This window comes from Streptomyces sp. NPDC047079 (assembly GCF_040643755.1).
Taxonomy (GTDB): Bacteria; Actinomycetota; Actinomycetes; order Streptomycetales; family Streptomycetaceae; genus Streptomyces.
In genome coordinates this window covers 1-51912 of sequence record NZ_JBEYUZ010000030.1, presented here as the reverse complement: position 1 = coordinate 51912, position 51912 = coordinate 1, and the positions used below count along the sequence as shown (strand labels likewise).

At 68.2% G+C, this 51912-nt stretch carries 45 protein-coding genes, 1 tRNA gene and 3 pseudogenes; 30 read left to right on the top strand and 19 right to left on the bottom strand.

Translation table 11 applies throughout. The annotated features are described in order from the left end of the window. Positions 1 to 88: 88 nt before the first annotated feature. Together ABZ823_RS27145 and ABZ823_RS27140 are read left to right on the top strand one after the other, a co-directional pair. A pseudogene (locus tag ABZ823_RS27145) lies at positions 89 to 1339 on the top strand (UDP-glucose/GDP-mannose dehydrogenase family protein); the annotation flags it as partial. Positions 1340 to 1773: 434 nt separating this feature from the next. Next, a complete protein-coding gene (locus tag ABZ823_RS27140) occupies positions 1774 to 3327 on the top strand; it encodes a glycosyltransferase (protein ID WP_361665483.1) in 1554 nt (517 codons plus the stop codon). 446 nt (positions 3328 to 3773) lie between these two features. Here ABZ823_RS27140 and ABZ823_RS27135 read toward each other — a convergent pair whose 3' ends face one another. Together ABZ823_RS27135 and ABZ823_RS27130 are read right to left on the bottom strand one after the other, a co-directional pair. Then, the gene (locus tag ABZ823_RS27135; protein ID WP_361665482.1) at positions 3774 to 4628 is read right to left on the bottom strand and encodes a helix-turn-helix transcriptional regulator; all 855 of its coding nucleotides are present in this window, start codon (positions 4626 to 4628) and stop codon (positions 3774 to 3776) included. Positions 4629 to 4639: 11 nt separating this feature from the next. Beyond that, complete coding sequence (locus tag ABZ823_RS27130) at positions 4640 to 5389, bottom strand: DUF6879 family protein (RefSeq protein WP_361665481.1); 750 nt, start codon at positions 5387 to 5389, stop codon at positions 4640 to 4642. A gap of 172 nt (positions 5390 to 5561) precedes the next feature. Here ABZ823_RS27130 and ABZ823_RS27125 point away from each other — a divergent pair, with 172 nt between their 5' ends. After that, complete coding sequence (locus ABZ823_RS27125; RefSeq protein ID WP_361665480.1) at positions 5562 to 5951, top strand: hypothetical protein; 390 nt, start codon at positions 5562 to 5564, stop codon at positions 5949 to 5951. 276 nt (positions 5952 to 6227) lie between these two features. Here ABZ823_RS27125 and ABZ823_RS27120 read toward each other — a convergent pair. Both ABZ823_RS27120 and ABZ823_RS27115 read right to left on the bottom strand, forming a co-directional pair. Then, a pseudogene (locus ABZ823_RS27120) lies at positions 6228 to 7074 on the bottom strand (IS701 family transposase); the annotation flags it as partial. A gap of 63 nt (positions 7075 to 7137) precedes the next feature. Beyond that, positions 7138 to 8886 carry a TIGR03767 family metallophosphoesterase gene (locus ABZ823_RS27115; RefSeq protein ID WP_361665479.1) on the bottom strand — a complete coding sequence of 583 codons (1749 nt, stop codon included), beginning with the start codon at positions 8884 to 8886 and terminating at the stop codon, positions 7138 to 7140. A gap of 510 nt (positions 8887 to 9396) precedes the next feature. Between ABZ823_RS27115 and ABZ823_RS27110 the strand changes: the two genes are divergently transcribed. Then, positions 9397 to 10656, top strand: a complete 1260-nt coding sequence (locus tag ABZ823_RS27110) for a hypothetical protein (protein WP_361665478.1) — start codon at positions 9397 to 9399, stop codon at positions 10654 to 10656. 173 nt (positions 10657 to 10829) lie between these two features. Here ABZ823_RS27110 and ABZ823_RS27105 read toward each other — a convergent pair whose 3' ends face one another. Next, positions 10830 to 11717, bottom strand: a complete 888-nt coding sequence (locus ABZ823_RS27105) for a prohibitin family protein (protein WP_361665477.1) — start codon at positions 11715 to 11717, stop codon at positions 10830 to 10832. A gap of 253 nt (positions 11718 to 11970) precedes the next feature. On the opposite strand from ABZ823_RS27105, the gene ABZ823_RS27100 reads away from it, so the two are divergent. Continuing rightward, the gene (locus ABZ823_RS27100) at positions 11971 to 12738 is read left to right on the top strand and encodes a class I SAM-dependent methyltransferase (RefSeq protein WP_361665476.1); all 768 of its coding nucleotides are present in this window, start codon (positions 11971 to 11973) and stop codon (positions 12736 to 12738) included. 236 nt (positions 12739 to 12974) lie between these two features. On the opposite strand, the gene ABZ823_RS27095 is transcribed toward ABZ823_RS27100, so the two are convergent. From ABZ823_RS27095 to ABZ823_RS27085, 3 genes are all read right to left on the bottom strand, one after another. After that, entirely contained in the window at positions 12975 to 13727 is a 753-nt protein-coding gene (locus ABZ823_RS27095) for a serine hydrolase (RefSeq protein WP_361665485.1), read from the bottom strand. Beyond that, complete coding sequence (locus ABZ823_RS27090) at positions 13724 to 13951, bottom strand: sigma factor-like helix-turn-helix DNA-binding protein (protein WP_361665475.1); 228 nt, start codon at positions 13949 to 13951, stop codon at positions 13724 to 13726. The genes ABZ823_RS27095 and ABZ823_RS27090 overlap by 4 nt, the downstream gene beginning before the upstream one ends. A 139-nt stretch (positions 13952 to 14090) precedes the next feature. Beyond that, positions 14091 to 14597, bottom strand: a complete 507-nt coding sequence (locus tag ABZ823_RS27085; protein ID WP_361665474.1) for a DinB family protein — start codon at positions 14595 to 14597, stop codon at positions 14091 to 14093. Here ABZ823_RS27085 and ABZ823_RS27080 point away from each other — a divergent pair. The 4 genes and pseudogenes from ABZ823_RS27080 (at position 14542) to ABZ823_RS27065 (ending at position 18831) form a co-directional block, all read left to right on the top strand. Beyond that, positions 14542 to 15153 (top strand): toll/interleukin-1 receptor domain-containing protein, encoded by a 612-nt coding sequence (locus tag ABZ823_RS27080; RefSeq protein ID WP_361665473.1) that lies wholly within the window; start codon positions 14542 to 14544, stop codon positions 15151 to 15153. The genes ABZ823_RS27085 and ABZ823_RS27080 overlap by 56 nt on opposite strands. 778 nt (positions 15154 to 15931) lie before the next feature. Then, the gene (locus ABZ823_RS27075) at positions 15932 to 17086 is read left to right on the top strand and encodes a hypothetical protein (protein ID WP_361665472.1); all 1155 of its coding nucleotides are present in this window, start codon (positions 15932 to 15934) and stop codon (positions 17084 to 17086) included. Positions 17087 to 17473: 387 nt separating this feature from the next. Next, positions 17474 to 17728: pseudogene (locus tag ABZ823_RS27070) on the top strand (tyrosine-type recombinase/integrase); the annotation flags it as partial. A gap of 155 nt (positions 17729 to 17883) precedes the next feature. After that, positions 17884 to 18831, top strand: a complete 948-nt coding sequence (locus tag ABZ823_RS27065) for a phosphotransferase (RefSeq protein WP_361665471.1) — start codon at positions 17884 to 17886, stop codon at positions 18829 to 18831. A gap of 417 nt (positions 18832 to 19248) precedes the next feature. Here the strand turns inward: ABZ823_RS27065 and ABZ823_RS27060 are convergent, their stop codons facing one another. Together ABZ823_RS27060 and ABZ823_RS27055 are read right to left on the bottom strand one after the other, a co-directional pair. Next, positions 19249 to 20442 carry an alcohol dehydrogenase catalytic domain-containing protein gene (locus tag ABZ823_RS27060; RefSeq protein ID WP_361665470.1) on the bottom strand — a complete coding sequence of 398 codons (1194 nt, stop codon included), beginning with the start codon at positions 20440 to 20442 and terminating at the stop codon, positions 19249 to 19251. Positions 20443 to 21937: 1495 nt separating this feature from the next. Next, positions 21938 to 22462, bottom strand: coding sequence for a hypothetical protein (locus tag ABZ823_RS27055; RefSeq protein ID WP_361665469.1), 525 nt, complete (start codon positions 22460 to 22462; stop codon positions 21938 to 21940). A 1051-nt stretch (positions 22463 to 23513) separates the two neighbouring features. Here ABZ823_RS27055 and ABZ823_RS27050 point away from each other — a divergent pair. From ABZ823_RS27050 to ABZ823_RS27025, 6 genes are all read left to right on the top strand, one after another. Beyond that, entirely contained in the window at positions 23514 to 24989 is a 1476-nt protein-coding gene (locus ABZ823_RS27050; RefSeq protein ID WP_361665468.1) for a helix-turn-helix transcriptional regulator, read from the top strand. A gap of 215 nt (positions 24990 to 25204) precedes the next feature. Beyond that, complete coding sequence (locus ABZ823_RS27045) at positions 25205 to 25558, top strand: hypothetical protein (protein WP_361665467.1); 354 nt, start codon at positions 25205 to 25207, stop codon at positions 25556 to 25558. 607 nt (positions 25559 to 26165) lie between these two features. Then, positions 26166 to 27038 carry a hypothetical protein gene (locus ABZ823_RS27040; protein WP_361665466.1) on the top strand — a complete coding sequence of 291 codons (873 nt, stop codon included), beginning with the start codon at positions 26166 to 26168 and terminating at the stop codon, positions 27036 to 27038. 325 nt (positions 27039 to 27363) lie between these two features. Then, positions 27364 to 28215 carry a helix-turn-helix transcriptional regulator gene (locus ABZ823_RS27035; protein ID WP_361665465.1) on the top strand — a complete coding sequence of 284 codons (852 nt, stop codon included), beginning with the start codon at positions 27364 to 27366 and terminating at the stop codon, positions 28213 to 28215. A 360-nt stretch (positions 28216 to 28575) separates the two neighbouring features. Next, positions 28576 to 29157, top strand: coding sequence for a hypothetical protein (locus tag ABZ823_RS27030; protein WP_361665464.1), 582 nt, complete (start codon positions 28576 to 28578; stop codon positions 29155 to 29157). Then, entirely contained in the window at positions 29154 to 30074 is a 921-nt protein-coding gene (locus ABZ823_RS27025) for a hypothetical protein (protein WP_361665463.1), read from the top strand. The genes ABZ823_RS27030 and ABZ823_RS27025 overlap by 4 nt, the downstream gene beginning before the upstream one ends. 411 nt (positions 30075 to 30485) lie before the next feature. Here the strand turns inward: ABZ823_RS27025 and ABZ823_RS27020 are convergent, their stop codons facing one another. From ABZ823_RS27020 to ABZ823_RS27005, 4 genes are read right to left on the bottom strand one after another with little or no spacing between them, the layout of a single operon-like run. After that, positions 30486 to 30863, bottom strand: coding sequence for a hypothetical protein (locus ABZ823_RS27020; RefSeq protein ID WP_361665462.1), 378 nt, complete (start codon positions 30861 to 30863; stop codon positions 30486 to 30488). Further along, positions 30860 to 31207 (bottom strand): hypothetical protein, encoded by a 348-nt coding sequence (locus tag ABZ823_RS27015; RefSeq protein WP_361665461.1) that lies wholly within the window; start codon positions 31205 to 31207, stop codon positions 30860 to 30862. Before ABZ823_RS27015 ends, ABZ823_RS27020 begins: the two co-directional genes overlap by 4 nt. Then, positions 31201 to 31629 carry an ATP-binding protein gene (locus ABZ823_RS27010; RefSeq protein ID WP_361665460.1) on the bottom strand — a complete coding sequence of 143 codons (429 nt, stop codon included), beginning with the start codon at positions 31627 to 31629 and terminating at the stop codon, positions 31201 to 31203. Before ABZ823_RS27010 ends, ABZ823_RS27015 begins: the two co-directional genes overlap by 7 nt. A gap of 46 nt (positions 31630 to 31675) precedes the next feature. Then, positions 31676 to 32083: an NUDIX domain-containing protein gene (locus tag ABZ823_RS27005; protein WP_361665484.1), complete on the bottom strand. Its 408-nt coding sequence runs from the start codon at positions 32081 to 32083 to the stop codon at positions 31676 to 31678. A 107-nt stretch (positions 32084 to 32190) separates the two neighbouring features. Here ABZ823_RS27005 and ABZ823_RS27000 point away from each other — a divergent pair, with 107 nt between their 5' ends. From ABZ823_RS27000 to ABZ823_RS26955, 10 genes are all read left to right on the top strand, one after another. After that, entirely contained in the window at positions 32191 to 32979 is a 789-nt protein-coding gene (locus ABZ823_RS27000) for a GntR family transcriptional regulator (protein ID WP_361665459.1), read from the top strand. 168 nt (positions 32980 to 33147) lie between these two features. Continuing rightward, positions 33148 to 33504 (top strand): hypothetical protein, encoded by a 357-nt coding sequence (locus tag ABZ823_RS26995; protein WP_361665458.1) that lies wholly within the window; start codon positions 33148 to 33150, stop codon positions 33502 to 33504. Continuing rightward, entirely contained in the window at positions 33504 to 34880 is a 1377-nt protein-coding gene (locus tag ABZ823_RS26990) for an FtsK/SpoIIIE domain-containing protein (RefSeq protein ID WP_361665457.1), read from the top strand. Before ABZ823_RS26995 ends, ABZ823_RS26990 begins: the two co-directional genes overlap by 1 nt. A gap of 87 nt (positions 34881 to 34967) precedes the next feature. Further along, positions 34968 to 35594 carry a DUF2637 domain-containing protein gene (locus ABZ823_RS26985; RefSeq protein ID WP_361665456.1) on the top strand — a complete coding sequence of 209 codons (627 nt, stop codon included), beginning with the start codon at positions 34968 to 34970 and terminating at the stop codon, positions 35592 to 35594. 11 nt (positions 35595 to 35605) lie between these two features. Then, positions 35606 to 35797, top strand: coding sequence for a mobile element transfer protein (locus tag ABZ823_RS26980; protein WP_361665455.1), 192 nt, complete (start codon positions 35606 to 35608; stop codon positions 35795 to 35797). A gap of 16 nt (positions 35798 to 35813) precedes the next feature. Further along, positions 35814 to 36008 carry a hypothetical protein gene (locus ABZ823_RS26975; protein ID WP_361665454.1) on the top strand — a complete coding sequence of 65 codons (195 nt, stop codon included), beginning with the start codon at positions 35814 to 35816 and terminating at the stop codon, positions 36006 to 36008. A 25-nt stretch (positions 36009 to 36033) separates the two neighbouring features. Next, complete coding sequence (locus tag ABZ823_RS26970) at positions 36034 to 36279, top strand: SpdD protein (protein ID WP_361665453.1); 246 nt, start codon at positions 36034 to 36036, stop codon at positions 36277 to 36279. A 139-nt stretch (positions 36280 to 36418) separates the two neighbouring features. Then, a complete protein-coding gene (locus ABZ823_RS26965; protein WP_361665452.1) occupies positions 36419 to 37732 on the top strand; it encodes a replication initiator in 1314 nt (437 codons plus the stop codon). Then, a complete protein-coding gene (locus ABZ823_RS26960; protein ID WP_361665451.1) occupies positions 37725 to 37907 on the top strand; it encodes a helix-turn-helix domain-containing protein in 183 nt (60 codons plus the stop codon). Before ABZ823_RS26965 ends, ABZ823_RS26960 begins: the two co-directional genes overlap by 8 nt. Next, the gene (locus ABZ823_RS26955; RefSeq protein ID WP_361665450.1) at positions 37907 to 39058 is read left to right on the top strand and encodes a site-specific integrase; all 1152 of its coding nucleotides are present in this window, start codon (positions 37907 to 37909) and stop codon (positions 39056 to 39058) included. Before ABZ823_RS26960 ends, ABZ823_RS26955 begins: the two co-directional genes overlap by 1 nt. Before the next feature lie 68 nt (positions 39059 to 39126). Here ABZ823_RS26955 and ABZ823_RS26950 read toward each other — a convergent pair. The 3 genes from ABZ823_RS26950 to ABZ823_RS26940 form a co-directional block, all read right to left on the bottom strand. Beyond that, a tRNA-Arg gene (locus ABZ823_RS26950) sits at positions 39127 to 39202 on the bottom strand. 183 nt (positions 39203 to 39385) lie between these two features. Continuing rightward, complete coding sequence (locus tag ABZ823_RS26945; RefSeq protein ID WP_361665449.1) at positions 39386 to 39973, bottom strand: TetR family transcriptional regulator; 588 nt, start codon at positions 39971 to 39973, stop codon at positions 39386 to 39388. A gap of 163 nt (positions 39974 to 40136) precedes the next feature. Further along, positions 40137 to 42038: an acyl-CoA dehydrogenase gene (locus tag ABZ823_RS26940; protein WP_361665448.1), complete on the bottom strand. Its 1902-nt coding sequence runs from the start codon at positions 42036 to 42038 to the stop codon at positions 40137 to 40139. Between the two features lie 386 nt (positions 42039 to 42424). On the opposite strand from ABZ823_RS26940, the gene ABZ823_RS26935 reads away from it, so the two are divergent. From ABZ823_RS26935 to ABZ823_RS26925, 3 genes are all read left to right on the top strand, one after another. Beyond that, complete coding sequence (locus tag ABZ823_RS26935) at positions 42425 to 43117, top strand: ScbR family autoregulator-binding transcription factor (RefSeq protein WP_361665447.1); 693 nt, start codon at positions 42425 to 42427, stop codon at positions 43115 to 43117. 420 nt (positions 43118 to 43537) lie between these two features. Then, positions 43538 to 44770: a cytochrome P450 gene (locus ABZ823_RS26930; RefSeq protein WP_361665446.1), complete on the top strand. Its 1233-nt coding sequence runs from the start codon at positions 43538 to 43540 to the stop codon at positions 44768 to 44770. A 162-nt stretch (positions 44771 to 44932) separates the two neighbouring features. Then, entirely contained in the window at positions 44933 to 45565 is a 633-nt protein-coding gene (locus ABZ823_RS26925) for a ScbR family autoregulator-binding transcription factor (RefSeq protein ID WP_361665445.1), read from the top strand. Positions 45566 to 45607: 42 nt separating this feature from the next. Here the strand turns inward: ABZ823_RS26925 and ABZ823_RS26920 are convergent, their stop codons facing one another. Further along, entirely contained in the window at positions 45608 to 47275 is a 1668-nt protein-coding gene (locus tag ABZ823_RS26920) for an IclR family transcriptional regulator C-terminal domain-containing protein (RefSeq protein WP_361665444.1), read from the bottom strand. Positions 47276 to 47438: 163 nt separating this feature from the next. Next, on the bottom strand, positions 47439 to 48713 hold the full coding sequence (locus tag ABZ823_RS26915) for a M6 family metalloprotease domain-containing protein (protein ID WP_361665443.1): 1275 nt from the start codon (positions 48711 to 48713) through the stop codon (positions 47439 to 47441). 438 nt (positions 48714 to 49151) lie between these two features. Here ABZ823_RS26915 and ABZ823_RS26910 point away from each other — a divergent pair, with 438 nt between their 5' ends. Together ABZ823_RS26910 and ABZ823_RS26905 are read left to right on the top strand one after the other, a co-directional pair. Next, complete coding sequence (locus ABZ823_RS26910; protein ID WP_361665442.1) at positions 49152 to 49796, top strand: helix-turn-helix domain-containing protein; 645 nt, start codon at positions 49152 to 49154, stop codon at positions 49794 to 49796. 326 nt (positions 49797 to 50122) lie between these two features. Continuing rightward, on the top strand, positions 50123 to 51655 hold the full coding sequence (locus tag ABZ823_RS26905; RefSeq protein WP_361665441.1) for an MFS transporter: 1533 nt from the start codon (positions 50123 to 50125) through the stop codon (positions 51653 to 51655). Positions 51656 to 51912 lie beyond the last annotated feature (257 nt).

Genomic DNA, 51912 nt, shown 5'->3' with positions numbered 1-51912 from the left:
ACCCAAGACCCTTCACCTGGACGAAGACCGCTGACGAGATCTTCGAACGCCTCACCGGATATCTGAACCGAATCAAAGACTCAGGACACTAGGCTTCGATGTCCTGGGCGTAGACGTGGATCCGAGCAAGATCGAGAAGCTCGACTCGGGCGTGGTGCCCTTCTTCGAACCTGGCCTTGCCGAGCTGCTGACCAAGGCTCTGGACTCTGGACGACTGCGCTTCACCACGAGCTTTGCAGAGGCCGCCGAGTTCGGCGACATCCACTTCATCTGCGTCGGCACGCCCCAGCAGCGGGGTTCGGACGCAGCCGACCTTCGGTACGTGGAGAGCGCGGCTACTGAGCTTGCCAAGCACCTGGAGCGCCGCGCACTGCTGGTCGGCAAGTCGACCGTCCCGGTCGGTACCGCCGGACGGCTCGCTGAGCTTGTCAAGCGCATCGCTCCAGCTGGTGACCAGGTGGAACTTGCCTGGAACCCCGAGTTCCTGCGTGAGGGCTACGCCGTGGACGACACGATGCGCCCCGACCGGCTGGTGTTTGGCGTCTCCTCGGCCTGGGCCGAGAAGCAACTGCGCGCCGCTTTCGCCCCTGTCGTTGCCCAGGGCACACCGGTCGTAGTGACCGACCTGACGACCGCGGAGCTGGTCAAGGTCGCCGCCAACTCCTTCTTGGCCACGAAGATCTCTTACATCAATGCTATGGCCGAGGTCTGTGAGGCCACCGGCGGCGATGTGATTGGGCTTGCTCAGGCACTGGCATACGACGACCGGATCGGTGGCCGCTTCCTCAAGCCCGGCCTTGGCTTCGGTGGCGGCTGCCTCCCCAAGGACATCCGAGCGTTTGCACACCGCGCGGATGAGCTCGGCGTCGGCCAGGCGGTCGCCTTCCTCCGTGAGGTGGACGCCATCAACCAGCGCCGCCGCGCCCGCACCGTGGATCTTGTTAGCGCATTGGCCAGAGGTCACCTCGCCGGCGCCAAGGTGACCGCCCTCGGTGCTGCCTTCAAACCCAACTCCGACGACATCCGCGACGCTCCGGCTCTCGATGTTGCCAAAATGCTGCACCAGCTGGGCGCTCACGTCACCGTCGTCGATCCCGCCGCCACCGACAACGCCAAGCGGAGTTTCCCGGAGCTCTCCTACTCCACCGACGCTCTGCTTGCCGCCACCGGCGCTGACGTTGTCGTCCTGCTGACCGAATGGAAGGAGTTCCGCCTCATCGACCCTGAGGTCATGGGTGCCGTCGTCGCTCACCGTCGCATCGTCGACGGTCGTCACGCCCTCGACCCCGCCCAGTGGCGGGCCGCCGGCTGGGAGTACCGATCTCTTGGCAGCCCGTAAGGCGCGTGGCGGCCAGGGGCGCTCAGCATGTTGACCAGCCTGCGCGGCGGACTACCTCGAATGCTTGGTGAACTCTGGGTAGCGACCGCTGGAACAGCTGGGCGGTGCAGAACGTCTCGGCAGTAGCCCTGGCAACATCCTTTAGTCTTCACATAAGATGACCACACCATCTACACACTTACTTCACTCCTGGGGGGGAGTCTTCACATGTCTGATGGACAGCAACTTGCTGCAACTGGTGCCGGTGGCCTCACGGTCGCTGGTGTGACGATCTACACAGGCTGGTGGATGCTCGCGCTGGCCGCTGGCGTCGTCCTTGCGGGTGTTCTGGTCACCCGCGTGGGCTTCCGTAGGCGCCAGTCCGTGGGCGAGGAGTGAGCCGCACTAAGCGCGGCCAGACCCCGGTGCTGTCTGCACGGCAGCACCGGTCCGGCATGGTCCTCATCGGCATCTGCGGTCTTGCCATGCTGACTGTCTGGACTGCCCACCACGCGCTAGTGGTCTCCAATTGGGACTCCAAGACCACCGGCCGCCTCGCCTTTGTGTGGCTTGGCATGTTCCTGCTTTTCGCGCTCCAGGTCATGCTTTACCACCTGGACCGCCCTACCCGTGTACCGGCCAGGGCGCAAGAGCGCCTGCACCGACTGCACGTTTCGATTCTCATGCCGGTCTACAACGAGGACCCCGGCTACTTGAAGCTCGGCCTGGAATCCTTCCTCCAGCAGACTCGTCGTCCGAACAGCGTCCACGTCGTCGATGACGGCTCAACCACCACCGAGTATGCCGAGGTACGCGACTGGTGGCTCCAGGCAGCACGGCAAGCCGGGGTCAAGACAACGTGGCAGCGTATTCCAAACGGTGGCAAGCGCCACGCGCAGGCGAGAGGAGTGGAGGTCAGCCCGGACGCCGACATCTACATCACCGTGGATTCAGACTCCTACCTGGATCCTCGCGCGGTGGAGGAGATCCTCAAGCCGTTCTCAAAGCGGCGTGTGCAGTCCGTTGCCGGCATCGTTATCGCGACGAACAACCTTGGCCCCAAGCGCCCGATCTACGCGCCCCCGCTGAGGGGGGCCTCTCGCAAGGCGGTGCGCCAGTCCAAGCGTCAGCACCGCAGGGCTGTTCTGCACTGGCGCAGTAGCCAGCTCCTAGCCCGTACCACGGACCTGTGGTTCGTCACTTCGCAGATGGTCGACCGCTCCGGGCAGTCCGCGGTAGGCGCCGTCATGGTTAACTCCGGCCCGCTTGCGGCCTACCGTGCCAGCGTCGTCCGCGACAACCTTGGCTCCTACCTCAACGAGACGTTCATGGGACGGGGGGTGGCCTTCAGTGACGACAGCATGCTGACGCTGTACGCGCAAGAGCGCGGCCTGACTGTCCAACAGACCACGGCGATCGTGTTTACGGCGATGCCGGAGCGCTGGAACCACTTCGGCCGGATGTACCTGCGATGGATGCGTGGCTCGACGATCCGCTCCATTTGGCGAATGCGCTACCTGTCGCTAGCGCGACCGGCCTTCTGGCTGCACGCCATACGATGGACCCAGATGGTGCTCACCCAGATGGTGACCATATGGCTGCTCGTTGTGGAGCCTGTCGCCTATGACGACGTGCCGCCGCTGAGCATGTTGTGGATTCCGTTTCTTCTCGGCTGGGCTCAGGGCTTGCGTTACCTGGGCATCATTCGCACCGATGAGCGGATTCGCTCCCGGTTCCTGACCTGGCTGATGATGCCTGTAGCAATCATCATGGCGTGGACCTGGTTCCGATGGCTGCGCTGGTACGGCATCCTGACCTGCGCCCGGACAGGCTGGGGAACTCGCGAAAACGGCGCGGAGGTCTCCCTCGGGGGAGGAACGCCAGCAGCAGATCCCTCCGTTGCACCTTCCGCTCCAGAGCCGAATTCGTTGTACGCCAACATGGATCCCTGGGACGAGTCCGCGCTGCAGACACAGCAGTACCGGGCCCCGATAGTTTCACCTTCCTGAACGTCAGCCCTCGGCGCCGGTCCGGCGCCGAGGGCACTGATGGTCGCCACGCTCGGATCGCTGTTGGGGGTGACGGCCGACTGGCCCCATGGCCCTGCTTGACGCGGGTCCCGGTTCCGGATAGGTGCGTAGACCTTCCGCAAAGCCGTGGGGCCGACCGTCCCAGCCGCGAAGTGCCCCTTCTCTGGCATCAGGCGGTTGAGTGCTGTGTGCGTGGCACTGGTGCCGACCGAGCTGGAGCGGGGCGGAGAGAGGAGCGCAGGCCCGGCCGGGGGTCGGGTCGCGCGGGGAGCGGAGCGAGTCTCAATGACGAAGTCAAGCTGCTTGTGTGACCGGTGGCACAGGGATGAATGCGACCGCGCAAGGCGCGCACATCTCAATCGGCAGCCAGGGCGCCCCGAAGGACGCGGCGGCCACTCGCTTCGAGCCACGCGCGCCACAGGGGTTCAGCGTGGGCCCGCGATGGACCTTCGGGTCCGATTGATCATGTTGTGAGCCTCCGTTCCGTACACGGCGGACTGCCTCAGGGTCTTCCAGACCCGCATGTAGGTGGTGACGGACTCGGCGTCATCGAGCCAGAGTTCCGCATGCCAGTCCTCGGCGATCACGAGCCGGTCGTCCAGGACCCAGAAGCCGTTGGCGGCGGGAATCCTCAGCGATGTCGCGAGAGGGATGATGCCAAGCTCCACGGTGTCCATGCCGATGACACCTGTGAGGCGGTCAAGTTGGTTGGAGAGGACGGACGGGGGACAGATCAAGGCGTGGAGCGCCGCTTCCCACACCAGGGCGTGGAACCGGCGGCCCGCCTCGTAGAGCCATTCCTGACGCCGCATGCGGGCACGGACCGCGGCATCGGTGTCGCGGACCGAGCCCTGTAGTTCGGCGTAGCGCAGGAAGATGTGCCGCGCGTAGTCGGCGGTTTGCAGCATGCCCGGGATCACGGACTCTTCCCATGCGTAGATCGCAGTCGACCGCGCGACCTCGATGTTCCAGCTGTCCTGTACAGGACGGTGCCCTGCGGCCAACTGCCGGCGCCATGAGCGGATGTGCGACTCGAACCCCTTGAGGCGAGCTTCTAGTTCCTCAAAGGCGCCTGGCTGGCCGACGCCTTCAGCCCAGGCCCGCAGGTCTTCGCTGGTCGCTGTCTGCTTCCCGCCCTCAAGCTTGTAGATCTTGGAGTGCGGCCAGCCGAGCCGCTGGGCAAGCTGCGTACCGGTGAGCCGACCGCCAGGGGCCGAAAGCCTCAGTTCCCTCAGCCGCAGTCCGAGGGCCTCCCTGGCTTGCTGGAAGTCTGTGCTCACCGGGTCCGTCGCTAGTTGCTCGTGGCGAGCTGCGCAGCGAACTGGTCGAACGGCACCGATCCGTGGACGGCCGCGTCGCGGACCTGGCAGTACCGCAAGACCTCGGCAGGCTCCGTGATGACCTCAACGTCGTGGAAGGCGTCCTCGTCATCGAAGCGCAGCACCGCCACCAATCGGCTGTCGAAGATCCAGAAGTCCTCGGCGGGTAGCCGGAGCCGTTCCGCGTCCTCCCGCCACAGATTCCGCACGTCCTCACCGGTCGCCGCGTTGCACTTCGCGTAGCTCAGGAGAAACAACTGCCCCTCGGTCGGTGGGTTGTCGACTACGCGAACCCGCCCCACGTACTTGCCCGCCGACGTCTGCCGACGGATGTTCGCGCACCAGTCGCTCTCAAGGTCGCACGGGGCTGTGCGGGTCGCGAGGAATTCCGCGTAGTCGGGGTCCTCGCGGTCTGATGCGTAGCCGTGTCGGGTCTCGAGGTGCCAGGCCGAGTGATCGAAGTGGTTGAAGAGCTGGCCGAATTCGGCCAAGTCGATCAGCTTGGGCACGCGGGTGACCTCCTTGGGGCCGTGGTTGACGAGTAGTTCTCGCGGCACGATCACTGCGGCGTCGCCGGGCCCGAAGTGCTGGAGCTGGGCGACGTCTTCGGGATCGGTGAGGGGGGTGCCCTGGACCACGATGTCACCCGTGTCCAAGTCCTCGTGAACGGCGGGGCATCCACCGTTCTTGCTGTCGGTGCCGTTGAAGCGCAGTCGCCGCATGTCGCCTCCCATGGTGGGGCCCTGTCGCCATCAGCATCGCCAGCCCTGACGTCCCCGGACTACAGGGTGCACCCGGCCATTCGAGACCACACGAGAACATTCGGCCAGGCCGCGAGAACATTCGAGAACATCGCATCGGCGCCGCCCGGACCCTGTCCTTACGGTCTGGTCCATGGTCACAAGCGACGGCGTTGATCCCTTCCCGGCCGTGGAGTCCCTGCGAGCGGCGCTCGATGATGCCGGAATCGTGCTCGAGGTGCTGGCACTTCCCGCCCTCGACGGGCTCACCGATGACCAGACGCGCGGCGCGACCTGCGTGTGGCACGGCGGTGACAGGCTGACCGCCGAGACGGCGATCCCTCTCGGCGAGCACATGAGCCCGCTCAGCGGCGTCACCTCCCTGCTGCGCTGGTTCCCTCGAGCCTGTCGTACCTGCGTCGCCGACCGGGCGCACCGCGGTCTCCTCGTGCACGCACCGATGTGCGACCTGTGTGCCGACGAGGCCGGCCAGTGCCCGATCGGACGAGGGCTGTACCGGCTGGTCAGGGAGTACCGCCGATGATGTGTGCACGTTGTGACGAGCCGATCAGGGACGGCGAGGAGTTGGAGCGGGTGGATAATCCGGGCGCAACCGGCGCCGGCACCGCCCTCTTCCTGCACAAGGAGCTGTGCCGACGCACCCCGGCTCCGACAGGCCCGTCCGACTGGGGTCGTTGAAAGACCCTAGTAGGGCTTGGTCAGGTTCGTATCGCTGTGGGTATGTCGCGGTGGCAGGTGGGGCAGGTGCCGGCCCAGAGGTCGAGGAGTGTCTGCATCTCGCGGACGACCTGGTAGAGGCTCAGGCCAGCGCCGGATCTTTTGGGTCTCGTGCCAGCCGTTGCAGGGTGCAGAAGGCGTGGGCTGCGGAGACGAGGGTGACGTGGTGGTGCCAGCCGTTCCAGGTGCGGCCTTCGAAGTGGGCCAGTCCCAGGGCCTGTTTCATTTCCCGGTAGTCGTGCTCGATGCGCCAGCGGAGCTTGGCCAGTCGGACCAGGGTGGCCAGGGGCATGCCGGAGGGCAGGCTGGACAGCCAGAACTGCACCGGTTCGGGCTCGGTGGCGGGCCATTCGGCAAGCAGCCACTGCTCGGGCAGTTCGGCACCCTGTGGCCTGGCGGATCTCGCGTCCGGCAGGCCGGATGCGCAGGGCGACGAAACGCGAGTGCATGCGCTTGAAGCCGCTGCGCCCCGTGCCCGGCCGGGAGCCCTCGCGCCAGGACACCGGCCGGGCCGCCTGCCGGCCGGCCTGCAGGACCAGTTCCTTGACCGTCATCGGCTTATCCGGATACGCCGCCACCGGCGGGCGGCCGGTGCCCTGGTAGGGCGGGATGATCGGCCGCGCATGTCCCAGGTGAGCGGTGAGCCGGGAGGAGACACCGACCGCGTAGGCGAGTTTCCGCTCCTCCAATCCCAGGCGGAAGGCGGTGGCGTCACCGTATCCGGCGTCCGCGACGACCAGGGGGACCTCGACGCCCCAGCTGCGGGCCTCGTCGATCATGTCCAGGGCCAGCTGCCACTTCTCCACATGGCCGCACTCGGCGGGGATGCCACAGCGCTGGCGGCGGGCAACCCGGGCCGGATCGGCCTCCGGCGAGGCGGGATCCCAGGAGGCGGGCACGAACAGCCGCCAGTCGATCGCGGCCGAGGCGCCGCGGGAGCCGCTGGTGGAGCGTGTGGAGCTGGTGGCCCAGGCAGGGGGGAACGGCGGACCTCAGCCCTTCTTCAGCAGCAGCTCCGTGTTGCGGTCGCGGGGGTCGCCCTGGAGGGTGAGGGAGCCTTCGTGGGCGTTGAATGAGAGCTCGCGGTAGAGGGCGGCGAGGCCGGTCTGAGACAGGTCGGTGAAGTTCGTGCGGTGCGGGGCGGCGGACTCGATCAGGGTGGTGTGCAGGGAGAGTGTGCCGTCCTTGTTGTCCACCAGCTCGATGACCCGGGCGAGTTGGGGGAAGTCCACGTGGGAGGCGGTGGAGATCTCCCAGAAGGAGTGGCCGCCGCTGCCGGTGTGCGGGGTGATGGTGTTGCGGTGCACATGGCCGTTGACCCAGGCGACGACGTTGCGGTGCCGGCCGAGCAGGGCGAGCAGTTCGTCGCCGTTGTAGCGCTTCTCGTTCGGGCGGGCGGGGTCGGGTCGCGGGGTGGACATCGAGGTGCTGGTGTAGTGGCTGAAGACGATGGCGTACTCGTCCTTGTGCGCGTTCAGGGTGCGCTCCAGCCAGGCCATCTGGGCCGCGCCGATCGAGCCGCTGAAGTTGCCCTGCGGGTCGGTGGTGTCGAGGCTGATGCCGACTACGTGGTCGGAGACGCGGAAGGAGTAGTACTGGGTGCCCTCCGCGAGGTTGGCCTGCGTGTAGCCGTGGCCGACCGGGCCGGGGCCGGTGTACGCCGGGTCGAGGTGGGCCTTGACGTACTCGGCGGGCGTGAACAGGGCGCGCCGCTCGTCCGGGGTGACCCGGCGCATCGCGCGCGTGTGGGACTTCAGCAGGTCGCGCAGACCCAGGCCCTTGGGGTCGGAGCCGTCGTTGATGCCCTGCTGCAGCTTGCGGGCCTCGGCGGCGGTCACGGTGAACAGCTTGCGGTCGCCGGTGGCGAACTCGGTGAGGTAGGAGTCCCCGTGCCCGAAGCAGCCGACCAGGATGGAGTCGTGGTTGCCGACGGTGGAGTACCAGGGAAGGTTCAGGCCGGGGCTGCGCACCTCGCGGGTCGCTGCCCGCAAGAAGCTCTCCAGGTGCGGGAAGCCGCCCTGCTTGTACTTGTCGCGGACGGTGGAGTCGGGCTGCCAGTACTGGCTCAGGCCGCTGTTCATGGCGCCCTCGTAGTGGCGCGGGTCGCCCGAGTCGGGGGTGACGCGGCCGCCGCTGAGCACCTTCAGGTACCAGTCCAGCTCGATGCGGGAGTTGTTGTCGGTGTTGTCGCCGGTGGTGATGGCGAACTCCAGTGGGCTGCCGGTGACCGGCGCGCCGCGCAGCGCGTTGACCCGCTCGACCAGGGAGATCGCGCCCTGCACGGTGAGCGCCTCCTGCGGGCGCCAGGAGTGCGGCGACGCGGCTTGCAGGAACTCCGTGCGCAGCGGGTGCTGGCTGTCCATCACATGGAGGTCGGTGAGCTGCACGAACGCGGCGAGCGCGGTACGTCGCCCGGCGCGACCGGCCTTGGGCGCGGCCAGTTCGCTGCGCACGACCCGGCTCCAGCCGGGGCCGTCGCCGAGGCGGCGGTAGCCGGAGCTGTTACGGGCGGCTGCGACCGTGGCGAGCGTGGTGCCCTTCGTGTACGGGGCGAGGGGCGCGGTCGGCGCCTGCCGGGAGTGGGCGACGGGCACCTCCCTCTGGGCCGGGCCGCCGGCGGCCCGGCTCTCCTCGGGCCGCAGGGCGAGCCCGGCGCCCGCGGTGAGGGACGCCGCCCCGGCAGCGAGCAGGGCGCGACGATGCAGAGCAGTCGTCGTGGCGACAGAGCGTGTGCGCGACATGGAGCAGTCCCCCCGATGCGAACGCGTCAGCAGTGGTCGCGGGGCCGTCGCTATCGCGAACGTCCCGCTCTCTCTGGATCGTTGGCACCCGGGGTGACCTGCGCGCGAACGTGAACGCAACGCACGACGCCGATCACCGTACGTGGATCTTGAACTACCCTGGGCGTTCACGACCGCTCGTCGGATGGCCGGGGGGCGGTCACTCCCTGTTCATGTCACGGGATACCGGCCTCATCTCCCCGGGCGTGCGGCCCGGAGAGGCGCTGTGTCCAAGTCGCATCGCCCGAGGGTGGTCAAGGCGTACCAACAACTACTGCGCGCCCTCACGAACACGGCCGTCCCGAACTCACAAACTCCATGGAGAGCCGGAACCGGCGTGCGGGCCCGGCCGGAATTTCGCTTGCTCGTCATCTCCGGGCCGCCATTGACGCCGTGACGCGCTCGCTGCGATCCAGTTCAGTGGAGCGCCCCCCCGCAACCGGATCTGAGAGAGGACGCAAGTTGGGACGCATGCTGAAGCGCGGGCTCATCACGCTCGTCGCCGTGGGTCTTGCCTCTTCCGTAGTGCCCGTCGCCACGGCATCGGCGGCCACCGACCCATTGACGCTCGCCGTGTTCGGAGACTCGCCGTACGGCAAGTCGGCGTACGCACCCGCGGGCCAGACGGCCGACACCTCGCAGTTCCAGAAGACTCCGGCGTTCATCGGCACCGTCAACAGTGACCCGAAGGTCAGCGAGGTCGTCGACGTGGGCGACATTCACTCGGGCAAGGAGTTCTGCACCGAGGACTACAACGCCTCGATCGCGTCCGCGTGGCAGAGCTTCACGAAACCGCTCGTGTACACGCCGGGGGACAACGAGTGGGCCGACTGCCACAAGGCGTCAAGCCTCAGCTCGCCCGGCCAGGGTGGCGGCTTCTACGACTCCACCTCAGGTGCGATCAACTACATCGGCGCAACCGGCCTGTCGACCAACCCGGCGGACTGCGTCAGCTACCACTGTGGCGACCCACTCGGCAACCTCGCCGAAGTCCGGCAGGACTTCTTTGCGCGGCCCGGCCACACCCTCGGCAGCGGGACACTGAAGGTGGTCTCCCAGGCCACCGCCTACGACCCGGGGCACCCGGCCGACGCGCAGTACGTCGAGAACGTGAGGTGGACGCAGAACGACATCACCTTCGTGACCATCAACGCGCCGGGCGGCTCGAACAACGACGCCGACCCCTGGTACAAGGTGCCGACCGCGACTCAGGCGCAGACCGACGAGCGGACCAACCGGACTGCGGCCGACGTCCGCTGGCTCGATGCCGCCTTCGCCGACGCGCGGGCCAAGCACTCCAAGGCCGTGGTGATCTCGGTCCAGGCCGACATGTGGGACCTCGACGGCAAGACCAAGGACCACCTCACGAACTACGAGCCGATCATCAGCGAGGTCGCGGCGAAGACGGCCCAGTTCCGCCGCCCCGTGCTGATGCTCAACGGCGACTCGCACCTGTACCGCTCGGACAACCCGCTGTCGCCGACGGCGACGTGCACCGGCGAGACGGACCCGGCCACCGGCGCCGGCGTGTGCGCCCACGACCCGGGCAACAACGCGTGGAACGAGCACCCGTACTACAACGTCCCGAACTTCCACCGGATCGTCGTGCACGGCAGCACCACCCCGCTGGAATGGCTGAAACTGACGGCCGACCCGAACGCCAACTACTCGGTCACCGACACCACCTACGGTCCGTTCAGCTGGCAGCGGATGCCGCAACCGCAGTTGTAACCCGCTGATCGCACGAGACCGGCTACGGATTCCTGTGTGGGACTCCGTAGCCGGTCGCATTCCCGCCGGAAAGCCCGGGTGTGCTCCATCGGCCGAAGCGGTATTCAGGGCAGAGCCTCTCCGGCCCTTGTCGTGGGCCAAGACGCCTGTGCAGGGCGTAGCCGGAGCTCTGGCTAATTCTTGCCGCTGTTCACGATGACCGGTGTGCCGCCCGAGTCCGTACCGCACGGCACCGCGTACACCGGGTTGGCCTTGGCGGCCTCCTTGTAGGCCTCCAGGCACTGGTTGTACAGCACCTTGTCGCTCAGCGACCGCTCGATGATCTTGTTGGCGCGGGCGATGCCCTCCGCCTCGATCCGCTTGCGGTCCGCCTCCGCCTTGGCCGTACGCGACGCCTCGACGGCCCGCTCGGTGGCCTGCTCCTGCTGGATCTTCTTGTCGATCTGTTCCTGCAGCTTGTCCGACGGCTTCACCTTGCGCAGGTTGACGGCGGTGATATCGATCCCGCGCGGCGCCAGGCGCTCCTTGATGAGGTCCTCGATCTCCGAGCCGATCTGCTCGCGGGCGGAGGCGTAGCCCTCCTCGCTGGTGTGCTTCGCGAAGACATTGCGGATGATCTCGCGGCTGTCCGGCAGCACCAGCCGCTCCTGGATGGCCTCTTCGCTGCCCGCCAGCCGGTACAGCTCGACCGCCTTCGCCGGCACCACGGCCCACTTGATGGTCACGTCCGCGTACAACACACCGCCCTGAGAGGAGCGGACCTCGACCACGTCCTTGTCGTAGAGGTCGAGGTCCACCGGGCGGGTGGAGAAGGACGTGACGTCGGTGAACGGCGACTTGAAGTGGATACCCGAAACCAGTGGCGTGCCGACCCTCCCAAAGGTCACCGGCACGCCGACCTCATAGGCGCTCACGACAACGACACAGGCGAAGACGCCGGCCAGCACGCCCCCCACGGCGCTGAGCGCCGCCCCGAGCCTCCAGCCCCCGGCGGTGCGGCCGCGGCCGACGAGAAAGAGCACGACCGCCGCTATGAGCAGCAGGACGGACAGCACGAACATGGGTAATCCCCCTCCGGAAACGGATCCGCGCCGCCTCGGGGGCGACGCGCAGCGCAACATAACAGGCAGGTACCGGGGTGCGGGGACGACCCACAGGGGACTGCGTACTGCCACCGGCATCGGGGCCTCCGCAATCAAGCGAGACGGGTCTTGGGCCGTCCCGGGTCAGGCTGCGTGGGCCTTGGAGCGTTCGACGAGGTATCCGCGTTGTCCGGGGCCTTGCGCTGGGTCTCAGGCACAGTAGCCTCGGGCCATGCCCGAGACCTCGGTGGCACGTTTCTATGACGAGTTGGCCGATGACTACCACCTGATCTACGCAGACTGGGACGCAAGCATTCGTCGGCAGGGCCACGCCCTGGACGGCCTGATAGGCCAGGACCACGCGTCAGTGCTCGACTGCTCCTGTGGCATCGGCACGCAGGCCATCGGCCTGGCGTTGCGCGGGCACCGGGTCACCGGGACGGACCTCAGCGCCCGCGCCGCCGCCCGCGCTGCCCGTGAAGCCGCCCAGCGGAATGTGTCGCTGCGCACGGCCGCCGCCGACATGCGACGCTTGCCGTTTCCCGACGCCCGGTTCGACACCGTGGTCTGCGCCGATAACGCCCTGCCCCATCTGCTGACGGAGCAGGACGTGCACGCCGCCCTGGGGGAGATGCGCCGCGTGCTGCGCCCCGCCGGCCTGCTGCTGCTCAGCACTCGCCCCTACGACGACCTGCTGCGCAACCGCCCCGCTTCAGCGCCTCCACAGGTCCACCAGCCCGCGGACGGCGGAGAACGGACCGTCACCTTCCAGCTCTGGCACTGGCACGGGGACGGCGAGCACTACGACTTGGAGCACTTCCAACTGCTGTCGACCGGCGGGGAATGGCGCGTCAAGGTCCGCCGGACCGTCTACTGGGCGCTCGGCCAGGACCGGTTGGCCGGCCTCGTGACCGACGCGGGGTTTGTGGACCCCTTGTGGCGGATGCCCCAGGAGACGGGTTTCTTCCAGCCGCTGCTCGTGGCCCGCGCCGGCAAGTAGGAGCGGATGGCGCTGCCTACGCCGCCCGCAGAACGGCCCACGGGGGCCCTTGGTGCCGAAGGTTTCGGGTGTCAGCCGACCCGCATCGCGTAGCGATCACCTGCTTGGCGCCTTGAGGGTGGTTGCCGTCAAAACGCCCCCGCGAGCTGCCCTACAACGCCCCCGACGTCGGCAAGACCCTCGCGGGCGACGTGGCCGACCGGAACAACGAGCTGGTGCTGAAGACTGGCTGCACCTCAGGGCTCGATGAAGGCTCTCAGTGTGCCCAGGGCCAACTTGTCCGTTGCGGCACTCTCACCGGACAGGCGGTGAACGAGGATCCAGCCCTGCGGTGCGGCGCCGGCGAAGATGGACGCGTCCCGTGTCGCGCCGTTGTGCCAGAGCAGGTGCCCTGCCTTCTGCCAGGCCGGCGCCGGCTCGCCGAGCCTGCGGTCGACGAGCAGGTCGGTGACGAGGCGGGCGGTGGCCCGGGGGGTGGCCCACAGCCCCCCGGCGGGCAGGATCGCGCCGGTCATGGTCCAGGGGCGCCGCGGTCGTCCGAACAGCCCCCGGTGGCACAGTCGTCTGTCGGACGGTGGGTCGGCGGCGACGTCGGTGATGCCGAGGGGGTCGAGGAGGTGGCGGTGGAGGAGTTCCTCGTACGGGGTGCGGGTGGCCGCGACCAGGGCGGCGCCGAGGAGGGCGTATCCGAGGTTGGAGTATTCCTCGGTGCTGCCCGCGGGCGCCGTGACGAGGGTGTCGAGGTGTCGTACGACCGAGTCCAGGGCCTGGTCGTCGAAGCCCGCGTAGGGGTCGCGCCCGCGGATTCCGGCGGGCAGTCGGGGAAGGCCCGAGGTGTGCTCGGCACGATAACGGCTGCGCCTCCGGCGGCGAGGACGCGCCGGCGGGCCCGCTTCCTGCGTTTGGTCTGCAGTGCGTCGAGTACGGCCGCCGGGTCGGGGGTGTGCGAGGCGAGGGCGGCGGTCAGGTCGTCCACGCCCACAGGTCAGCTCCTCTCGGTGAGGGTGTGAGCGGAAAGGCGCAGTGCGGCACGGGCCTGGGAGAGGTGGGAGCGCACCGTGGCGCTGCTGCAGCCGAGCGCCTGCGCGATCTCCTGGTCGTCCTGGTCGAGCAGATGGCGCAGGACGACGGCCACCCGCTGCTCGAGCGTCACGATGTCGGCTACTCCTCGTCCGCGCCGCTCGGTGACGGCGTCCCGGTGAAGAGACGTCACGGCCCCGTTCCTGTGTGCAGGACCGACGCGGCAGGATTCCAAGCACCGCATCCATGCCGCTCGGAGCCGGCGAACCGGCGGAACCGTCCTGCGAAGGCGGCGCATCGGCCTGCGGCCCCGCCCGTGATCTCCGCCGGATCTAGTCGCCGGTTGTGCCGTCGAGCATCTCGCGCAGGATGTCCAGATGGCCGTTGTGGCGGGCCGTCTCCTCGGTGAGGTGGAGGAGGATCCAGCGCAGGTCGACGTGGAGGCCGTTGCGGCCGGCTCGCTGGGCCCGCTTGTCCAGGCCGTTCCCGGCGACCAGTTCACGGTAGTGGGCGCTCTGTTCAGCGTATTCGTCGAGCAACTGCGTGAGTGGGAAGTCGACGGCGATGCGCATCTCGCGGTCGGGGTCCTCCTCGGTCCAGGGGCCCCGGTCTTCCTCGCCGAGGAAAACCACTTGGAACCAGTAGTACTCGACCCAGCGGAGGTGGTTGATCACTCCGCTCATGGTCATCAGCGGTGAGCCTGGCAGGAGCGCTTTACGTGCGTTCTCCGCAGAGACGCCATCGCACTTGGCGCGGGCGGTGTCACGTGCGTAGTCGAGAAACGTGGTGAGCTGGGTGCGCTCGTCCCACGCGGGCGGCGTGTCGTCGATTCTGGTCATCGCGCGAAGCGTCCCCGATCACCACGACCAATGTCGAGGTATTTATCGGCGGACCCAACCTGCTCCACCCAGTTCCTTGTCCGGCGGGTCGCCACAGCGATTCAGCGCCGGTAGGCCGCCCGGCGTGATCCGCCGGACAGGCCCCAAGACAGTGTGGCGCCTCCGGCATCGACGCCGTCCCACACCGAGGTCCGTTGGCCGCAGGCGAGCAGACGGTCACGCTGCATGTGAGCGGCCTCGATCGTCTCACCCCTCGGGGAATCACAACCGGCTGGAATGTGCCGGCGACCCGCTGAGTCCTGTTCGCGACGCCGCCGTGTTGCGCGCGCGTCAACTGCCTGACCTTCGCGATGTCTTCCTCTGCCACGCATGGGATGACCGGCGCGGTGCTGCCAAGGAGTTGTGCGACCTGCTGGAAGCAGAGGGCGTGTCTGTCTGGTTCAGCGAGAAGGACATTGTGCTCGGCCAACCGTTCATGCGGGAAATCGACAAGGGCCTATCGAGATCGCGTACGGGTCTCGTCCTGGTTACTCTGACCTGCGAAGTGCCCACGTAGGCGGACGGGGGATCAGACACCCGTCGGCCACCGCGGCTTCCCCGTGGTTCCCCGCTGGATCTGGCACGGATGCGGCACGGGCGCCTTCTGATCCGTAGCTCTGCAGAGATCGGTCAACAACGGCCACACAGGCCGCCGTTCGGTGCCTCTGAGCGGCTGTCGGTCATGGCCCGTTGCCGATGTTGCTGTAATCCGTTGCCGTACGGCGGCTCCTCCGTGGGCCTCCACGAGGAAAGGCCGTCGAATGAGCGCCCCGATTTTTTAGCCGGGCTGGCTTCTCTGTTCTTTTCGCGCATCTCCGTTGGCGCCGTCTCACGGCCGCGACGCACCGCCATTCGGCACGGGGTGCGTCCCAGCCCTATGACGGCCCCAGCTTTCCGTTCCCGGGCGCGGAGAATCCTCAGGCTGAGGATATTTGCAGCTGCCTTCCGCATGCGCGGCAGGCCGGAAGTTTATGAACGAATTGCCACAGGAGACAGGTATTGAAATCTCCCTTGACGGCAGGGAGTTACAGGTTAGGCCGGGGGCACAGGGGCCTGCGACCCGAGTTTTCGGCTGGGGGTGGGCCCCATCTGGATGGCGGATTCCGCCATACCCCGCGAGCGTGAATTTGCTGGGAGACGCGATGCCGTGGCGTCGGCCGTGAGGGATCGACGGTAATCCTGCTGTCACGGAACTTGGATCTTCGTGCCGCCCCTCCACACGTGCGGCGCTACGGAAGTCGACGTCATATGCGCAGGCCTTACGGCCTGTACCCGGCTCACAGCTTTGGAGACCCATGAAGCACGTGTCCCTGCGGGGATCGGCGTTCGCCGCCAGCCTCGCCCTGGGCCTGGCCGCTGCCCCGACCGCCGCGCACGCCCAGACCTTCGTGACGTGCGGCGACACCGCCGGGCTGATCACAGCCATCAACGCGTTCAACAATCCCACCGGCGGAACGATCCGGCTGGCCGAGGACTGCACCTACGCATACGGCACGGCGACGAACGGCAACGCCCTGCCGCCGATCACGGGGAAGATCACCATCGTCGGCGATGACACCAGAATCGTGCGCTCAAATACAGGCACCCTCTATCGCCTGTTCGAGGTGGCGCAGGGCGGCAATCTGACACTGCGCGGAATCCAGGTGAGTGCCGGCCATAGCGACACCGACGGCGGCGGAATCGCCAACGAAGGCACACTGACCCTCGTCAACAGCGCCGTCACGGGCAACTCCGCCAATGAGGACGGCGGCGGTATCAGCAACGAAGGCGGAACCATCACACTCCGTGACAGCCGTATTGCCGGCAACACGGCGGTCGCCGGCGCAGCCGACGGCGGAGGCATCAGCAACAACGCGGAAGGAACCTTGACGCTGGAACGCAGCGAGGTCGAGGGCAACACCTCCGACCAGGACGGCGGTGGCATCGCCAACCAAGGATCGCTGCGCGTCGAGAACAGCACCTTCAGCCACAACACCGCCCGGGACGACGACGGCGGCGCCATCGACAACAGCGGGAGCGGGAAGGTGACACTCAAGGAGGCCCGATTCACCGCAAACCTCGCCGGTCTCGAAGGAGGCGCCATCAACAACGGCGAGGAGGCCTCGCTCACGGCGACCGGCAGCGTCTTCGTCAAGAACACGTCCGGCCGTGACGCCGGCGCTATCAACAACGAGGGAACCGCGAACCTCACCAGGACCGAGGTGAGCGACAACTCGGCGGGCCGTGACGGTGGCGGGATCAACAACGAGTTCACCGTTGACCCCGAAGGGAACGTCGCCGCTCACCTCAAGCTCTACGGCAGCACGGTCTCCGAGAACAGGGCAGCCCGCAACGGCGGCGGTATCAACAACCAGCAAGGGGCTGTCGTCGAGCTGGAAAGAAGCAGGGTCACCAAGAACAGGCCGGACAACTGCTTCCCGCTGAACAGCATTGAGGGGTGCCGTAACTAAGAAGCAAGCTGGGCGGCCGGTCCCTGCCGTCTGGCCACGATCACGCCGGGGCCTCAGGGCCAAACATAGGGCGTGGTCGAGTGGTCGGTTGCGCCAGTGACACGCCTCAGCTCCGAACGGGGGGCGGTCCGCTCCCGGGTGCCTGACCTTCCCACCCGAGAGCTGGCCGGCCCCTTGTTGCCCGGCCGTGCCGACGGGCCTACGAGCGCCACCGAAGGCGCAGCGCATGTGCTCGCTGGGTGCGAGTGCCGGCCGGTACTCGCACCGACCGTGTCAGGCCGCTCACGCGGCGGTGGGGCTCACGGCCCGAACCGCAGCGAGGACGCCGTAAGATCATGGCCCCAACGTCGTGCTTCACCGGGCAGGTCCACAGACTGAGGCGGGGCGCGGAACGTCTACCGCTCCTTCACCCGCATCGCCCGGTCCGCCGGCCTCCGCGTGATCCGGCTGCACGACGCCCGGCACGGCACCGCCGCCCTCCTCACAGCGGCTGGAGTCGCGCCAAGCGTCGTGAGGGAGATCCTCGGCCACTCTCAGATCAGCATCACCATGGACGTGTACACGCACGTCGTCCAGGACACTCAGCGTGAGGCCATGAGCCACATGGACCGCCTGCTGAGGAGGCGCCCCGGTCGTCGGTGACCGCCGCCGTTGATGGCAGACCTGGATGTCAAAGAGCACCTACGGAGATCCGTAGCGGGTGTCGCGCGGGCGAGGGGCCTACCGTGGGAGATGGTCCCGGCGTCGGCCCCGCCGACCGGCCGGTCGTTCACGCCGGGGGCGGAAGGAGGCACGAGATGTCCGATGCGATACGGGAGACCACGGCCCGGCGCGTACGACATTTCGTCGACGCCGGATATCCCGACGCCGGGCCCGTCGAGGCGGCGGTGGAGGGAGCCGTCTACCGACTCGGGGACGGAACGGTGGCCAAGGTGTGGGAGCGCCGACGGGGATCCGAACTGCGGCGGATGCAGCGTTTCTACGCCGATGCCGCGGCGCACCTGCCGTTCGGCTCCCCGGAGATCCTCGCCGTCGAGGACATCGACGGTGTCCCGATGACCGTGGAGCGGGAGCTGACCGGCGAGCCCTTGGCGGGCAGGATACGCACCGATGACCCGGACGAGGTGCTGCCCGAAGCGGTCGACTGCCTGGTCGGCGTGCTGCGCGCCCTCGCGGACGCCCATGACGTCGACGAGGTCAAGCACCTTCCTGTGCTGGACGAGGAACGCCCGCTGTGGGAAGGCCACACCACTTTCGGATCCGCCCTGGCGGACCTGGTGGACCGGCGGGTCGGCCGGTGCGCGGACCGGCTCTCCACGCATGTCCGCGACTTCGACGACACGCGCGCCCGGCTGCTTCGGAAGCTGCGCTCGCTGCCCCGTACCGACGAGGCGGTCGTCCACGGTGACGTCTTCCCGGAGACCGTGCTGGTGGACGACGACCTGCGGCCGCTCGCCCTCGTGGACTACGGCTTCCTGTCCACGGGCGGGGACCCCCGGTTCGACGCCGCCGTGGCCGCGGCCATCTTCCCGGCGGGCACCGAGCACGCCCCGGAAATCACCCGGCAGCTCACCACGCGGTTCGCCGACGAGTTCGGCTACGCGGTCGACGACCTCCTGCTGTACCGGGCCGCCTATGCGATGGCCACGAGCGACGCCTTCGCGCCGGGCGGCGGTGACGAGCACTTCGCCTGGTGCGTCGCCGTGCTCGAGGACCCGGCCGTCGCCGAGTCCCTGCACCGGTGAGGCACCGCGGGCAGCCGGGAAGTTCCGGTGACGGTGTGTGCGGTGCCCTACGATCCCGAGCGGAGCCAGGGGGCACATGGCCCTGGGGGTCGAGCGGCCGTTCTCTCTGCCGACGACGCCCGAGGAGGCCACGAAGACAGCGGGTGGATGGTCGAGCGGAAGGTCGGGGTTCCAAGCAGTCAGGCACTGCGCGCTTGGTACAAACAGCGGCTGGGGTACTAGAGCGTGTTTCGAAAGTGCTGGTCACAGCTGTGCGTAGCGAAAGCACTGGTGCCAGCGCACCGGTTTCGACAAGCTGCGACACATGGACTGGCTCGTCCCCACCTCGTGAGGTCCGTTGGTTGTCGCTGAGCAGCCCCGCACGGCCCGCAGCCTGCCCGAACGGGGACTGCGGGCCGGGGAGGCGGAGGGCGGGCCTCAGGCGGGAATGAGGCCGTGGGGGTCGATGATGAACTTGAGGGGCGCTCCCGTGTCGAAGGTCGCGTAGGCGTCGGGGGCGTCGTCGAGGCTGATCACCTTCGTGTTGAGCATGGCGCTCAAGTAGGGCATGCGGTCCCACAGGATCGCCATCATCAGCTCGCGGTTGTACTGCATGATCGGTGCCTGCCCGGCGGCGATCCGCGGCGACTTGATCCAGGCCTTGCCGAAGTCGATCGGGTACGTTCCCTCTTGCTCGGCCTTCGACTTCGCGAGCGGGTCGGGGCCGTAGACGCCGATGACTCCGGTGGCTCCGCCCGCGCGGGTGGCGTCGATCACCTGGTTGATGGCGTAGGCCGGGTCCATGTCCTCGGCCTCGCGGCCGATGCCGTGTGCCTCGGTGCCGACGTAGTCGATTGCGCAGTCGACCATGGGTTCGCCCAGGATGGCCTCGATCTGGTCGGTGAGCGCTGCGTCCTGGCTCAGGTCGATCGTCTCGCAGCCGTTCTTCTTCACCAGCTCCAGGCGGTCCTTGTTGTGGTCGCCGACGATGATGCAGGACGCCCCGAGGAGGCGCGCCGCTGCTGCGGCGCAGCGGCCGACCGGGCCGGCGCCGGCGATGTACACGGTCGAGCCCGGCTTGGCACCGGCCTCCATGAGACCGTGGAACGCGGTGGGCAGGATGTCCGAGAGCACCGCCAGGTCACGGATCTTCGCCATGGCCTGGTCCCTGTCCGGGAAGCGCAGGAGCTGGAAGTCGGCGTACGGGACGAACAGGTACTCGGCCTGGCCGCCGGCCCAGTCGCCCAGGTTGAAGCCGTATGCTCCGCAGGCCACCTTGGGGTTCGTGGTCTCGCAGACGTCGGTCCGGCGCGCCCTGCAGTTGCGGCATCGGCCGCAGGCGACGTTGAACGGGACGGAGACGAGGTCGCCCTCACTGAGGAATTCGACGTCGGGGCCGACCTCGATGACCTCCCCGGTCATCTCGTGCCCCATCACCATGCCCTGGGGCACCGGGAAGGACCCCCGGTAGATGTGCAGGTCGCTACCGCAGATGTTGGTGGCGACGAGCCTGAGGATGACGCCATGCGGGGCCTTTTTCCCGTTCGGCATCTGAAGCTTCGGGAAGTCGAGGGACTCGACGCGCATGTCTTTCGGGGCCTGGAAGACGACGGCGCGGTTGCTGCTTGCCATGACGATCTCCTCTGCTGGTCCAGGGCGACTGGGCCGTGGAAGTGCCGGCGGTCATTTGCTGCTTGCCATGACGATCTCCTCTGTTGATCCAGGGCGACTGGGCCGTGGAAGTGCCGGCGGTCATTTCGGTGGCTTTGCGGCCTCGGCTTTCCCAACGTAGGGCTGCCACCCAACGTATGCACGCCGGAACCGGACCCTCTATGTCATCGCACTTAACGCTGCGTGCCACGCTCCAGGCCAAGCACGTCATCTCCATCCGGGCAGGTCCGCGCGTTGTTGGCTTTGAGGGATGACCGACGCAGCAGCGCCCGCTCCCCAGGAGCCCTCTCCCGTCCAGGCCGACGTCCGGGTGATGGGCGCATGCGAGCGGACCTGATGCCTTTGGCAAGATCTGCAATGGCTTCAGAAGCGACGCGTTACGAACCACCCACCCTCAGCCACAAGACACCCCAGCTCCCATCCCGTCCGCCGTCGACCCACAGACCGTGGAGCGGGCGTGGTTCAGGGCGTCCAGGTGGAGCGCACCACTGTACGAACGGCCTTGACGCCATGGGCCGTGTCTGCTCGGCTCTGCCTGGGTCGACGGCGGACGGGACGGGAGCTCTCCGCGCACGCCACTACGGTCCCGCAGTCGGGAACGGCGCCCCCTCCATCCCGGTGCCGCCCGATCCCCCGCCGGAGGCACCGCCTTGACCGCGGCCTGCCCTATGCGGTGATCGACTCATGGCCATCGGCCCTGTCCACCTGTGGGCGCGCGGAGGCGCAGCCGGGGCAGACCGTGACCGTGCACGTCTCTGACTCCACGATCAGCGTCGAGCTGGACGGCCAGGTCCGGACGATCCGGCGCACGACCGACGTCCCGGTCCGTAACGTGAAAGCAAACAAGCCCCACGGGGCTCCCTACGTTGTCTAGGCCTACCGTCAAGCATCACCTGGGACCAGAACGTCAGGCATCACCTGGGATCCGACAGGGTTTCGGGTGCTTCGGGTGTCTAGATGACGCACTTCGCTCGGCCAACTTGCGCAGCGACTCGGGGATGCGAGGGTCCGAGAGCTGGATCACGTCGCGGATGACCGTGGATGTCAAAGGCCCCAGACCATGATCGGTCCGGGGCCTTTGGGCTGGTGCCCCCGGCAGGATTCGAACCTGCGACACCCACTTTAGGAGTTCGATCACCAGGTAGGGACTTCATGGCGGCTCATGTGGGGGCGGGCCACGAACGGTCTCCACGGGGTGCCTGCGTCTGCTGCCGTTGATGTCAGGCGTGGATGTCAGCTAGCTCCGTCACCGATCACCAACCCCTACCGAACACTGGTTGCAACGTAGCCGCTATGCCTGACTTGATCGCCAGGATGCCGCCATGCTGGCAAGGATGGTGAAGGCGTCTGATGTGAAGTTTTTGTCCTTTACATACCAGTAAGTTACTCGCCAGATGGGTATGGTCTCGTTCGTCGTGAGGTTGACCATGACAGACCGGGCGGAGCGGCTCCGCTGTCAGCGGTTGCTCGTGGTGCCGATATCGACGATGTGGTTGTACCGCTCCACCAGCACGAAAAGCTTGATCCTCTGCGTCGTCCCCCCGCTGCCGAAGGTCAGGGTGACGACGACCTCATGGCCGTTACCCACGGCGCCGTTGTCGGTCACCGTCCACTTCCGCGGGACGTTTTGGGCACGCAGGACACCGTCCGCCCCGTGCTTCTTCTCCCAGGCCGCCAGTCGCTTGGCGAAGTCGGGCGTCAGGTAGTGCTTGCGGAGCACCGTTTCCAGCGTGGCGTCCGGGTCCGTGTAGTCGCCGATCGCGTCGATGTACGCGCCGTAGAAGTCGGCGACCCGGGTCACCACTTGGCCGCTCGTGCCGCTGACCGACTGCGGTGCGGCGGCGGACGACTTTGCGGGGGCATGGACGGATGCCTGTGCCGACACCTGTGTCGACACACCGAGTCCGACAGCCAGGACGAGGCCGGCGGCGACGGCCGCGCGGCGGCCCGGACGGCGGTGTGCGGGGGACTTCCTGTTCATGTGCATCTTCCTTTTCTGGTCCATTTGTGGTTGCTCACGGCCCGGTGTCTTCGCGCCGGGGCCGTCGTGTGGCTATCGCCTTTTCGGGTAAGCGAGCGCTGCCCCGGAGTCATGAACATCTGCTGCTGCGCGGACCCGTTCCCCCTGCCGCGGCTCGGGGCGCGATCGACGACACCAAGTCCTGCTGAATCGCGCCGAATGACCCTGTCAGCGGTCGATTGGCCGCCCTCCCCACCCCCGTGGCGGAGGGCGGCCTCGGTCATGCGGTCAGCGGAGCTTGTCTGCCCGTGTTGGCCGTCTTCTTGAAGGCCTTCACCGGCGCATGCCGGAAGTCGCCAGACGGGGGTCAAAGACGCCCCAGTAGGTCACCGTGTGCAGGCCGTAGCCGTGCCCGCTGTCCTCGAAAGGCAGCGTGCCGTAGTCCTTCAGCGTGGCCTCGGTCTCCGGGCCCGCCTACTCGATACGTGCGCACAGGACTTGATGTCGTTGCGCGGCCGCGAGAAGCGCCCCTTCGCCACAGCCGTCCTGGACAACTGCACTCTGACCTGACGGACGGTCGCTCCTGCCGACTTCGGTGCGAAGCTCCCGGTACCAGGTCCGGGCTGTCGCCGCCCAGCGCCATGCGTAGACAGCGGTCCTGTTCCACCGCCTCCGGTACGCAGGCGGTGACCTTGCCCACCGTTCAGGACGAGCTTGGATACGACGGGAGTTGGGCCGCCGTGAGGAAGCCGACGCCTTGGCCGCGACGTTTGCCAGTGTGGCGAGCGTCGTGCCGAGGGCGAGCCCGTGACGGCGAGTGCGAGGGGCGGGCCTGCTCGGGTGCGCTGGGGCATGGGTGTCTTCCGTGGATGAGTGGATGAGTGTCGTTTGTCGCCCGTCGCCGACTGGTCGGTCCGGTCCTGGTCGGTGCGACACCAAGAGCATCAGCCGTCACGACGGCTCGGTGCAACGCCGGACGCCCGCCCGGCGAGGGTGGAACCATCCCAGCCCGTCTGACGTGCAGGTATATGGACCGCCTGAGATACGGGGACATTGGGAGGTTGGGGGAGCGGTGTCGACCGAGGACGACGTCGAGCAGTTCGCGGCGCTGCTGCGCCGGCTGAAGGACCGCACGGACCGCAGCTACGGCTCCCTGGCCCGCCGTCTCGGCATGAACACCTCCACGCTGCACCGCTACTGCGCGGGCGGGACGGTCCCGCAGGACTACGCCCCGGTGGAGCGGTTGGCTGCCTTCTGCGGAGCAACACCGGAGGAACGCCTCGATCTGCACCGCCTGTGGCTGCTCGCGGTGACGGCACGACAGAGGCCGAGGGCGGGTGAGGAGGCAGCGGAGCCGACAAAGACCGAAGGAGCACTGAAGCCGACAGGGGACGAGCGGGCTTCGGGTCCGGACAGCCGGACGGCGGGGCGTGCGGGTGGCAGCACGTGCAGTGTGGGTGGTGGCGCCGACGGCATCGGTGGTGACGGGGGAGGCACGAGCGGTTCACCACCGCGACTCGATGCGGGCGCCCCCGACGCCGCACTGGCTGCTCCCGACGCTCCCGGACCGGGCAGTTGCGAGTCGACGGCCCAGTGGGATGCGGTCCGCTCAACTGGACGGCCCTGGTACCGCCGTCGCCGTACCGTCGTCGGCGCAGCCATGGCGACCGTACTGCTGGTGACGCTGGGCAGTATGTCGGCGCTGTCGGCCGACCGGTCTCACGACAACTCCGCCAAGGCCCCCGGTCAGTCCCGTACGACAGGAGGCGGTACGTCACACCACCCCTCGGCCACTGCGGCCAGCCCCTCCCGCAGCCGTTCTTCGGCCTCGCCCTCCACAGGAGCACGGGCTTCAGGGAGCCCCGAGTCAAAAGGCGGATCGTCGGCGGAGACGAAGAGCGACGCCCCCGTGCCAACCGGTGTGCCGCTCTCGTGGACCGCCGACTCGCGGATCTGGGACGGCGGTTGCGGGCACGACTACGTCATCGGCAAGGAGCCGGCCCAGGTGCCCCCGCCGCCGGTAGAGCAGGACGCCGGAGTGTGGGCAGCGACGCAGCAGGCGGTACCTGGGCGGCAGACGATGGTGCAGATCTCGGTGCAGGGGAAGTCGTCCACGGCCGTGGTCCTCGCGGCCCTCCGGGTCCGTATCGTCAGCCGCGGCACCCCGGTCACCGGCAACGCGTACGCCATGGGCCAGGGCTGCGGCAGTGATCTGCCGCCCCGCAACTTCTCCGTGAACCTGGACGTCGACCGCCCGATCGCCCATGCGCGCCCCGGCAACGACAGCGGAAAGCCCGTCCCCGCGGTTCAGTTCCCCTACCGCGTCTCCGCCGAGGACCCGGAGGTGCTGCAGGTCACCGCGACGACCGAGGCCTACGACTGCAACTGGTACCTGGAACTGGACTGGTCATCCCAGGGCCGCACCGGCACGGTCCGCATCGACGACCACGGCCACCCGTTCCGCACCAGCAGCATCAAGGGCCTGCCCCACTACTGGTACGGCACGAACGACCACGGTGTGCGTCAGTGGGTACCCACCGACTCTTGAGGGAACGTGGGAGCTGCTCGGGCCATTTTCGCGATGTGACCGTTCCCCGTCACCCAGGCCCATGCTGCTGGAGGGGCCGGTTGCTGCCGCCTCGGCCAGGAACGCCCGCCGCGTTCCACTCAGGTTCGGTGTCGGCTCAGGCATGACACCTGTCATACGCAATACCGGATGCAGAGCACTGAGGCTCCCGGGTCGACGTCCGTACGGTACTTCCCATGACGAAGAGCAACGGGGAGAACCCACAGAAGACCGCCATCAAGATGAGCCTGATCGGCGGTCATCGCCTGGCAGGAGCCACCCTCCACGAGAGGACCGTCACCACTTCCCTCATCGGTGGTGCCGACGTCGATCTGACGGACATCGACATCCCGGACGGCACCGAGCTGCGCATCACCAAGTTGAGCCTGATCGGCGGCGTCAGCCTCAAGGTCCGCCGCGCTGTCCGGGTGGAGGTCCACGGGCTGCGCCTGGGCGGAGTGAAGGACGATGGCCCGAGTGAGCCGGGTGGCCCGACGGCCCGGATCGACGCCTGGGGCCTGGTTGGCGGCGTCAGCGTCACCCGCGCCTAGTCAAAGTTCAAAGAAGCCACCAACCTCCCACAGGCAGATGACAGATGATGGATCGGGAGACGAGACGCAGATACCGCTGGCGTCGTGGCCAGTGGAAACGGTGCGTGACCGTCGCCCGCGCCGTATCTTCACTGCACGCTGGACAGGTGCACGCTTTCCAACTGTCCGCGCGGCCGTCCGGGGGCGTTCGCAGGGGTTCATAGGGCAGGTCAGGGGGTTGCGCGCACGGCGGTGAACGGTGTGGCCGTGGTCGCGCTGGACAAAGACCAGGACAACGAGGCAACCGACACCCGCTTTAGGAGTTCGATCACTGCTCGTCACTAGCGGGGATCCGCCCAGCCACGCTGGCCATGCCAGACTGCTCAGGACTGCTGACGTCCGGCGCCGTTGATGTCACTCGTGGATGTCAGGAAGGTGCAACCGCGTGGGCTCGCTGGCACGCTGGTCCCGTGCTTGATCTGGAGCGCATGAGGGCAGGGACCATGGCGACTAACGCTCGCCAGGTATCGGCGGCGTCCTTGCATGCATCTTGAGGGCCATACCGTGACGGCACAGGAAGCGAAAAATCCGCCCATGTGTCCGATCCGTTGGCGCTACGCTCCCGCTCATGACGACTGCTCCACGCCAGCGCTTCTCCACCCGCGCTGGCCTCGCCGACGCATTCAGCGATGACGCCCCCTATGAGGGCGTGCCGTCGCACCTTCGTCAGCCACTGACGGCCTGGTTGCACACTCAGCTCGGTCGTGGCGAGTACCGAGAGCAGCCGGACCATGGCCTGGCCATGGTGGTCAGCCTTCGACTTCGCATAGACCCTTCCCCATACAGCAGCCCTCTCGACCGACTGCTGGGGGCCCAGGGGGCGGAACTGCTAGACGTGATTGATGCGTTGCTGGCCTACCGGGCGGATCAGAGGCAGAGCGAGAACTCACGCAATGCGGCGCATGTCCTTGGCAGGCTGCTGACCGAAGGAGGGTCTGCCTATCGGGTGGCTGATGACTTGAGTGGACTAGAGATACGCGTAGCCACGGCTGTCCAGGGCGCGGTGCAACAGACAGTCTCTGACGCCGCGAGCTCCCTTTCGGCCGGCTCTGCTGCCGACCATCTGGCTGCAGCGTGGGCGGCAGCCTACGGTCGGCATCCCGATCCCATACGGGCTTACAGCGAGGCCATTAAAGCGGCTGAGTCCGCTGCCCATGCCGTCATTGAGCCGAACAACGCAAAGGCGACGTTGGGCACGATGATCCGCGTGATCCGTAACTCGCCCTCACGGTTCACCACGGCTCTCTTCACCCCCGCTGGCAATAACCCCGTCGCGCCTGTAGAGGCGATGATGCGCGCCCTGTGGGAGGGGCAGACCTCTAGGCATGGCGCGCAGACTGGCACGGTGCCGGAGACGCCCGAGGCGGCCCAAAGTGCCGTACACCTCGCTGCGACGCTCGTGCAGTGGTTCACCTCCGGCGCCGTGGTGCGGACTCCGTGATACCTATGGCGGAATCGCACCCATGACCTCTTCGTCCCGAAGCAACTGGGCCGCGTGCTTGGCCTTGGGCTTGTGTGCCGCTCACCTGCGCTGACGGTCCGCAGGCGTCCGCGGTTGTCCGCCACCGTTCGTTGGCGTTGTCACGCAGTTAGACACTCAGCCTGGACGTGACCAGGCTGACAACGCCGTAGGCGGTGCGAGTCTCAGCACTACGGAGGTTGAGCCCAGCGGCTGTCGCGATTCATCAGTCTGGAGGATGGTCTGATGGTCTCTATCCTTTGATACCTGCATGAGAAGCTACGCAGCGGGACCCGCGGAGGTGACCGTGTCCAACACGGCAGAGTCGTCCAATGAGCCGCTGCCCCTTCATGAGGAGCTTCGGCGCCTCCGGACGGCGTCCGGCAAGTCGATTGCTCAGGTGGGCGAGGAGATACAGCGCAGTCGGCTGGTGGTTCATGAGGCCGAGATGGGGAGGCGTCGACCCAGCCGCGCCCTAGTTGAGGCCTTAGACGATCTGTACGGCGCCGAAGGACGTCTCGTAAGCCTTTGGCGCGATATGCCCGATCCTCGACAACAGATCGTCGTGACCGGCGGAGGCAACGTCATCGCCACTGGAAGCGATGTGACGATTGCCCAAGTAGGCGCAGCCGAGTCAGCCGCAGGCGAAAGTCGGCCGCCGACGCTTTCTGAACAGCGGCGCAAGTTTCACTTTGATTATCTGCAGCGCTCGCTAACGCAGTCTACAGTCATGTTTTGGGTCAGTCTCGGAGTCATGACCCTTGGCGCCGTCATCATCCTGACTAGCGGAGTTATCGTCGCATTCCGAGACGGTGGCCAGGGTCTGGATTGGGTTAGGGGCCTCTCTGGCGCACTGATTACAGTAGCGGGCGGTGCTCTGTATCGTCAGGCGAGGCAGAAGGAATCCGATGTCGCCAAGATCGCCGGAGAAGTTGCAGCCAAGGTTGAGGCCGACGATCGCTTCGAAAAAGCGACAGCTCTGATCGAACGTGTAGAAGACCCAAAGCTAAAGGATCAACTAAAAACTACGGCAGCCCTAACGCAACTTGGATTCGAACCCAATGCCGACGAGGTGGCTGGCCGTTTGTTGCCTCAACAGAACCAGCGCCTAGAAGTTACTCGTCGCCCCGACTCGAGCGAGCCGGATGCCGGAACGTGAGCGAGGCGTAGATAGTCATACTGACCTCAACGGGACTTTTTGGGTCAGTGTCGCATCCTGTCGGCGCGTGAGTAGGGGGAGCTGGAATGCGACCAGCACCCGTCGGGTCCGCGGCTCTGCTGTGGTGCCCGTCCGCGATGGGACACATCTCGTGTGTGCAGCGGTTCGCGGGCGGAGTGGCCGCTTCCGGCCTTGATGCATCGCTAGCTGCCAGGGGCAGGCGCTCCAGGTGTCAACGTCTCGTAGCTTCCTGCGGCACCTTTGGCGCAAGCAGGCGAAGTAGGCCGACCAACGGTCTTGCCCTTGGGAGCCATGCCACCGATCATGAGGTGGGGGAGGCAGTAACACTGAGGGGGATACGTGCATCTCGAGTGGGGGGATAACGGCTTTCTCGCGCCTGGTAGGTACCAGTTGAGCCCAGAGGAAGCCGAGCGGCAGCTAGTCCATGATCCGCTCTTCGCCGGCTCCGACAGCCGCGAGTTGTTATGGGTCGGCCTGGAGACGTACCTCAGCCGCTTCTTCGATCTTGAGGATCGACACAGAGCGGCCATCGGGGACGGGTCCCTCATCCATGCCATCTGGTTGGGCGGCAGTTACGTCAGTACCAAGTTGCACCCTCGGAACATAGATCTCACGGTCTTGTTAGACGAGAGGGTTGCGGACTCCATGCGTAGCCTGGAGGGCACTCGATGGCTTGTGTCGGCGTTCAACCGGAAGGAGTGCTTGGCTGAGCTTGGTGTCTCGCCGCTCAAGATCGGGTATCGCCCGATAGCGTCGGTCTTTCGTTCGGAGCAGCTTGATCCGGCCGAACAGGCGTACCTGAGGGAACGCGGAGCTTGGGACGATTGGTGGCAGCGTTGTCGGTCCGATGGGGTAGACAAGGGTAGACCGACGCTAGACAGCGCGGCCCCTCGACGCGGCTACGTGGAGGTGACGTTGTGAGCACCACTTGGCGGCAGCGTGCCCTGGAACGGAACCGACCGGCAAACGCGCGCTTCTTCGCTGATCAAGATTCGGTTGCCCTAAGCGAAGACGCTTACGAAGAGGAGTTGCGCCGACACTGGCTTGAGGCGGTACGTTACTACGATCCTGCGGCGCAGCTTCATGAAGAACTAGTTGTCCGCCTTCAAGGTGAGGCAGCTGACCGTGGTGCCCTCGACTTTCGAATTGGCGATGCGTTATTGAAGCCACTTCGAGAGGGTGTTTCTGCATCTGCTCGCAAAGACGTGGAGCTTGAGCTGACGGGTGTATCAAGAGGAAGCACCGTCCTCCATGTACGCGCCAGCGCCCCCGAGATCGTCAGTGAAACAAACGAAAACCTCGGAGTTGTGGACTCGTCCATCACAGATCCTGCAATGCGTGACTTTCTCAAACTAATCGACGCCGTAGAGAAAGAGCAGGATGTGCGGCGTTGGGAGCGTATAGTTCCTGGCTTGGACGGAGTGGTCGAAGCTCTAGATAAATTCGACCTGTCCATGGATATGCGGTGGTTCAGTCTAGATGGAACCGTTAGGTCGTCACATCTGTCCAGGCGAGGGAAGGACTATGTGCGAGCCCTCCGGAACACCGAGGTTCAGAAGTCCAAAAAGGCCATCAGTGGACGGATCACTGAACTCCGGGAATCCGGGGTTGTTAAAATCAAGACAGGTGCGTCGAAGACCTCGCCCGCATATGAAGTTCGAGTGGATACTGAAGCGCTCATCGGCATGCATTTGGAACTCGGCATGAACGTCTCGTTTGTTGTCGAAGTGCTACGAGAGACGGACAGGCTCGGACGTACTCATTCGACTAAATACCGTTTCCAGCGTGTCAGTGACGGCCAGAAGAGCTTGTTTGATCAGGGGGACGGCGTCCGCTAGTTGGAGAGTCTGGCGTTACGTTAAGGGCTGGCGTTTTGTCTTGGCGATGAGCGCTTGACGTGAGTTGTAGGTCGGTGGAGCGGCTTTGGGGTGGCGCTGCTTTGGCGCGAGTGATCATGGCCCCGTAAGCTTCCGGCGCGTCGGGCAGGTAGTGGACCTGCCCGGTAAAGCACGACGTTGGGGCCATGATCTTCGAGGCTCGCGCCAAAGTGGCTCCGTAAAGCCGTGGAGCCGACCGCCCCAGCCACGACGTACCTCTTCTCTGACGGCAAGCGGCTGATTGCTATGCGCGCGGCGCGGGCGCCGGCCGGGCTGGAGCGGGACGGAGGCAGGAGCGCAGGCCCGGCCGGGGGCCGGGCCGCGCGCGGGGAGCGGAGCGAGCCGCCTTGAACCCGTAAAGAAAGTTGTAACTCAGTCGGGGGCGTGGGGCTTGAAGTCGTGGGCGCACGCTGGAAGTTCGGTGCCCTGACGGTGGACGAGCGGAAGAAAGCGCACCGGTCGGATGATCCACGTCACGCGGGTGCTGCCCTGGGTAATGGCCACCGTGCACGGCTCGGCGCGCAAGAGGGCTCGCCTGGTTTGGATGCGGCCTTCGTACAGCCATGCCCACGCATCGTCGGAGGCTTGTGGGTCGAGTGCTGGAGAGATGGTGCGGAGTGCGACCGCGACCCATCTGTCGGCCTGAGGTGCGGAGTAGGCGTCGAAGGATGCCAGGAGTGCCGGCGGCCGGTCGTCGCTGAGGTCTTGCGTCCAGCATTCGCACCAGTAGCCGCGGACGGGGCCCTTCACGATGCCGCTCCTCGAGGGTAGGCGACGAGTACGTAGCGGGTGCTGTCGTCGTACAGGGTGAGTTGGTAGGCAGTTCCGGTGGCCAGGTACGCGAGGGCTCGTTCCTGCTCCGGTTCGTCGGTGAGCCAGTGGCGGCCTGGCCTGGCGTATGCGGTGTCGAGCTGGTCCGTGATGTGGCTCGTGCGCTCCCGGATCCAGCGCAATGCCAGGCGGGGGCTCGCGGCGCGGTGTGATCCCAGTGCGATGGATCGGACCTCGTGCAGGGGGTAGGCGACAGCCCAGCATTCGTATGAGGCGTGCTGTCCGCCTGAAGTCGGCTTTTCAGCCCTGGTCGACGTCAGCACGGGCGTCCTCCTGGCCTTGGCTGCGTGAAGAGTTCCGCGGTGACCGTGTAGCCGCCGTGGCTGTCGTGGACGACGACCCGGTGGGCGATGGCGCTGACCATCCCTAAGCCTCGGCCGTGCACGGCGTCCGTCCCCGGGTGCTCGACCTTCGGGGCGGAGTGCGTGCCGCCGTCGTCCGTGACCGACAGTGCGATCACCTGGGGCGAGACGGCGAGCGCCAGGTGGAAGCGGCCGGATGCCTGGCCGCTCGCCGTGTGCAAAATCGCGTTCGCGCTCAGCTCGCTGACGATCAGCTCGGCGTCCTCGGCCAGCGGTGAGCCGCGCAGGATGTCCCGCGTCCAGCGACGGGCCCGGCTGACCTCTTCCGGAAATCCTGGGCAAGTGAGTCCCCAAGTCCGAATCTGACTCGTATACTCGTGCATACAAGTTCCTTCATGCTGATAGGCCGCCATGTGCAGCGGGTTCGGGCTAGACGAGTTTCACGCCGTCGTGGGCGCGGATAGCAGGCGGAGACGCCGCGTCCATCGCGTCCAGGACGCGAATCGCGTACGCCTCGTCGGCAAGCGCGGTGACCTCTTCACGGGTGACCCAACGCAGTGCACGGGTCTCGTCACCGGTGGTGGGGCTGCCGTCGGCGGCCTCGCAGCGGAAGACCAGCGAGACGATCAAGCCCTTCATGTTCTTGTAGACGCCGGTCAGGGTCGCGGGAAGTGCGATCTTGATTCCGGTCTCTTCGAGCACTTCACGCTGGAGGGCTTCGGGGACGGTCTCCTCGCGTTCGAGGACTCCACCCGGGGGCTCCCAGTGCCCGTTGTCACGGCGCTGGATCAAGAGGGCGCGGCCCTGGTCGTCGATGACGACTCCGGCAACGCTCACGGAGTGCGGACGGTCAGTGGTCACGTTCCTCTGCCCTCTCGGATGGCTAGGCTCTCCACCGTAGCAACAAGACTCAGCCACTCGTCTAGATACCTAAAGGAGTACTCGTGAGCCCTCTCCCTTCCGGCCTCCTCGGCGATCTCGACCCCACGAGCGATCGTGCGGTCTTCAGGCAGATCGCCGACCAGTTGCGCGAGGCGATCGACCGCGGGCGGTTCAAGGAGGGCGACAAGCTGCCCTCCGAGGCTGATCTTGTCGAGCACTACGGGGTTTCCCGTATGACGGTCCGGAACTCCTTCTCCATCCTGCAGGGCGAGGGCCTGGTGCACGCCGAGCACGGCAAGGGCGTGTTCGTGCGACCACGACCGCCCGTGCGGCGTCTCGCCTCCGACCGGTTCGCCCGGCGGCACAGGGAGCAGGGGAAGTCCGCGTTCATCGTCGAAGCGAACGCGGCCGGCAGTCACCCGCAGGTCGACAGCCTGGAGGTCAAGGAGGAGAAGGCCAGCCAGGACGTCTCCGCCCGCCTCGGATCCGTGCGGCGGGTGCTGGCCCGTCGGCGCCGGTACCTGCTCGACGGGCGGCCGGTCGAGTTCGCCACGTCGTATCTGCCGCTCGATATCGCGCGGGGTACGCCGATCGCCGAGCCCAACCCCGGCCCCGGCGGCATCTATGCCCGTCTTGAGGAGCTGGGGCATCGCCTGGACCACTTCGAGGAGGAGATCCGGGCCCGGATGCCCTCGCCTGCTGAGGTCAAGACGCTCCGGCTGGCCTCCGGCGTGCCGGTCATTCACCTGATCCGCACCGCCTACGACACCGAAGGGCGGGCCGTGGAGGTCTGCGACACGGTGATGGCGGCGGACGCGTACGTGCTCTCGTACCAGCTCCCGGCGACGTGATCGCATGAGCGACGGTGGTGCGCGGGGCCGCTTCCTCGAACTCGTACACCCCAACACGCTTACTCGTATAGACGAGTGGGCAAGTTGTGTGGCAAGGTAGTCGCGCGATCCCGGAGATCGGGTTCGCGCAACGCATCATGTATAGACGAGTAGATAGGAGAGTGTGCCTTGCGTACCATCCGCGTGGAGACCTCGGCCGCAACGATCCTGCTGACCGAGGCTCCCGAGCCCAAGGTCCGCGACCGTCAGACCGGCGAGATCGCCAAGGACGCGAACAGCGGTGAGGCGCTGATGACGATCGGCGTCGTCTACATCGAGGACGGCGAGTCGTCGCTGATCAAGGTCACCGTCCCGGAGGGCGGCATCTCGGAGGGGCTGACCCTCGGGGCGCCGGTCTCGCTGCCCGGGCTCGTGGCCCGGCCGTGGGAGAGCGTCTTCAACGGGCAGCAGCGACACGGCATCGCCTTCCGGGCCGCCGCCGTCACCCCGGCCGCGTTCCCGGCTGTCTCGGGGGCCGCTGCCTGATGACCGACCTGACGACACTGCTGGAGGTGGGTGGTCCTGTCGCCGCGCTCGGCGGCGGGGCCGCCTACGCCCGGGCCCGACACCCGGGCGTCTACTGGTCCACCATCGGCTTACCGATATCCACGGTCCGGCTGCTCAGCTCGTACAGCTCGGTCATGGAGGCCTGCGGACTGACCGTGGCGCCCTCCCGGCTGCGGGTCCTCGCAGTGAAGGCCACCACCCGGCGTGAGGTCCGTCCCGTTCCGCCGCGTCGGGGGATCATCCGCCCCACCTCGACCGGACTCCGGCTTCGTCTGAGGCTCGCTCCGGGACAGGAACCCGCAGACGTCGCCGCCTCGGCTGAACGGCTGCGGCACGCCTGGGGAGTTCACGCCATCTACGTCACGACGGTCAAGCCTGGCGTGGTCGAACTGCGGCTTGTCGGCTTCGACGTCCTGCGGAAGGTCCGCATGTCGCGCAAGGTCGAAGAAGGGTTCCTCAAGGTGCCGGTGGCACTGCGGGAGGATGCCACTCCCTTCGTGCGCGACTACCGGACCATCCCGCACCAACTGACCCTTGGGGCCACGCTGTCGGGCAAGTCCATGTATCTGCGCCACTTGATCGCCGGACTCGCCCGGCAACCGGTCGCCCTGGTCGGCGTCGACTGCAAGCGGGGCGTGGAACTGGCGCCGTTCGCCGCGCGGCTCTCGGCCCTGGCGACCGACCCGGAACAGGCGGCGGAGCTGCTGCCCGCGCTCGTGAAGGAGATGGAGGACCGATACGACTTGATCAAGGCTCGGCAGGGCATCGCGCCGGATACCCCTGACGAGGAGATCACCTCGGACATCTGGGGACTGCCCGAGAGCGAACGCCCGGTACCGATCGTGCTGTTCGTCGACGAGGTGGCAGAACTCTTCCTCGTCGCCACGAAGAAGGAGGAGGAACGGCGCGACGAGATGGTCACCCAGCTCATCCGCCTCGCCCAGCTCGGCCGCGCGGCCGGCATCTACCTGGAAGTGTGCGGGCAGCGCTTCGGCGCCGAACTGGGCAAGGGCGCCACGATGCTCCGGGCCCAGTTGACCGGCCGTGTCTGCCACCGCGTGAACGATGAGGCGTCGGCCAAGATGGCGCTCGGCGACATCGCACCCGAGGCGGTCATGGCTGCCTGCGCCATCGCTCCCGAGTGCCCCGGCCTGGCCGTGGCGGGCGACACCTCGGGCGGCTGGTCCCGCATCCGCACGCCGTACCTCTCCCTCAGCGACGCCGCCGAGATCTGCCGGGACTCGGCCCACCTGATGCCCGATGTTCTGTCCCTGAAGCCGTTCCGGCCCGACGTGCCCGCGCGACCGGTCGAGAAAGCGGCTCCGGCCTTGCGGCCGCTCCCGGTGAGCGACTGACCCTTCCACCTGCCCCATTCGATCGGCGTGACCGCCTCACGCCACGTCCCTACCCCTCCCATGCCTGAACCCGGAAGGAGCCGCAACGTGCGCGCCCAACTGGCCCGCGTGGACGCGGTGCTCGTCCAGGCGGTCATCGCCGCAGCGCTGTCCTTCGCCCACCTGCACGACATCGCCTCGGCCGCCGGGCAGGACGGTTGGAAAGCGTGGGCCTATCCCATCTCCGTTGACCTACTCCTGGTCGCCGCCTGGCGCCGACTGCGGACGAGTGACGCGAAAGCGGCCGGGTGGTGCTGGTTCGTCATCGCGCTCGCCGCCTCCCTGGGCGCGAACGTCGCCACGGCCGGACTGCTCGACATGCACCAAGTGCCGGCCTGGCTGCGCATCCTCGTCGCGGGCTGGCCCGCGGTCGCCTTCCTCGGCGGAACGCTCCTCGCTCACTCCGTGCCGACGACTACCACCGCCGACACCGAGGAGATCGAGGACCAGGAGGACGTGCCCGAACCTGCACCCGAGCCGCCCGCGCAACCGGCCGCCGTCGAGCCACCGCCCGAGCGTCCCGCCGTCCCCGTTCCGGCCGCCCTCGTCGACCACGCCCGCAAGGTCGCCGACGAACACCGCACCCGCACCGGAACTCCCATCGACACCCCCACCCTGCGCGCCCGGCTCGGCGTCCCCGCGCCCATGGCCGAAGCCATCGCCGCCCACCTCTGAAAGGAGAGCCCATGAGCGCCAACCGCCGCTTCCGCGACGTCACCCGCATCGGCCCCGTACAGGTCGGCACGTTCAACGACCACAGGGGCCGTGAGAAGCACACCGCCGCCTGCACGGCTCCGCGCTGCGGCTTCTCCGCCGACTACGACAGCCGCGCCGCCGCCGAGCTGGCCGCCCGCACCCACCGCTGCCCCGTCCGCTGAAAGGACTTCGCACTCCGTGACTGTCAGCCTGCCGTTCGTCCTCGTCCTCGGCCTCTTCGCCTGGGGAGCGGTCAAGTTCCTCGGCGTCCGCACCTGGATCGTCGTCGTCATCGCCCTCTTCGGCTTCTGGCTCTCGCACACCTTCATGGCCCCCGCCATCGAATCCGGCACCCGCTCCGGCGTGAGTGTCATAAACGGCACACATGACTAGACGAGTAGATAAGAAGGGTTCCGCTGTGTTCCTGCCCAAGTACCCCGACACCCCTACGCCGCCGCCCGCGCACACCCACACTCCGGCCGATCCGGCGCCCGGACGCCGAGCGCTCCCGCCGGTCTCCGTCAGCACCGGATCGATTGCGGCCGTGGTCGTCGGTGGCGTGGTCCTCACCGCGCTCCTGGCCGCCGTTGCCGTCTCGGCCATCTCCGTGGCCATAGCCGCCGTGGTCCTGCGTTCCCTGCTCCGCGAACACCACCGGCGCTGAACGACGCCTGACACCCGGGGCGGCACGACACGACCAAGCATCCGCCGCCCCGGGGCCCATCCCTCTCGACCGAGCCAGTCAGAAGGAGACAGCCATCATCACCGGCACCACCCCGCCCCCGCTCCCGGAACTCGCAAGGATGGCCCAGCACGGCACCCTGCCGGGTATCCTCCGGCAGCTCTCCGGGCTCGGCGGCTGCACCAACCCGATCCGGCTCGACGGCCACCGCACCGAGTACGACGTGGACACGCGTACCGGCGAGATCGGCCGCGTCCTCCAACACCTCGACTCCTCGGCCCTCCCGGCCGGTCAGCTCCTCGTCCGCTGCAACAACCGCCGCACGACCCGCTGCCCGGCCTGCGCCGAGGTCTACCGCCGCGACACCTTCCACCTGATCACCTCCGGCCTGCGCGGCGGCAAGGGCATCCCCGAACACGTCGCCGCGCACCCGCGCGTCTTCGCCACCTTCACCGCACCCAGCTTCGGCCCGGTCCACAACCGCCCGACCGGCCCGGCCGGCACCGTTCGCCCCTGCCGCTGCGGCCTGCTCCACGACCAGGATGACGATGTACTTGGCACCCCGCTGGACCCGGACACGTACGACTACGAAGCGGCCGTTCTGTGGAACGCGCACGCCGGTGCGCTCTGGCGGCGCTTCTCGGTCTACCTGCGCCGAGAGGTCGCCAAGCGCGCGGGGCTGTCACAGCGGAGGTTCCGCGACCACGCCCGCGTGTCCTTCGCCAAGGTCGCCGAGTACCAGAAGCGCGGCGCCGTCCACTTTCACGCAGTCATCCGTCTCGATGGTCCCGGCGGGGGAGACACCCCGCCTCCGCCCTGGGCAACCGCCGAGCTGCTGACGGACGCCATCCGCGCCGCCACTGCAAAGGTCCGCGTGGACGGTCCGGTCATCGACGGCCGCGCGCACGTCTTCAGCTTCGGCCGCCAACTCGACGTCCGCACCATCCGCTCGGCTGACTTCAGTGGCGGCCGGGAGCTGACCGAGCGAGCCGTGGCCGCGTACATCGCCAAGTACGCCACCAAGGGCGCCGAGACAGCGACGGGCGCCCTGGACCGGCCGCTGAAGTTCGTCGCCGAGCTGGCCCAGCTCGACATCAGCGACCACGCCCGCCGCCTGATCCGGACCGCATGGACCCTCGGCGCACGCAAGGACCTCGAACACCTCCGGCTCCGCGCATGGGCCCACATGCTCGGCTTCCGCGGCCACTTCTCCACCAAGTCCCGCCGCTACTCCACCACCCTCGGCGCCCTTCGCGACGCCCGAGCCGAATGGCGCCGAGCCCAGGCGGCAGCGACCAACGGGCCCGAGCCCGACACGACGTACGTCCTCGCGCACTGGGTCTTCGCCGGAACCGGCCTGTCGTCCGCCGAAGCCTGGCTTGCCGCATCCCTCGAACCCGCTCCCGGAACGGAAGGAGAGCCCACCCATGCATGACGACGAGCTGCTGACGGTGCCCGACGTGATGGCGCGGTTGAAGCTCGGCCGGTCCACGGTCTACGACCTGATCCGCTCTCGTCGCCTGCCCTCGATCACCATCGGCCGGTGCCGCCGCATCCCGGCGCGGGCTGTCCGCGAGTACATCACCAACGAAATGGAGGCGGCTGCCTGATGGCGCAGCAACGCAAGCGGAACCCCAACGGGGCGGGCACCATCACCAAACGCAAGGACGGCCGCTTTCAGTGCGCGGTCTACGTCCTCCAGCCGGACGGCACCCGTGCCCGCAAGTTCGCCTACGGCAAGACCTGGGCCGAGTGCGACGCCAAGCGTCGTGAGCTGCTCGACAAGGTGGACCAGGGCGTACCCGTTCCCACCAAGTCGGCCAAGCTCTCCGAGTGGCTGCCGTACTGGCTGGACAACGTCATCAAGCCTCGGCGGAAGCTCAGCACGTACGACAAGTACGAGGCACACGTGCGGCTTTACTTGGTGCCGTTGCTCGGTGCGAAGCGGCTGGAGTCCTTGAGTGTCGCCGACGTGCGTCGGTTCCTCGTGCGCCTGGAGAAGGAGACCACTGCGGCAACCGCCAAGGAGTCGCACCGAGTTCTGCGATCGGCTCTCTCCTCGGCATGCCGTGAGGAGCTGATCACGCGCAACGTCGCCAAGCTCGTCGAGCCTCCTCGCACCGACAACCGCGAGCTGAAGCCGTGGACCCTGGACGAGACGCTCGACTTCCTGGCCGCCTCCCGAAAGGACCCGCTTTACGCGGCCTTCGTGCTCGCCATCGCCATGGGCCTACGCCGGGGAGAGATCGTCGGCCTGCGCTGGTCTGACCTCGACCTGGACAACCGCGTCCTCTACGTCCGCCAGCAGACGCAGCGCCGTCGTGGCGTCCTCTACGACGACGACCCGAAGAGCCGCCGCCGCCGTGCCGTTCCGCTCCCCGCCCTCTGCATCGCGCCCCTCCGCTGGCACCGGATGCGGCAGGCAGCCGCCCGCGCGAAGGCGGGGGAGCGGTGGCAGGAGTCGGCCTACGTCTTCACCACCCGCACCGGCCGCCCGGTCGAGCCGCGCAACCTGTACCGCTCCTTCACCCGTATCGCCCACTCCGCTGGCCTCCGCGTCATCCGCCTCCACGACGCCCGGCACGGCACGGCGACGCTCCTCACGGCGGCGGGAGTCGCTCCCCGCGTCGTGATGGAGATCCTCGGGCACTCCCAGATCAGCATCACCATGGACGTCTACACCCACGTCGTCCAGGACACGCAGCGCGAAGCCATGAGCCACATGGACCGCCTGCTCAGGAGGCGCCCCGGTCGCCAGTAACCACCAGCGTTGATGTCAAAAGTGGATGTCAAAGGCCCCGGACCAAGATCGGTCCGGGGCCTTTTGGCTGGTGCCCCCGGCAGGATTCGAACCTGCGACACCCGCTTTAGGAGAGCGGTGCTCTATCCCCTGAGCTACGAAGGCGGGGTCCTGGCGGAAGGTGTGGGTGAATACTCTGGGTGAGCACTCGTCCGCGCTTCTGCGAGGTTGTGGCCGCCCCTGGGGGCGGTTCCAACAGGTTAGCGGATCGGGGCGGGGTGGTGGGGCCGAGGACGGCGTCTCGGGGGATCATTTGTTTTCGGTGGCCTCGTGGGCCGGGGGCCTGCGTCAGAGGCTGAGGTTGTCGAGGTGGGTCAGGGCGCGTGTGAAGAGGTGCCCGAGGTCGGGCTCGCCGTCGTGGTCCGCCCAGTACATGAGCGTTTCCGTGGTCACCGCGATGAGGACGGCCGCGGTGACACGGACTTCGTAGGCGTTCTCGTCCTTGCCGGCGCGTTCGGCGAGCAGGGCCGCCGTGTGGGCCACCCGGGCTTCCTGCTGTTGCCACATGCGCGCCCGCAGGGCCTGCACCCGCGAGATCAGCCGGAGGCGGGCCAGCATGGTTTCCCGGTCCTGGCTGATGCGCTGTTCCAGCAGGTCGAAGAGGGCTGCGCGGACGACGTCCGTGAGTGGTCGCGAAGGGCCCCGTTCGGTGATCGGCTCCTGCGGGGACGGGTCGTGGTCGTCGGGAAGGACCACGTCCTCCTTCGTGGGGAAGTAGCGGAAGAACGTGCTCGGGGAGATGTCGACCGCGTCGCAGATCTGCTCGACGGTGGTGTTGTCGTATCCCTGCTCGGTGAAGAGGCGGAGCGCCTCCTGTTGCAGCAGGCGGCGGGTCCTGGCCTTCTTCCTCTCCCGCAGTCCGGGGCGGGTCGTCATGTCGCGCACTTTCCCGGGGGCCTCTTCGCAAGAGGCAGTCATGCCAAATGAGAGACATTGGCATTCTCGCACCGCTCTCGGTATCGGGCCCAGGGGAAAGGGCCCGTCCGGTGGGGCGCCCCTGGGTGGGGAGTGGGACGGGCCCTTTTCAGGGCTGTCGGCTTCAGTGCGGTGGTGGGGGTGGGGCCGGCATGGTTCGTACGATTGTTCCCCCGCTTGCGATCGGGATCGCGGACAGCAGTTCCTCCGGGAGGTCGAAGGCGTCGACCAGGGTCGTCATGTGCGGCGCGAGGTCGGCGACGACCGTGTCCAGGGTCTTCGGCAGTGCGCGGACCTGCTCCGGCGTGAGGTGGCCCTCGGCGAGCAGATCGCCGGTGTGCTCGCGGAGTCGGCGGAGCACGAACAGGCGGCACAGCGAGCGCAGCAGCGCGGCCGACCTCGGGTCCGCCGCCTGGTCGGCCGCCGCGGCGAAAGCGTCCGCGGCCGCCAGGCAAGCGTGTGCGGAGACCATCTCCAGGGCGGCGCCGGAGGTGACGTTCCAGCGGCCGACCGGATCTCCGGAGGGGCCCTCGCGCAGGGCGGCGCGGGCCCGGGCCTGCCAGATGGCCTCGACCTGGGCGAGCAGGCCCCGTAGGAAGGGGAGGTCGCTCAGGCCTCCGGCCGGCAGCGCCTCCGGCTTCGCGGACTCGTGCCCGAAGACCATCTCGGAGGCGGCCTTCACCCATATCACCAGGTTGTCGCCCTCGGCGGTGATGCCGCCCTCGATGTTCGCCGTGAGGTCAGAGATGCCGTTGGCGGGGAACAGGCCCTGGGCGCCGCAGCGTTCGCGGCACTCGGTGGCGATGGCCCGTGCCTGCCAGGTGATCCAGCCTTTGGCGACGGCCGTGAGTCGCTCGACCTCCTCGCGGTCCTCCTCGGTGTGCGCGGCGAAACGGTCGACCACCGCCCGGTGCAGGAACGTCATCGCGTACGCCGTCGCCAGCCCGTCGAGCAGCCGGCTGTGATGGCTGCGGTGGGCCGCGAGCGGGATGCGTTCACCGGCCCGGGGCCCGGCGATGAGGCGGCTGTGGGAGTAGCGGACCGCGATGGTGAGCGCGGCGCGTGCCATGCCGAGGGTGCCGGCGCTCATGCACAGCTTGCCCATGGTGACGCGGTTGATGGAGCGCAGGAACCGCTTGCGCCTGTTGCCGAGGTCGCTGATGAGCGTGCCGTCGCGGTCCAGACGGCCGTGGTCGGCTTCCAGGAGCGCCTCGCGCGGCAGCCATACGCGGTCGAAGGAGGTGAGGCAGTGGTCGACGGGGGTGCCGGTGCGGTCGGGCAGTCGGCGGACCGTGGCCCCCGGCAGATGCCCGGTCTCGTCGCTGAGCGGGGTGAGGAAGAGGAAGACGCCCTGGTCCTCGTCGTCGACGAGGAGCCGGGCCGCGACGACCGCGGTCTTGGGGCCGCCGGTGAGGCTGGTGTTGGGCATGAACTTCTGCGCGCCGGGCGTAGGGGTGTGCAGAAGGAAGCCCCCGCTCTGGCGGTCGAAGACCGCGACGGTCTCCATCGAGGCCACGTCGTTGCCGTGTTCCAACTCGGTACACAGAAACGTTCCTGTGTGGCGCAGCGCGGTGAAGGCGGACAGGTCGCGGCTCTCGTGGTCGTGGTCGACGAGGCTGCCGAGGAAGAGGTTGTAGTGGATGCTCGCGAGGGTGGTCAGCCCTCCGTCCACCGGTCCGATCCACTCGTGCAGCGCGGCCAGCCGGTGCGGGTCGGCCGCGAACCGCTCGGGGTCGGCCAGCACGTCGTTGAGGAGGCGCAGGCGGTCGTAGGAGAGGGCGGTCCGCTCGGCGGGGGGCAGCCCCGGCCGGTACGAGAACGCGGGGCCGGAGATCGTCCTGCGCCAGACGCCGTGCCGGCGCTCGCGGTGCGTGCCCTCGAAGAGAAGGCGCGCGAGGTCGTCGGCGACCGGGGGCGCCGATGCCTCGGCGAGCGTCGGCGCCTCGGGGAGGGCGCGGCTTTCGGGAGCGGCCGGTGCCTCGGGCATGGCCGGGGTTGCGGAGCCGGCCGGGGCTTCGGCGGCCACCGCGTCATCGAGTGGTGCCGGATGGTCGAGTGCAGCCGGGTCTTGGGGTATCACCGGGTGTTCGCGCGCCGCCGGATGTCCGGCTGTCCCCCTGGTTAAGGCCTCGGACGTTGTAACGGTCATCGAGCTTCCCCCTGGGTGGGTTCGGTCAGGTGTGAAGCGCGGAAGTGAAGATACGTACCATCCGGTTTTTATTTCAAGTGCCGCCTTGCGCAGCACCTGGGGTGCGTCGAGACGTCACCGGATTTTTGGCTGCAATCGGCCCAATTGGTCACCTGAAGCTTCAGGGTTGAAAAACCGTATGGCTGGTTTTATTGTCCTGAAGCATCGACAGGGTGACCGCCCGGTCTCTTTTCCCGCGGCGCGGGCTGGTGCGGAGGGTGTTTGTGGCACGGCAGGAGCGGGCCATCAGGACGCGGCAGGCGATCCTTCTCGCCGCGGCCGAGGTGTTCGACGAGGTCGGGTACGAGGCGGCGACGATCTCCGACGTGCTCCAGAGGTCGGGGATGACCAAGGGCGCCCTCTACTTTCACTTCACCTCGAAGGAGGAACTCGCCCAGGCGGTCCTGGCCGCGCAGGTCTCCTCCCTCCCGCGCGTTCCGGAGCAGGAGCTGAAGCTCCAGGAATCGCTGGACGAGGCGTTGCTGCTGGCCTATCTGCTCCGGAAGGACACCGGTGACCCGATCGTCCAGGGCAGTGTGCGGCTGACGGTGGACCAGGGGTCGCCCAAGGATCATCTCAACCGGCGGGTGCCGATGCAGGCGTGGACCGAGCACACGCAGTCCCTCTTCGAGGAGGCGAAGCAGCGGGGCGAGATTCTCCCGCACGCCGATGTCGAGGCCCTCGCCAAACTGTTCGTCGGTGCGTTCACGGGCGTGCAGGTTCTTTCGCGGATCATGACCGAGCGGGTGGATCTCGCCGAGCGGGTCGCGGACCTCTACCGGCATCTGATGCCCTCGGTCGCCGTGCCGGGGGTGCTGGTTCGCCTGGACTTCTCCCCCGACCGGGGGCCGAAGGTGTACGAAGCCGCCATGAGGCAGCGCCAGTCGGAGGCCGACGAGCGCAGCCTGATGACGTGACGGCGGGGGTGGCTCGATGGCGAGGGCGAGCGACTCGGTGACGATAGGGGTCGGCTTGAAGGTGACGGGCCGGGACGGGGTGCGGCTCGGGTGCGACGAGTGTGCTGCGATGACGGATTCGCGGTGAGGGCGGCGGGTGCTCCGTGGGCAGAGGTTCCCGGTCGCGGCGGACGGGTGGTGAGGAGAACCTCGGCCGACACGCGCCGGTGAGACCAGCCGCGGGAAGGCCGCCGGGTGACGGGGGAGGTGACGGGGGAGGTGACGGGGGAGGTGACGGGGGAGTCGGGCGGAAGGGTCCGGCTCTCCTACGGGGGAGGGCGGCCGTGTCTCCCTGTTCAGGTGCGTGAGTTCCACCGTGGTGCGCCGGACGGCGTGCCACGCCGAATGCCGAACGGACCGACCGACCGAACGGAGTGCACGATGGACATGACCGCATGCCCGTACGCCCTCGATGTGAAGGGACGTGATCTGGCCGGGGAGACCGCCATGTTGCGGGCGCGGGGGCCCGCCGTCGAGGTGGAGCTGCCCGGCGGGGTGCGCGCCTGGGCCGTCGTCCGGCAGAAGTACGTCAAGCAACTCCTCATGGACCCACGGGTGTCCAAGGACGCGCGGCAGCACTGGCCCGACTTCGTCGCGGGACGCATCGGGGAGGACTGGCCGCTCTATCCGTGGGTGGCGAACGAGAACATGCTCTTCGCCTACGGGGACCGGCACGCGCGGCTGCGCCGGCTGGTCGCCGCGGCCTTCACCGCCCGCCGTACGGAGGCCATGCGGCCCCGAGTCGGGGAGATCACCGAGGCGCTGCTGGACGAACTGGCCGCGCTGCCGGCGGGTGAACCGGTCGATCTGCGGGCCCGGTTCGCCAAGCCGCTGCCCATGCGGGTGATCTGCGAGCTGTTCGGCGTCGCGGAGGCGGCCCGTCAACCTCTGTGCGCGGACCTGGACTTGGTGTTCGGTACGGCGGTCCCCGGCGAGGAGATGGCTGCGGCGCAGGTGCGGGTCTTCGGGATGCTGGCCGCACTCGTCGCCGAGAAGCGGGCCACGCCCGGCGACGATCTGACGACCGCCCTCATCGAGGCCCGCGACGGCGCCGACGGCCGGCTGAGCGAGCAGGAACTCCTCGGCACCCTCTATCTGATGATCGCCGCCGGTCAGGAGACCACCTACACCCTCATCACCAACGCGGTCGGCGCGCTGTGCGCGCACCCGGAGCAGCGTGCGCATGTGCGCGAGGGCCGAGCCGAGTGGGCCGATGTGGTCGGCGAGACGCTGCGCACGCACAGCCCCGCCGCGTACTCGCCGATGCGGTTCGCCGTCGAGGACATCGACCTGGACGGCGTACGGATCGGGAAGGGCGACGCGATCCTGGTCTCCTTCGCCGGTGCGGCCTCGGACCCCGAGGCGTACGGGGACGACGTCGGTGTCTTCGATGTGCTGAGGACCGGTCGGCGGGACGACCTGGGCTTCGGGTACGGCGTACACCGTTGTGTGGGCGCTCCGTTGGCCCGGCTCGAGGCGATCTCCGCGCTGTCGGCGCTCTTCACTCGCTTCCCAGATATGGAGTCTGTAATTCCGCTGAAGGAGGTCGAGCCGGTGCAGTCCTTCATCGTCAACGGGTATGGGTCGCTTCCGGTCGTACTACGGCCGAACTGAGCTGTTTTCTGCGCCCGTTCGGGCGGAATCCGCTGCTTTCGGCTGGCGGGATTCCGCCCTTCCGGGTGTGACGCGGAGAACTTCCCGGGACGGTTGCTCACGCAATTGAAAACCGCACGCGCGGTTTGTTATGCTCCTGATCCAGCCCCAACGGAGCGTGTGATGGCCAAGCAGGAACGTGCGGTACGAACGCGCAACGCCTTGATCCAGTCCGCCGCCGAACTCTTCACCCAGGACGGCTTCGAGGCGGTCTCGCTCTCGATGATCAGTTCCCGGGCGGGGGTCAGCAACGGCGCGCTGCACTTCCACTTCCCCAGCAAGGCCGCACTCGCGGCGGCGGTACGGGATGCGGCGGCCCGGCGGTTCGGGCGGATCACCTCCGCCGATCGGCCGCCGCCGCAGCTCGGCGGCTCGCTACAGGCGCTTGTCGACACGAGCCACGCCCTGTTGCACGGCCTGCGCCACGACGTGGTGCTGCGCGCCGGGTTCGACCTCGGCGACAGCGCGCGGGACGCCGGCCGGGGCGGGGACCTGCACGAGCGGTGGCATGCCTGGGTCGAGGGCGCCGTGGTGCGAGCCGCGCACGAAGGGCTGCTCTCCGACGTGGCACCGCGGGACCTCGCGGCTACGGTGGTCGGCGCGACGGTCGGCTTCGCCGCACTGGGGGAGTACGACGTGCGCTGGCTGTCCCACAACACCCTCACCCGCTTCTGGTCGCTGCTCCTTCCGCGTATAGCCGCGGCGTCGGCGCTGCGGGGAGTGGTGGCGGCGGGGAGGCGGGCGGAGGCGAGCTGACCCCGGGCCGTCCGGCACCCGCGTCGACAGGTGCCGTGCGGCTCACAGGCTCGGCACCTTCCGGAACCGTCCCGCCACATGCAGGTCCGTCTCGATCCGTGCCGCCGTCGCGCGCAGTTCCGGAAGTACCTCGCTCACACACTCCCGCGGCGTACGGCGGCTGCTGTGCATGGCGGCGTTCACCGCCGCCACCACCCGGCCCCCGCGCTCCCGCACCGGCACCGCGATCGACCGCAGCCCCTCCTCCAACTCCCCGTCCACCAGCGCGTATCCATCGCGCCGGACCCGGTCGAGCACGGCCCGCAGCCGGTCTCGATCCGTGACCGTCCATGGCGTTCGCGCGGCCGGTTCCGGCAGTGCCGGATCGGGCAGGTCCGCCAGCATCACCCGGCCCATCGAGGTCGCGTACGCCGGCAGGCGGCTGCCGAGGGCGATGTTGACGCTCATGATGTGCCTCGGCGCCACCCGGGCGATGTACTGGATGTCGTCGCCCGCCGGCACCGCCAAGGAGGCGGACTCGTGCAGGAGCCCGGAGAGGGCGGCCAGGTGCGGAGCGGCCATGTCCGCCAGCGTCGCCCGGGACAGGGGCGGGAAGCCGAGACCCAGAACGCGCGGGGTGAGCCGGAAGACACGGTCGTGTGCCGTGACGTACCCGAGGTGCTCCAGCGTGATCAGCGCCCGCCGGGCGGTCGCCCGCGCCAGGCCCGTCGCCTCGGCCACCTCCGTCAGCGTCAGTGCGGAGCGCCCTTCACCGAACGATGTGATCACCGTCAGTCCGCGGGCCAGCGACTCCACGAACTCCCGCCCCAGCTCCTGTTTGGACGCCCCCGTCCAGGCCGCGAGCCCCGAAGCGGTGGCACGGACGGCGGGCGGTGCCTCGCGCAGCTCCCGCTCCATCGCCGCCACCGCCGTGCGCAGCCGCGGCAGCAGCGTCCGTCGCAGGCCGTCCGCCGAGTGGCGGCTGGTGTGGCTCACCACGCTGACCGCACAGGCGATCCGGCCGCCGGGCTCCCGTACGGGCATCGCGAGCGCGACCAGACCCGGCTCGATCAGCTGGTCGTCCAGCGCCCACCCCTGCGCCCGCGCCTCGCGGGCGCGTTCCTCGAAGTCGTCCCCCAGGGCGCCGGTGCCGTCTTCGTGGTGCGGGCGGCTGGGTGCCGGTACCGCCGGAAAGCCGCGGTCTTCGGGGTCCTCGGCCCGCCGTTCGTGCCAGCGCTTCCAGTCCCGCTCGTCCCACTCGGTGGCGAACAGCGGGCCCGGGGCGGTGTGTTCGGCGGGAAGCAGGTCGCCGATGCGGAAGCTCAGCGACATCGCGCGGCGCCGGGTCGCCTGGTGGACGAAGCGGGTGCCGTCCAGGTCGGCGACCGCGAGCGACACCGACTCGTCCAGCTCGTCCGCGAGCGCGTCGGCGTAAGGGTTGAGGAGTTTCGGCAGTCGCAGGGCCGCCAGATAGGAGTTGCCCAGCTCCGTCAGTCCCGGTGCGAGGACGGCGTCCCGGCCGTCGAGCCGTACGTACCCCATGCGGGCGAGCGTCGCCGTGATCCGGTCGACCGTGGAGCGGGCGAGACCCGTGGCGCGTTCCAGGGCGCTGAGGCTGCAGCTGCCGTCGGCGTCGGTCAGGCGCCGCAGCACGGCGAGGCCCCGTATGAGGGGCATGACCGCTTCGTCGGGTACCGCGGCGTCCGGGGCCGGGGTGACGTTCGGGGGCATGGGCTCACGGTAAGGCCGGGCCGGCCGCATCCGCCGTGTCGGCCGACGCCGTACGCCGCCCTGGACGTCGTGTCCCCCGGCGGGGCGTCTCGCCGGTGGGTCAGTGCACTCCGCCGGCGTGCGTCTCACCGGTGTGGCACGTGGGCTTCCCCGGTGGGGCGTCTCACCGGCGTGTCACGTGCACCCGGAAGTTCCCCGACCTGTCCTTCCCCACCACGCTGATGACGATCCCCGCCCTTCCGTCCTTGAAGGACTGCCCGGGCTGGAACGTCGCGTCGGACAGTTCGGCCTGCACGTTGGGGCTCCGGGTGCAGCCGCCGCTGCCGGGCCGGGAGTCGTAGACCGTGATGGGCCCGTTGCCGGTGTCGACGCCCGCGTCGACGCGGTAGACGAGGACGCCGGGCCGGCACACCGCCGCGTCGTTGCCCTCGCGGGTGCGCAGCTCGAGGGCGTATCCGGTCCGGGAGCTGAGCGGTACGAAGACCAGCTTGCGTCCGCCGGCCCGGGCCAGCGGGGTCAGCGTGTACGCGGCGGTGCCGCGCGCGGTGACGCAGGCGACCTGCGAGTCCTTGAGCCAGCCGAGCTTCCACTTGTGCCAGCCGAGCAGGTCGTTGTCGGCACCCCAGTCCTCGCTCATGATGTCCCAGTGCCCGACGGCGGTACCGCCCTCCTGGGTGTAGAGGTCGGGCAGGCCGAAGGTGTGGGTGTTCTCATGGGGCAGGACCCGGTAGCCGGTCGCGGCGTAGGAGCCCGATCCGTCGTCCTGGCGGCTGTAGATGAAAGACGCGTTGGCGACGGGGACGCCGTCGCCGAGGGGCGCGTCGGTGTTGCCCGCGAAGGTCACGGACAGAACGGTGTCCAGGGCGGAGGGTCCGGCGTTCGGGGTGGCCAGCACGTTCACCAAGTCGTAGCGGCGGAAGTCCACCTCCGGGTCGGCGGCGGTGACGATGTCCTGGACCAGTTGGCGGTAGCCGGGGTCGAAGGGGGCGCCGCGCTCCATTCCGTACGCCTTGAACGGTTTGGGCATCCGCAGCCAGTGGCGTATCGGCGTCTCGGGGCGGTAGTCGAGGCGGCCGTAGGAGCCGGTGGTGAACCACTGCCGGGTCCGCGGGAAGAACTCCGCGAACCGGTCCAGCGCGCTGCCCTGGCCGGGGGCGTCGGAAAAGTCGATCATCAGGGTCAGGGCGTGGACGGTACCGGTGGAGTGGGCGTAGCCGGAGGAGGTCGGGATGCCTTCGGACATCTGGATGTTCGGGCGGCTGTGGATCATGCAGGGGCGCAGTGCCGAGGAACGGGTCGGGGCGATGGGGCCCGCCGTCGCGGAGTCCGCCGTCAGCCGTCCGGTTCCGGCGGAGGTGGAGACCGCCAGGGTCAGAGCGGTGACCGATGCGAGGGAGACGGCGCGGCGAGGGCGTATCCGGCGACGGGACGGCTGCATGCGGTGGCCCTCCGCTCCACGGCAGCCGCCGGTCCCCGGCTGCACCCTTGCGATCACCCTGTGGCGCGCGTTCCTGTGGCGCGCGCTGGAGGAGACCGAACGAGGGGTTCTCGGGCGCGGAGGGGGTGAAGGCGGGCCGGGGGAGGCGTGAGACGGATGCGGACGGCTGGGGATCGGGACGGGGCGCCCTCGTCGAGCCGGCGGGGCTGCCCTTGCCGGGTGGCCGGCCCGTCCGAGGCGGCCACGAATCCTCCGAGTCGGCCAGGAATCCTCTGCGGCGGCCACGAATCTCCGAGTCGGCCACGAATGTGGCCCAGGTCACAGGAAATGGGGCGGAGGAGGGAAATAACCGGGGACCGATTCCCCGTTTAGACCGGTGTCCGTGCGAAACGGGGAAGGAGTCCCCGGATCGCGTTCCACTCGTCCGAGGAGTACTCCGTGCCCACCGCAACCGCCGTGCAGCGCCGAGCGTCCAGGCCGCGGGCCGACGCCCTGCGCAACCGGGAGCGGATCGTCAACGCCGCCCGGGAGATGTTCGTCGAGTTCGGCGCCGATGTGCCGTTCGACGAGATCGCCCGACGGGCAGGCGTCGGCAACGCCACGGTGTACCGCAACTTCCCCGACCGCGACGCACTCGTCCGCGAGGTCGTCTGCTCGGTCCTCGACCGCACGTCCGAGGAAGCCGAGCGGGCACTCGTCGAGTGCGCCGACGCCTTCGAGGCCCTGGAGCGCTTCGCGCACGCCGCCGCCGACGAGCGGCTCAGCGCGCTGTGCCCGATGGTCTCCACCACCTTCGACCAGAACCACCCGGACCTGGAAGCCTCACGTGAGCGCGTCGAGCGGCTCATCGAGGAGGTCATGGACCGGGCCAAGGCCGCCGGAAAGCTCCGTTCCGATGTGGGCGTCGGTGATCTGACGATCGCCATCGCCCAGCTCAGCAGGCCGCCGGCCGGCACGGCGTGCTTCAGCGTCGATCCCTTTGTGCACCGTCATATCCAGCTGTTCCTGGACGGAATGCGGGCCCCGGCCCGCTCCGAGCTGCCGGGTGCGGCCGTGACCATGGAGGACCTGCGCCGATCCTGAGCGACCCGTAGCGCCCCCAACCGACCAGCAGCGATCAGTACCGATCACCACCGATCGCCCCGCTCACCACCGATCAGTTCCGCGAGCTTCAGGCGTCTGCACCGACGGACGACGCTCCGCGGCGACTACGGACGTCCCGTAGCGCCCGCGGACGTGACGACGACAGACGTCCCGGCCGTCACCGTCGACGCGCCGTGTCCAGCCGTGTCCTTCCACGCCTCTTCCACCCTGCTCCCAGGCCCTTGTCGTCTCCTACCACGCCCTTTTTCGCCTCCTGAGTCCGACCTTTCCGTCACAAGTCACGAAGTCCCGAAGTGGGTACCTCCATGTCTGCAACCGCCCGAAGCGTCCCCGGCGCTTCCACTCCCGACGCCAATCGCTGGCGGGCGCTCGTCTTCATCGCGCTCGCCCAGCTGATGGTCGTCCTCGACGCAACCATCGTGAACATCGCGCTCCCGTCCGCCCAGCAGGACCTCGGGATATCCGACGGCAACCGCCAGTGGGTCGTCACCGCGTACGCCCTCGCCTTCGGCGGTCTGCTGCTCTTCGGCGGCCGGGTCGCCGACCTGTGGGGCCGCAAGCGGGCGTTCGTCATCGGCCTGACCGGCTTCGCCGCCGCGTCCGCGCTCGGCGGCGCGGCGCAGTCCGGCGCGATGATGTTCGGCGCCCGCGCCCTCCAGGGCGTCTTCGGCGCCCTCCTCGCCCCCGCCGCGCTGTCCCTGCTCGCGGTGATGTTCACCGACGCCAAGGAGCGCGCCAAGGCGTTCGGCATCTACGGCGCGATCGCCGGTGGCGGCGGTGCCGTCGGTCTGATCCTCGGCGGCTTCCTCACCGAGTACCTGGACTGGCGCTGGACGTTCTTCGTCAACATCCCCTTCGCCATCGTCGCGGCGGCCGGCGCCTACTTCGTCATCCGGGAGCCGGAGGGCGGCCGCAACCGTTCGCCGCTGGACATCCCGGGCGTCATCCTGTCCACCGTCGGCCTGGTCTCCCTCGTCTACGGCTTCACGCGCGCCGAGTCCGACGGCTGGGGCGACTCCCTGACGGTCGGCCTGTTCGTCGCGGCGGCGGTCCTGCTGGTGGCCTTCGTGGTCACCGAGTCCCGGGTCAAGGCCCCGCTGCTGCCGCTGCGCGTGGTCACCGACCGCAACCGTGGCGGTGTCTACCTCTCCCTCGGCCTCGCGATCATCGCGATGTTCGGCACGTTCCTGTTCCTGACCTACTACCTCCAGGTCGTGAAGGGCTACTCGCCGGTCAAGACCGGCTTCGCCTTCCTGCCGATGGTGGTCGGCATGATCACCGGCTCCACCCAGATCGGCACCCGGCTGATGACCCGCGTTCCCGCGCGGCTGCTGATGGGCCCCGGGTTCCTGGTGGCCGCCGCCGGCATGCTCCTGTTCGCGCAGCTGGAGATCGGTTCCTCGTACGCGACCCTGGTCCTGCCGGCTCTGCTGCTGCTCGGCCTCGGCATGGGTACGGCGTTCATGCCGGCCATGTCCCTGGCCACGTACGGCGTGCAGCCGCGGGACGCCGGTGTCGCCTCCGCGATGGTCAACACCTCCCAGCAGGTGGGCGGCGCGATCGGTACGGCCCTGCTGAACACGATCGCGTCCTCGGCGACCACGTCCTACATCAAGGACCACATCGCGACGGCGACCTCCAAGCCGCAGCAGCAGCTGGTACAGCTCCAGGGCATGGTGCACGGCTACACGAACGCGATCTGGTTCGCCGTCGGCATCCTGACGCTCGCCGCGGTGGTCGCCCTGACCCTCGTCAACGCCGGACGCCCGGGCGCCGCGCAGGTCGCCTCCGGTGAGGGCGTCGAGGACGAGGTGCCTGTCCCGGTGGTCGCCCACTGACCGTACGGAACCCCGCGTGCGGAGCTCCGCCTACGGAACTTCGCGTACGGGTGAGGGGTGGGGACGCCTCGCCCGTACGCCTCCCGGGTCCGCCCGGTCCCGCCGGCTGGGCGGGGCCGGGGCGGCCATGTCCGTGGACGGATGCACGACTCCTGGCGGGGGCGGACCTGCCCCGGCTCAGCGGAGCCAGGGCAGGTCTACTTCGCGATCGCCACCTTACCGCTGGGTTTGAGCGCCTCCCGCAGCAGCGCGTAGGG

What these genes read in the sequence shown, in the direction of transcription:
- ABZ823_RS27140 (WP_361665483.1), top strand. Translation starts at nt 1,774, where the DNA reads ATGGTCCTCATCGGCATCTGCGGTCTTGCCATGCTGACTGTCTGGACT.
- ABZ823_RS27130 (WP_361665481.1), bottom strand. Translation starts at nt 5,389, where the DNA reads ATGCGGCGACTGCGCTTCAACGGCACCGACAGCAAGAACGGTGGATGC.
- ABZ823_RS27125 (WP_361665480.1), top strand. Translation starts at nt 5,562, where the DNA reads ATGGTCACAAGCGACGGCGTTGATCCCTTCCCGGCCGTGGAGTCCCTG.
- ABZ823_RS27115 (WP_361665479.1), bottom strand. Translation starts at nt 8,886, where the DNA reads ATGTCGCGCACACGCTCTGTCGCCACGACGACTGCTCTGCATCGTCGC.
- ABZ823_RS27110 (WP_361665478.1), top strand. Translation starts at nt 9,397, where the DNA reads ATGCTGAAGCGCGGGCTCATCACGCTCGTCGCCGTGGGTCTTGCCTCT.
- ABZ823_RS27105 (WP_361665477.1), bottom strand. Translation starts at nt 11,717, where the DNA reads ATGTTCGTGCTGTCCGTCCTGCTGCTCATAGCGGCGGTCGTGCTCTTT.
- ABZ823_RS27100 (WP_361665476.1), top strand. Translation starts at nt 11,971, where the DNA reads ATGCCCGAGACCTCGGTGGCACGTTTCTATGACGAGTTGGCCGATGAC.
- ABZ823_RS27085 (WP_361665474.1), bottom strand. Translation starts at nt 14,597, where the DNA reads ATGACCAGAATCGACGACACGCCGCCCGCGTGGGACGAGCGCACCCAG.
- ABZ823_RS27075 (WP_361665472.1), top strand. Translation starts at nt 15,932, where the DNA reads ATGAAGCACGTGTCCCTGCGGGGATCGGCGTTCGCCGCCAGCCTCGCC.
- ABZ823_RS27065 (WP_361665471.1), top strand. Translation starts at nt 17,884, where the DNA reads ATGTCCGATGCGATACGGGAGACCACGGCCCGGCGCGTACGACATTTC.
- ABZ823_RS27060 (WP_361665470.1), bottom strand. Translation starts at nt 20,442, where the DNA reads ATGGCAAGCAGCAACCGCGCCGTCGTCTTCCAGGCCCCGAAAGACATG.
- ABZ823_RS27055 (WP_361665469.1), bottom strand. Translation starts at nt 22,462, where the DNA reads ATGAACAGGAAGTCCCCCGCACACCGCCGTCCGGGCCGCCGCGCGGCC.
- ABZ823_RS27045 (WP_361665467.1), top strand. Translation starts at nt 25,205, where the DNA reads ATGACGAAGAGCAACGGGGAGAACCCACAGAAGACCGCCATCAAGATG.
- ABZ823_RS27040 (WP_361665466.1), top strand. Translation starts at nt 26,166, where the DNA reads ATGACGACTGCTCCACGCCAGCGCTTCTCCACCCGCGCTGGCCTCGCC.
- ABZ823_RS27010 (WP_361665460.1), bottom strand. Translation starts at nt 31,629, where the DNA reads ATGCACGAGTATACGAGTCAGATTCGGACTTGGGGACTCACTTGCCCA.
- ABZ823_RS26990 (WP_361665457.1), top strand. Translation starts at nt 33,504, where the DNA reads ATGACCGACCTGACGACACTGCTGGAGGTGGGTGGTCCTGTCGCCGCG.
- ABZ823_RS26980 (WP_361665455.1), top strand. Translation starts at nt 35,606, where the DNA reads ATGAGCGCCAACCGCCGCTTCCGCGACGTCACCCGCATCGGCCCCGTA.
- ABZ823_RS26965 (WP_361665452.1), top strand. Translation starts at nt 36,419, where the DNA reads ATGGCCCAGCACGGCACCCTGCCGGGTATCCTCCGGCAGCTCTCCGGG.
- ABZ823_RS26960 (WP_361665451.1), top strand. Translation starts at nt 37,725, where the DNA reads ATGCATGACGACGAGCTGCTGACGGTGCCCGACGTGATGGCGCGGTTG.
- ABZ823_RS26955 (WP_361665450.1), top strand. Translation starts at nt 37,907, where the DNA reads ATGGCGCAGCAACGCAAGCGGAACCCCAACGGGGCGGGCACCATCACC.
- ABZ823_RS26945 (WP_361665449.1), bottom strand. Translation starts at nt 39,973, where the DNA reads ATGACGACCCGCCCCGGACTGCGGGAGAGGAAGAAGGCCAGGACCCGC.
- ABZ823_RS26930 (WP_361665446.1), top strand. Translation starts at nt 43,538, where the DNA reads ATGGACATGACCGCATGCCCGTACGCCCTCGATGTGAAGGGACGTGAT.
- ABZ823_RS26925 (WP_361665445.1), top strand. Translation starts at nt 44,933, where the DNA reads ATGGCCAAGCAGGAACGTGCGGTACGAACGCGCAACGCCTTGATCCAG.
- ABZ823_RS26920 (WP_361665444.1), bottom strand. Translation starts at nt 47,275, where the DNA reads ATGCCCCCGAACGTCACCCCGGCCCCGGACGCCGCGGTACCCGACGAA.
- ABZ823_RS26915 (WP_361665443.1), bottom strand. Translation starts at nt 48,713, where the DNA reads ATGCAGCCGTCCCGTCGCCGGATACGCCCTCGCCGCGCCGTCTCCCTC.
- ABZ823_RS26905 (WP_361665441.1), top strand. Translation starts at nt 50,123, where the DNA reads ATGTCTGCAACCGCCCGAAGCGTCCCCGGCGCTTCCACTCCCGACGCC.